General features: G+C 41.2%; 47 protein-coding genes (1 of these 47 cut by a window edge). 19 read left to right on the top strand and 28 right to left on the bottom strand.

Annotation, left to right across the window (positions count from 1 at the left end):
• The 6 genes from IZT61_RS01025 to IZT61_RS01000 form a co-directional block, all read left to right on the top strand.
• A protein-coding gene (locus IZT61_RS01025) for a hypothetical protein (protein ID WP_196099359.1) crosses the window boundary here: on the top strand, window positions 1-746 show its 3' portion. Its footprint begins 55 nt before the window's first position; 746 of the gene's 801 nt are visible here — the last part of the coding sequence; the start codon falls outside the window, past its left edge; its stop codon occupies window positions 744-746.
• Window positions 736-2766, top strand: a complete 2031-nt coding sequence (locus tag IZT61_RS01020) for a helix-hairpin-helix domain-containing protein (protein ID WP_196099358.1) — start codon at window positions 736-738, stop codon at window positions 2764-2766. The genes IZT61_RS01025 and IZT61_RS01020 overlap by 11 nt, the downstream gene beginning before the upstream one ends.
• 24 nt (window positions 2767-2790) lie before the next feature.
• Window positions 2791-4878 (top strand): ComEC/Rec2 family competence protein, encoded by a 2088-nt coding sequence (locus IZT61_RS01015; protein WP_196099357.1) that lies wholly within the window; start codon window positions 2791-2793, stop codon window positions 4876-4878.
• 67 nt (window positions 4879-4945) lie between these two features.
• Window positions 4946-5722: an enoyl-CoA hydratase/isomerase family protein gene (locus IZT61_RS01010; protein WP_196099356.1), complete on the top strand. Its 777-nt coding sequence runs from the start codon at window positions 4946-4948 to the stop codon at window positions 5720-5722.
• A gap of 24 nt (window positions 5723-5746) precedes the next feature.
• Window positions 5747-6430 carry a DUF4412 domain-containing protein gene (locus IZT61_RS01005; protein WP_196099355.1) on the top strand — a complete coding sequence of 228 codons (684 nt, stop codon included), beginning with the start codon at window positions 5747-5749 and terminating at the stop codon, window positions 6428-6430.
• Between the two features lie 94 nt (window positions 6431-6524).
• A complete protein-coding gene (locus IZT61_RS01000) occupies window positions 6525-8696 on the top strand; it encodes a S9 family peptidase (protein ID WP_196099354.1) in 2172 nt (723 codons plus the stop codon).
• Window positions 8697-9094: 398 nt separating this feature from the next.
• On the opposite strand, the gene IZT61_RS00995 is transcribed toward IZT61_RS01000, so the two are convergent.
• Together IZT61_RS00995 and IZT61_RS00990 are read right to left on the bottom strand one after the other, a co-directional pair.
• Entirely contained in the window at window positions 9095-9808 is a 714-nt protein-coding gene (locus tag IZT61_RS00995) for a DUF3307 domain-containing protein (RefSeq protein WP_196099353.1), read from the bottom strand.
• The gene (locus IZT61_RS00990) at window positions 9808-10416 is read right to left on the bottom strand and encodes a SatD family protein (RefSeq protein ID WP_196099352.1); all 609 of its coding nucleotides are present in this window, start codon (window positions 10414-10416) and stop codon (window positions 9808-9810) included. Before IZT61_RS00990 ends, IZT61_RS00995 begins: the two co-directional genes overlap by 1 nt.
• A 183-nt stretch (window positions 10417-10599) precedes the next feature.
• Here IZT61_RS00990 and IZT61_RS00985 point away from each other — a divergent pair, with 183 nt between their 5' ends.
• The 4 genes from IZT61_RS00985 to pdeM all read left to right on the top strand — a co-directional run bounded on the left by IZT61_RS00985 (window position 10600) and on the right by pdeM (window position 16535).
• Window positions 10600-11655: a ligase-associated DNA damage response exonuclease gene (locus IZT61_RS00985; protein WP_196099351.1), complete on the top strand. Its 1056-nt coding sequence runs from the start codon at window positions 10600-10602 to the stop codon at window positions 11653-11655.
• Window positions 11652-13241, top strand: a complete 1590-nt coding sequence (locus IZT61_RS00980; RefSeq protein ID WP_196099350.1) for an ATP-dependent DNA ligase — start codon at window positions 11652-11654, stop codon at window positions 13239-13241. The genes IZT61_RS00985 and IZT61_RS00980 overlap by 4 nt, the downstream gene beginning before the upstream one ends.
• Before the next feature lie 127 nt (window positions 13242-13368).
• On the top strand, window positions 13369-15846 hold the full coding sequence (locus IZT61_RS00975; protein ID WP_196099349.1) for a ligase-associated DNA damage response DEXH box helicase: 2478 nt from the start codon (window positions 13369-13371) through the stop codon (window positions 15844-15846).
• Window positions 15847-15896: 50 nt separating this feature from the next.
• The gene (gene pdeM / locus IZT61_RS00970; protein ID WP_196099348.1) at window positions 15897-16535 is read left to right on the top strand and encodes a ligase-associated DNA damage response endonuclease PdeM; all 639 of its coding nucleotides are present in this window, start codon (window positions 15897-15899) and stop codon (window positions 16533-16535) included.
• On the opposite strand, the gene trxA is transcribed toward pdeM, so the two are convergent.
• The 5 genes from trxA to IZT61_RS00945 form a co-directional block, all read right to left on the bottom strand.
• Window positions 16536-16832 (bottom strand): thioredoxin, encoded by a 297-nt coding sequence (gene trxA, locus IZT61_RS00965; protein WP_196099347.1) that lies wholly within the window; start codon window positions 16830-16832, stop codon window positions 16536-16538.
• A 108-nt stretch (window positions 16833-16940) separates the two neighbouring features.
• A complete protein-coding gene (locus IZT61_RS00960) occupies window positions 16941-17555 on the bottom strand; it encodes a hypothetical protein (protein WP_196099346.1) in 615 nt (204 codons plus the stop codon).
• Between the two features lie 120 nt (window positions 17556-17675).
• Window positions 17676-19028 (bottom strand): dihydrolipoamide acetyltransferase family protein, encoded by a 1353-nt coding sequence (locus IZT61_RS00955; RefSeq protein WP_196099345.1) that lies wholly within the window; start codon window positions 19026-19028, stop codon window positions 17676-17678.
• 56 nt (window positions 19029-19084) lie between these two features.
• Window positions 19085-20329, bottom strand: a complete 1245-nt coding sequence (locus IZT61_RS00950; RefSeq protein WP_196099344.1) for a competence/damage-inducible protein A — start codon at window positions 20327-20329, stop codon at window positions 19085-19087.
• A gap of 3 nt (window positions 20330-20332) precedes the next feature.
• The gene (locus tag IZT61_RS00945; RefSeq protein WP_196099343.1) at window positions 20333-22990 is read right to left on the bottom strand and encodes a putative LPS assembly protein LptD; all 2658 of its coding nucleotides are present in this window, start codon (window positions 22988-22990) and stop codon (window positions 20333-20335) included.
• A 74-nt stretch (window positions 22991-23064) separates the two neighbouring features.
• Here IZT61_RS00945 and IZT61_RS00940 point away from each other — a divergent pair, with 74 nt between their 5' ends.
• The 3 genes from IZT61_RS00940 (at window position 23065) to IZT61_RS00930 (ending at window position 25844) form a co-directional block, all read left to right on the top strand.
• The gene (locus IZT61_RS00940; RefSeq protein ID WP_196101176.1) at window positions 23065-23925 is read left to right on the top strand and encodes an N-acetylmuramoyl-L-alanine amidase family protein; all 861 of its coding nucleotides are present in this window, start codon (window positions 23065-23067) and stop codon (window positions 23923-23925) included.
• A 10-nt stretch (window positions 23926-23935) separates the two neighbouring features.
• Window positions 23936-24709 carry an N-acetylmuramoyl-L-alanine amidase family protein gene (locus tag IZT61_RS00935; RefSeq protein WP_196099342.1) on the top strand — a complete coding sequence of 258 codons (774 nt, stop codon included), beginning with the start codon at window positions 23936-23938 and terminating at the stop codon, window positions 24707-24709.
• Window positions 24710-24890: 181 nt separating this feature from the next.
• Window positions 24891-25844 carry an MlaD family protein gene (locus IZT61_RS00930; RefSeq protein WP_196099341.1) on the top strand — a complete coding sequence of 318 codons (954 nt, stop codon included), beginning with the start codon at window positions 24891-24893 and terminating at the stop codon, window positions 25842-25844.
• Window positions 25845-26450: 606 nt separating this feature from the next.
• On the opposite strand, the gene IZT61_RS00925 is transcribed toward IZT61_RS00930, so the two are convergent.
• The 4 genes from IZT61_RS00925 to IZT61_RS00910 form a co-directional block, all read right to left on the bottom strand.
• Complete coding sequence (locus tag IZT61_RS00925) at window positions 26451-27356, bottom strand: ribonuclease Z (RefSeq protein ID WP_196099340.1); 906 nt, start codon at window positions 27354-27356, stop codon at window positions 26451-26453.
• A gap of 69 nt (window positions 27357-27425) precedes the next feature.
• The gene (locus tag IZT61_RS00920) at window positions 27426-27803 is read right to left on the bottom strand and encodes an STAS domain-containing protein (RefSeq protein ID WP_196099339.1); all 378 of its coding nucleotides are present in this window, start codon (window positions 27801-27803) and stop codon (window positions 27426-27428) included.
• A 35-nt stretch (window positions 27804-27838) separates the two neighbouring features.
• Window positions 27839-28783: a phosphoribosylaminoimidazolesuccinocarboxamide synthase gene (locus tag IZT61_RS00915; protein WP_196099338.1), complete on the bottom strand. Its 945-nt coding sequence runs from the start codon at window positions 28781-28783 to the stop codon at window positions 27839-27841.
• Between the two features lie 230 nt (window positions 28784-29013).
• Window positions 29014-29973 (bottom strand): PhoH family protein, encoded by a 960-nt coding sequence (locus IZT61_RS00910; protein ID WP_196099337.1) that lies wholly within the window; start codon window positions 29971-29973, stop codon window positions 29014-29016.
• 103 nt (window positions 29974-30076) lie between these two features.
• Here IZT61_RS00910 and IZT61_RS00905 point away from each other — a divergent pair, with 103 nt between their 5' ends.
• The 3 genes from IZT61_RS00905 to IZT61_RS00895 all read left to right on the top strand — a co-directional run bounded on the left by IZT61_RS00905 (window position 30077) and on the right by IZT61_RS00895 (window position 31677).
• A complete protein-coding gene (locus IZT61_RS00905) occupies window positions 30077-30856 on the top strand; it encodes an SAM hydrolase/SAM-dependent halogenase family protein (RefSeq protein ID WP_196099336.1) in 780 nt (259 codons plus the stop codon).
• Between the two features lie 169 nt (window positions 30857-31025).
• Complete coding sequence (locus tag IZT61_RS00900) at window positions 31026-31550, top strand: hypothetical protein (RefSeq protein ID WP_196099335.1); 525 nt, start codon at window positions 31026-31028, stop codon at window positions 31548-31550.
• Complete coding sequence (locus IZT61_RS00895; protein ID WP_196099334.1) at window positions 31531-31677, top strand: hypothetical protein; 147 nt, start codon at window positions 31531-31533, stop codon at window positions 31675-31677. Before IZT61_RS00900 ends, IZT61_RS00895 begins: the two co-directional genes overlap by 20 nt.
• A 44-nt stretch (window positions 31678-31721) precedes the next feature.
• On the opposite strand, the gene IZT61_RS00890 is transcribed toward IZT61_RS00895, so the two are convergent.
• The 8 genes from IZT61_RS00890 to rpsO form a co-directional block, all read right to left on the bottom strand.
• On the bottom strand, window positions 31722-32672 hold the full coding sequence (locus IZT61_RS00890) for a D-2-hydroxyacid dehydrogenase (RefSeq protein ID WP_196099333.1): 951 nt from the start codon (window positions 32670-32672) through the stop codon (window positions 31722-31724).
• A 61-nt stretch (window positions 32673-32733) separates the two neighbouring features.
• Window positions 32734-33807: a 3-phosphoserine/phosphohydroxythreonine transaminase gene (gene serC / locus IZT61_RS00885; protein WP_196099332.1), complete on the bottom strand. Its 1074-nt coding sequence runs from the start codon at window positions 33805-33807 to the stop codon at window positions 32734-32736.
• Between the two features lie 407 nt (window positions 33808-34214).
• Window positions 34215-36641, bottom strand: coding sequence for a TonB-dependent receptor (locus IZT61_RS00880; protein ID WP_196099331.1), 2427 nt, complete (start codon window positions 36639-36641; stop codon window positions 34215-34217).
• A 139-nt stretch (window positions 36642-36780) separates the two neighbouring features.
• Window positions 36781-37452 carry a ribulose-phosphate 3-epimerase gene (gene rpe / locus IZT61_RS00875; protein ID WP_196099330.1) on the bottom strand — a complete coding sequence of 224 codons (672 nt, stop codon included), beginning with the start codon at window positions 37450-37452 and terminating at the stop codon, window positions 36781-36783.
• Entirely contained in the window at window positions 37453-37929 is a 477-nt protein-coding gene (locus tag IZT61_RS00870) for a DUF6036 family nucleotidyltransferase (protein ID WP_196099329.1), read from the bottom strand. It lies immediately after the preceding gene.
• Window positions 37929-38111 (bottom strand): hypothetical protein, encoded by a 183-nt coding sequence (locus tag IZT61_RS00865; protein ID WP_196099328.1) that lies wholly within the window; start codon window positions 38109-38111, stop codon window positions 37929-37931. The genes IZT61_RS00870 and IZT61_RS00865 overlap by 1 nt, the downstream gene beginning before the upstream one ends.
• A gap of 166 nt (window positions 38112-38277) precedes the next feature.
• On the bottom strand, window positions 38278-40413 hold the full coding sequence (gene pnp / locus IZT61_RS00860) for a polyribonucleotide nucleotidyltransferase (protein WP_196099327.1): 2136 nt from the start codon (window positions 40411-40413) through the stop codon (window positions 38278-38280).
• A gap of 175 nt (window positions 40414-40588) precedes the next feature.
• Window positions 40589-40873, bottom strand: a complete 285-nt coding sequence (gene rpsO, locus IZT61_RS00855) for a 30S ribosomal protein S15 (RefSeq protein ID WP_115401220.1) — start codon at window positions 40871-40873, stop codon at window positions 40589-40591.
• A gap of 413 nt (window positions 40874-41286) precedes the next feature.
• Here rpsO and IZT61_RS00850 point away from each other — a divergent pair, with 413 nt between their 5' ends.
• A complete protein-coding gene (locus tag IZT61_RS00850) occupies window positions 41287-41616 on the top strand; it encodes a YegP family protein (RefSeq protein WP_196099326.1) in 330 nt (109 codons plus the stop codon).
• Window positions 41617-42333: 717 nt separating this feature from the next.
• On the opposite strand, the gene rplT is transcribed toward IZT61_RS00850, so the two are convergent.
• The 9 genes from rplT to IZT61_RS00805 all read right to left on the bottom strand — a co-directional run bounded on the left by rplT (window position 42334) and on the right by IZT61_RS00805 (window position 53095).
• Complete coding sequence (rplT, locus tag IZT61_RS00845) at window positions 42334-42678, bottom strand: 50S ribosomal protein L20 (protein ID WP_029285460.1); 345 nt, start codon at window positions 42676-42678, stop codon at window positions 42334-42336.
• A 72-nt stretch (window positions 42679-42750) separates the two neighbouring features.
• Entirely contained in the window at window positions 42751-42951 is a 201-nt protein-coding gene (rpmI, locus tag IZT61_RS00840) for a 50S ribosomal protein L35 (protein ID WP_010600880.1), read from the bottom strand.
• 29 nt (window positions 42952-42980) lie between these two features.
• On the bottom strand, window positions 42981-43550 hold the full coding sequence (gene infC / locus IZT61_RS00835) for a translation initiation factor IF-3 (protein ID WP_047797741.1): 570 nt from the start codon (window positions 43548-43550) through the stop codon (window positions 42981-42983).
• A gap of 17 nt (window positions 43551-43567) precedes the next feature.
• The gene (gene thrS / locus IZT61_RS00830; RefSeq protein ID WP_196099325.1) at window positions 43568-45493 is read right to left on the bottom strand and encodes a threonine--tRNA ligase; all 1926 of its coding nucleotides are present in this window, start codon (window positions 45491-45493) and stop codon (window positions 43568-43570) included.
• Window positions 45494-46279: 786 nt separating this feature from the next.
• Entirely contained in the window at window positions 46280-47368 is a 1089-nt protein-coding gene (locus IZT61_RS00825; RefSeq protein WP_230383805.1) for an acyltransferase family protein, read from the bottom strand.
• 563 nt (window positions 47369-47931) lie between these two features.
• On the bottom strand, window positions 47932-48840 hold the full coding sequence (locus IZT61_RS00820) for a hypothetical protein (RefSeq protein ID WP_196099323.1): 909 nt from the start codon (window positions 48838-48840) through the stop codon (window positions 47932-47934).
• A gap of 121 nt (window positions 48841-48961) precedes the next feature.
• Window positions 48962-49699, bottom strand: a complete 738-nt coding sequence (locus IZT61_RS00815) for a (Fe-S)-binding protein (protein ID WP_196099322.1) — start codon at window positions 49697-49699, stop codon at window positions 48962-48964.
• 24 nt (window positions 49700-49723) lie between these two features.
• On the bottom strand, window positions 49724-51031 hold the full coding sequence (locus tag IZT61_RS00810; RefSeq protein WP_196099321.1) for an MFS transporter: 1308 nt from the start codon (window positions 51029-51031) through the stop codon (window positions 49724-49726).
• Window positions 51032-51202: 171 nt separating this feature from the next.
• A complete protein-coding gene (locus IZT61_RS00805) occupies window positions 51203-53095 on the bottom strand; it encodes a RecQ family ATP-dependent DNA helicase (protein WP_196099320.1) in 1893 nt (630 codons plus the stop codon).
• Window positions 53096-53582: 487 nt separating this feature from the next.
• On the opposite strand from IZT61_RS00805, the gene IZT61_RS00800 reads away from it, so the two are divergent.
• Together IZT61_RS00800 and IZT61_RS00795 are read left to right on the top strand one after the other, a co-directional pair.
• The gene (locus IZT61_RS00800; protein WP_196099319.1) at window positions 53583-56825 is read left to right on the top strand and encodes an amidohydrolase family protein; all 3243 of its coding nucleotides are present in this window, start codon (window positions 53583-53585) and stop codon (window positions 56823-56825) included.
• Between the two features lie 407 nt (window positions 56826-57232).
• Window positions 57233-57496 (top strand): hypothetical protein, encoded by a 264-nt coding sequence (locus IZT61_RS00795; protein WP_196099318.1) that lies wholly within the window; start codon window positions 57233-57235, stop codon window positions 57494-57496.
• Window positions 57497-57671 lie beyond the last annotated feature (175 nt).

Raw genomic sequence — 57671 nt, 5'->3', positions numbered from 1 at the left:
AAAACAATTTAGGGCCTCGCTTAACGGCTATGGGCAACAATGGCGCTGCCGTTACTGATATTTGGTCGTTACAGGTCAATCCATCGGCAATTACCTCAATTGATCGGCCTGCCGCTGCCATAAACTACATCAAACATCTTTTCAGCAATGAAATTAGCACCCAGGCCCTGGTTGCAGTTTTCCCATTTAAAAACAATTTTATGGGCGCCAGTTTTCAGCGCTACGGCTTTTCTGAATACAACGAAAGCAAAGTAGGTTTGGCCTACGCGAAAAAGTTTGGCAATAAACTGTCTATCGCTTTAAACGGCAATTACCATCAGTTAAAAATCGCGAACTACGGATCGTCAACGGGCTTTTCGATAGATGTCGGAGCGCTTTATCAATTCAATAACCAGTTTACGTTCGGTGCTTTTGTCAGCAATCCATCGAGGCAAAAGTTCAACAGCGAAATCATTGCTTCCGAAATTGCAAGTTCATTTGGAGCGGGCGTCAGTTATTTAGCTTCAGATAAAGTTTTAATTGCAACAACCATCACGAAAATACTTCACCGGGCCATAGATGTGAGCGTGGGAATCGATTATAAAATTATCGATTTGCTGAGTTTACGCGGCGGTTTAAGCAGCCAACCATTTAAGCAGTATGCAGGCTTTGGGCTGAACTTTAGAAAACTTCTTTTAGATATGGCAACAACTTATGATGCCAATCTCGGCTATGCACCTCAAATCGGTCTCGGATATGCGTTTTAGGCTATTAACAATTTTATTGATGATGGTGGGTTTACTTTCGGACGCACAAACCAATGAACCAGAAAATGATTTAAGAGATATTTTAGAAAGCGTTGCCGAAAATCTTCCTGACGATTACGACATGACTGAATTGGTTGATGTTTTAATGCGGTTTAAAAAACACCCGATTAATTTAAACAACACATCGGCAGACGAATTAAAGCTGTTGGTTTTCCTGTCTCCGTTACAAATCAGCAACTTTTTTGCCTATACCAAGGAAAACGGGCAATTTGTTGATGTGCTGGAATTACAAAGTATTGATGGTTTTGATGTTCGAACGGTTCAAAGTTTGTCGCCATTTGTTACGCTTAATGCCGCTACCGAATATTCAAAACTCACGCTTAAGAATATGATCAACTTTGGCGAAAACGACTTATTAATGCGTTACGGCCGGATATTGCAGACGCAAAAAGGTTTTACCGACCTGCCCGGGAATCGGTATCTGGGCACGCCAGAAAAGTTTCAAACGCGTTATCGCTATCATTTTGGAACAATTGCGTCGGCTGCTGTTACGCTGGAAAAGGATGCCGGCGAGAAATTCATTGCCAAGCCGTTCGATTTTTTCTCGGGCAACATTGCGCTCTACAAACTGGGGCGGGTAAAAAAACTGGTCATTGGCGATTACATTTTACAGTTTGGGCAAGGTTTAACTATGTGGTCGGGCTTTGCCTTTGGCAAAGGGCCGGAGGTTACCAGCGTAGCTAAAAAAGATTTGGGCTTACGGCCCTACACATCTACCAACGAATATTCTTTCTTAAGAGGCATTTCGGCCACTGTCAACTTATTTAAGGATATCGACATCACGCCTTTCGTTTCTTTCAGAAAATTAGATACCAGCCAGGCGTTGGATATAAATGGAAATTTAGTACAGGCTACGGTCAGTCAGGCGGGTTATCATCGAACACCATCCGAAATTGAAAATAAAAATTCGCTGAGCCAACAGGTGCTGGGCGCAACCATTCAATACACCAAAAACGATCTTGTTATTGGCACTATTGCCTACCACAGTAAGTATGGCAACAGCTTTATACCGCAGAAAGCCGTGTACGATCAGTTTAGCTTTACGGGAAGCTCGCTAACTAATTTAGGCGCATACTATAACTACACCTACAAAAACGTTTACTTTTTTGGTGAGGCCGGAAAAAGCCTGAACAGTGGCTTCGCCTATGTAAATGGTGCGTTAATTAGCTTATCGCCCACGGTTTCGGCAGCCCTAACCTATAGAAATTATGCCAGAAATTACCATAGTTTTTTTAATCAGGCATTAGCAGAGGCCAGCGAGGCGGTAAACGAAAAAGGTTTGTACGCCGGTTTAAATATTATACCCAACAAGCGTTGGTCGTTTTCTTTTTACGGCGATTATTTCCGTTTTCCGTGGTTAAAATACAGGGTTGATGCGCCATCAAAAGGCTACGAAGTTTTAGGTCAGGCCGTTTATACCCCTACCAAAACATTTAAGGTGTTAGCACGATTCAGAACCGAGAACAAACAACAAAACACCGATTTAAATGTGCCAATAAACTTTCTTGATGATGTAAAAAAGGAAAATTACCGCGTAGAAGTTGGCTGGCAGCTAAATGATATCTGGAGTTTTCAAAACCGTGCCGAGGTTTCGCAATACAAAAAAGGCAATGCCAATAGCGAATTTGGTTACCTGATTTATCAAGACGTGGCATTTTCTCCCATGTTTTCTAAAATTACGGGCAACCTTCGAATAGCCTATTTCGATACACCAAGTTACAACAGCAGAATTTATGCCTATGAAGACGACGTACTCTACAGCTTTGCTTTCGGCGTTTACAGCGGAAAAGGCTTTAGAAACTACATTAACCTGAAGTATAGCATTACCAAAAAACTAAACGTTTGGGCCCGGTACGCCATGTTCATTTACCAGAATGTGAAAACCGTAGGAAACTACCTTGATGAAATACAGGGAAATAAAAAATCAGAAGTGAAGATTCAATTAAGGTATCAGTTTTAAACTTGGGAAATTTTAAGTAAGTTAATGTTTAAGGCAGAATACATTTTTGTAAGAATTCTCATTCCGTTTTTATTCGGTATCAGTGCTTTTTATTCCTATCCAAATTTACTGATTTCCAAATTGTTGGCCATTATAACGACCCTTCTCTTTCTCTTAATTATAACCATAAACATCAGCTACAAAAAGCTGAATGGTTATCGGTTTAAGGGCGTAACAGGCATACTGATTCTGCTATTCTTTTTCTTCTTTGGCGGGTTGGTTTGCCTGTTAAAAAACGAAACGCTTAAATCGGACTATTTTGCTAAAAGACATTACACCTATCTAAAAGTTTGGGTAAACGATGAGCCTCAGCAAACCAACGATATACTCAGATTTAAAGCAAGCGTGGTTTCGGGCTACGAAAATTCAAGGCAAATCAAGCTAAGCGGTAAATTATTGGTGGCATTAAAGGTAAACAGCGCTGAACCAGTTCACTTAAAATATGGCGATGAACTTATTATCTCCGCGAATTACGCACCCATTGAGCCTCCTTACAACCCAGCCGAATTTGACTTTAAACGCTGGATGGCAGCAAAAAACATTCGTCAGCAGTGCTTTATCAATCAGAAAAACCTACTTAAGACGAATCGAAACATAGGTAACCCAATCATCAGATTTGCGCTTCGGCTGCGGAAACGTCAAATTGAAGTTTACCGACAGCTGATTAAAGATAGAGAAGCATTTTCGGTAGCCTCTACCCTAATTTTCGATTACCGAGCCGATTTGAGTAAGGAAACACTGGCTGCGTACTCCACCACCGGAACCATTCATGCCTTGTCCGTTTCAGGCAGCCACGTAGGCATTATTTTCTTTTTGTTGAATATTTGCTTTGCTTTTCTCGATAAGAACAAACACTTAAAGATATTGAAGTTCATCTTGATATGTAGCTTGATTTGGGGCTATGCGTTAATAACAGGTTTGTCGCCAACGGTTGTGCGTGCAGCAATAATGATTACCATTTTTATCGCCGCATTAACTTTTGCTAAAAACAAGAATGGGTATAACACGCTGGCTTTTGCTGCATTTTGTCAATTAGTTTACAATCCGTTTTTAATCTGGGATGTAGGCTTTCAGCTATCCTATATATCGGTTTTCGGTTTAATTTATCTCCAGCCGAAAATTTATAAATGGCTCTACATGAAGAACAAATGGCTTGATAAGGTATGGCAACTCATTGCACTTTCGTTGGCAGCACAATTGGTTACCTTTCCCCTATGCCTCTATTACTTTCACCAATTTCCGGTCTATTTTTTACTTGGAAACCTCTTTATTGCAATTCCGTTAACGGCAATTATGATTTTGGGCATGCTTGTTCTCGTCCCGTACCTGCATTGGCTCGCTCCTGTTTTCGAATGGATCATCGCATTTACCAATTCAACGTTGAAACAGATTGCCGATCTGCCCTACTCCACTTTCTCGTCGGTTTGGATAACTATTCCTGAACTGATCTTATTGATTCTGGCACTGAGCAGCCTGGTTTACGGGTTAGCAAGGTATGACAAACGGTTTCTCGCCGCATCGCTTTCCATCTACATTGTCTATTCGTCATGTACTTTATACGATGATTGGCAAGCGATGCACCAGCAGAAAATTATCTTCTTTACCTTGCGAAAAAACTACGCTGCCGCTTTTATCAAAGGCCAGAAAGCCATTTTGGTAACCGATTTATCCGCAGGCGATCGAAATTATGAGTTTTTCGTTCAACCCGCCCTCGCACAGTCCAAAATTACGGAAATCGATTTTTTGAACTTGCAAAATGATACCGCGTCCCGCAATTTTTTGAAAACCCAAAGTCAGATCATTTTTTATAATTACCATTTGCTGATAATCGATGCATCTTTCAATAATAAGAAACTTGAAGCTGGCGGAAAGTTCTCGGCGCTATGGATAACTGCCAACACCAAATTCAAGCTTGATAACATATCGAAGAAAGTAAAATATCAGTCCATTTTGATCGACGGTACGAACAAGGATTACCACATTGCACAATTTGACAATTTCGCAAAGAATAATAGCGTTGAACACCATATTTTAAAGAAAAATCCTGCATATTTGGTTTACCTAAATCAGTAAAATTGAACCATCAGGAGTCTGCTTTCTGCAAAAAGAGTAAACTTCATCGACTTAAGATTAAATTTAAATGAACACCCTCGTTTTATATAGCGTAGCGGATAGAGTTGCTACCATTACCATTAACCGGCCAGAGAAGCGAAATGCATTGAATCCGCAATTAATAGAGGCATTGACAGAAACCTTCATTTTGGCTTCTGAAGATGACGCCGTGAAAGTGGTTGTTTTAAAAGCGAACGGCGACAGCTTTAGCGCAGGAGCCGATTTGGCCTATCTTCAACAACTGCAGCACAATACTTTTGAGGAAAATGTGACTGATTCGAACAACCTGAAAAAACTTTTCACCACCATTTATTATTTACCCAAAATTGTAATTGCGCAGGTTGAGGGCCATGCCATTGCCGGCGGCTGCGGCCTGGCAACGGTTTGCGATATTATTTTCGCCACGCCAGAGAGCAACTTTGGTTACACAGAGGTTAAAATAGGCTTCGTGCCGGCTATCGTTTCGTGCTTTTTGAAACAGAAAGTTAGCGAAACCATCGCAAGCGAACTCTTATTAACGGGCAAGATTTTTAATGCCGAACAGGCGCTTCAATACAATTTAATAAATTTTGTAACAAATGCCAACGAAATTAATCAAACTGTTCAAGATTTTGCCTTAAGTTTGTGCAAGGAAAGTTCGGGTAATTCATTAATGATCACAAAGCAACTGATTACCCAAACTACCAATCCTCTTTTAGAAAAAAGCTTAGAAACAGCGGTGCAGATCAACGCTCGCGTTCGGGAAAGTTCAGATTTTAAAAAAGGTATTGAATCCTTCCTCAACAAAGAAAAAATTACTTGGTAAAACCCATTAACTAAAGAAAAAAACATGTTAAAATCAATCAAAACTAGCGTTGTTGCCCTAATATTGGTTAGCACAGCGATTATTGTTCACGCCCAGAAAAAGATTTCGGAGGGAACAATAACTTACGGCCTGGAGTATAAATTAACCGACGAACAAAAATCGGCATTGGGTGGGCAAGAACTACCAGCAGAAGTTAAGGTTAAATTTAATAACGGCCTCACAAAGATCGAAATGGAGCAGGGACCGGCGATGATCAGTATTATTTCTGACAACAATCAAAAAACAGGTTTAATTTTAGTTGATGTTCCTATTGCGCAAAAACAATATGCCGTAAAACAATCTAAAGAAGAAGTTGAAACTGCACTTGCCGGGATGGGCAAATTTTCGGATTTTAAAGCTACTGGCGAAAAACAAACAATTGCCGGTTACAGCGCCGAAAAATATACTTACAAAGATGATAAAGGTGGTGCACATGAGCTTTGGGCTACAAAAGATGTAGAGTTGCCAAACACCGGTACACAAACTTATTTCCCAGGTTTAGCTGCTTTTCCGGTAAAGTACACCATGGTGCAACGCGGAATCGAAACTGTTAACACCTTAAAAGCAATTAACGACGCCAAGGTAGGTGCAATCTCTAGCGCAGTGCCTGCAGGATACGAAGAAACCACTATGCAAGCGTTGATGTCTATGGGCGGCGGCGGCGAATAATTCACTAATTTCTGCTATTAAAGGCTTTTTAACTGCCGGCTTTTTATTTAAATTAGCCCAAAAGTTGAAAAGCCTTTTTTATTAACAAACTTATATGATTAAAAATTTATTATTCAGATTATCAATTGCCTGCATTGCACTCTGCTCGGTAATTGAGGCAAAAGCACAGGGCCTAAACTGGGCAAAAGATGGAAACTCCTACTATCAGGTGGCCAGCGGAGAGATTATTTCGGTAACACTGCCAAAAACTGAGCGTAAAACAATCGTTTCGAGAGGTTTATTAACGCCCGCCGGAAAGGATGCCCCAATCGCCGTTCGCAGTTTCCAGTTATCTGCCGATGGCACCAAAGCACTAATTTACACCAACAGCAAAAAAGTTTGGCGGTACGAGACACGTGGCGATTATTGGCTGGCCGATTTAAGCGCCAATAAAATCACCCAAATTGGTAAAGACAAGCCCGCATCGTCGTTAATGTTTGCCAAACTATCTCCAGATGGAAGCAAGGTGGCCTATGTAAGTAAACACAATTTATATGTAGAAAATGTTGATGGAACGGAAAGTAAGGCGCTAACCACCAACGGAACCGACCGAATGATTAACGGCACCTTTGATTGGGTGTACGAAGAGGAATTTGATTGCAGAGACGGTTTTAGATGGAGCCCTGATGGCAAATCCATTGCTTACTGGCAAATTGATGCAACCAGGATCAAAAATTTCCTGATGATTAACAATACCGATTCCATTTATCCATACACCATTCCGGTAGAATACCCAAAAGTTGGCGAAGATCCGTCGGCCTGTAAAGTGGGTGTGGTAGATATAGCAACAGCAACAACCAAATGGTTAAATGTTCCGGGAGATGATGTGCAGCATTACATTCCGCGGATGCAATGGGTACCAAATAGCAACGAAGTTATTTTGCAGCAGCTTAACAGAGAGCAGAACGAAAGTATTGTTTATATATGCGATGCCGCCAACGGTGCAGCGAAGCCCGTTTACACAGAAAAAGCGAAGGCTTGGATTGATGCTCAAGACGAGTGGAAATGGTTAAACGACAACAACGAATTTACCATTCAGTCTGATAAAGACGGTTGGAGTCATTTATACAGGATTAGTCGCGATGGAAAAAAAGAAACGTTGGTAACCAAAGGAAATTACGATGTTGTTGACGTAAAATTGATCGATGACAAAAATAATTATGTTTATTTCATCGCTTCGCCAACCAACGCCACGCAACGCTACTTGTACAAAACGAAGTTAGACGGTAAAGGAAAACTGGAGCAGGTTACACCGTCCATCCTACTTCCGGGAACGCACAGTTACGATATTTCTCCAAATGCTGCGTTTGCCCGCCACAGCTACAACAGCGCAACGGTAAGGCCGGTAACCGAATGGATGAATTTCACCACCGGAAATCCTTTCACTATGGACGGAAGCATTACTACCCAACTATCAAAACAAGAAGCGCCGAAAAACAAGGTTGAGTTTTTTAAAGTAACTACCGAAGATGGCGTGGAAATGGATGGCTGGATGAAAAAACCAGAAAACTTCAATCCTGCAAAAAAGTATCCCGTTGTGTTTTATGTTTACGGTGAGCCCGCCTCGTCTACGGCAGCAGATACTTACGGCGCCGGCAGAAACTGGCTATATGCCGGCGATATGGCAAAAGACGGCTACATCTATATTTCAATGGACAACCGTGGTGCGCCCGTTCCGAAAGGTACCGCCTGGAGAAAGGGAATTTACAAAAACATTGGTGTAATCAATATTCGCGATCAGGCCATGGCAGCGAAGAAACTTTTGGCCACCAATTCATTTATGGATAAAGACCGGGTAGCCGTTTGGGGCTGGAGCGGTGGCGGTTCATCAACCTTAAACCTAATGTTTCAATATCCCGAAATTTACAAAACCGGAATCGCAATTGCCGCTGTTGGCAACCAATTAACCTACGATAATATTTATCAGGAACGGTACATGGGCACCCCTTTTCCAAGTAAAGAAGCTTATGTAAAAGGCTCGCCTGTTACGTATGCAAAAAACCTGAAGGGAAATTTACTTTACATACACGGTACAGGCGATGACAATGTTCATTATCAAAATGCCGAAATGTTGATTAACGAATTGATTAAGAACAAAAAAGTTTTTCAGTTAATGAGTTATCCAAATCGTACCCACAGTATTTCTGAAGGTGAAGGAACCAGCGAGCATTTAGCGTTAACTTACACCAAGTTTTTAAGGGATAACTGCCCTCCGGGAGCGAAATAGAAATTAAATATTTTTAAAATAATTTATAGCGGGGAATCGGTTTTCGATAGCCCCGCTTTTTGTTACAAATCGTTTAAATTGAGGAGAACTTGTGCAGATACGTTTTATTCCGTCTTTGCGAAATCGACTTTTCATCGATTGAAGCAATCTTATACGAGATGTTATTCTGTGTTGGTCGAATTTGAATCTCGTCCTGGCTAGGAGAAGTTGAGACAGGCTGTTTCTATCATCGACGTTTTTCGAAAACACTACAAAAATCGTCATTTCGAGCAAAGCCGAGAAATCTTTGAACTTGGCATCAATATGCTTCAAAGATGTCTCCGTTTCACTGTGCTACATTGAAAAGACGACCAAATTTTATAATCTGCCATTGTTAGCTTAACTGGCAAATCATCAAGTTAGTGCATCACTAATCCCATCATCGCTAATGAAACAATTATCGCAATACCGAAACTTAACAACGTGCCAATTAACACATATTCGGTTAATTTTAAATCGTGGGCCTCTTTTAAATCGCCAAAACGGAAGATAGATTTGGCAGCGAGTAAAAAACCAACTGCCTCAAAATGATTGGTAAGGATAAAAACGAATATCAGTACCCGCTCTAAAATGCCGATGTACTTACCTGCATTTTGTAATGATTTCGGGCTTTCGTCATCGCTCTCCGGTAACCATTTGGCAATAATTACCTTCATAATAATAGAAGTTGGCAGGCTCAAGAACATCGCTCCGGCAATTAGTAACCAAACCTGCGTTTCATTAATAAAGCTAACGTTAATATATGCCTTATAGAAAATGTGCCAAACCAATACAATTGAGCCAAAATGAAAAAACTGATCGATAAAAAATAAGATCCTGGCATTTTTTCTTGTCTGGAGGATCGATTTTAACGCATCGATAATTAAATGAAGTATACCAATCGACAAGGCTATTTTCCAGACATTAAAGCTCATAAAAATAATAAAAATCAAAGCCACATGAACTAGAACATGCAGGTACAGTTTGCCCGATTTAAGCTTTTTTCTTTCCTTATCCTTTACCCATGATGTAGGCTGAAGAAAAAAATCTCCGATCAAGTGTGCAATAATTATTTTTATGAGATAAATTTCCATTATTTCGAAAGCATTAAGTTCAATTTTTTACGATAGAGCTGATCCATTTCCAATAGCTCCGAGTAATGGGCCCGTGTTAAAGCTTCACTTACCGACGATTGGGTTCTGCCCGACAGCGCAGCCAGTTCACTTTGTACTGCGTCTTCGTGCTCTAGGGCCAGCTTTACCATTTCTGCGGCTACCACTCCCCAGCTATCCATTGCAATTAAGGCCAGCTTAATTAAAATATTAATTTCCTCATCAAAATCTGCCCAATCAGTCTTTACAGCCAGGTTAACCTTTGCCTGTTTTAAACCATCAAATGCAGCTCCGGAGTTCACAAAAGCATCGCCACTCGATTCTGACAGCTTTTTCCGCTTACTTTTAAGGTCGCCAATGCCAATGCCCATTCTTACATCAGCAGGTTTATTTACTCGGATACAAGCTTTTATGTAAGCCGCCCATTTAATGGCGTTTTCTGGCTCAACCTCAACCTGAAAGCTATCTCCCCGATAAATTTCCCACTTGTTTTGCCCCGAAATTACTTTTAAGGCGTTTTTTAAGCTGAGCAGCCAACTGTCCTTAATTTTTCTTGAGCCTACAATATCGCCTGTCAGTATGCAAATCATAGTACAATATCGCATTAAAACACCAAATTACAAAAAAATTATCGGGTATTTATCCGATAATCGCATTTATCGGGTAATTAGCCGATATTTCAAATTATCGGGTAATTAGCCGATAATTCAAATTATCGGGTTTTTAGCCGATAATTGATTAAAACTTAAAATCGAGTTCGTTGTTTAGTAATCATGGCATTAATCGAATTTACCAAAAGAGGCATATATTGTAAGCAAGGCGATTTCTATATCGACCCTTGGTGGCCGGTAGATTATGCCGTAACAACACATGGGCACAGCGATCACGTACGCTTTGGCAACAAACATTACCTTTGCCACACGCTAACAAAGCCCATTATTAAGCGCCGCATTAGCGACGATTTAGATGTAGAAACGCTTGATTATGGCCAAAGTATCACTAGGAACGGCGTAAACATTTCGTTCCATCCTGCCGGCCATATTATTGGCTCTGCACAGGTAAGGTTAGAATATAAAGGAGAAATCTGCGTCATATCAGGCGATTATAAAACCGAAGACGACGGCATAAGCACAGTTTTTGAACCTATAAAATGCCATTCATTTGTTTCAGAAAGTACTTTTGGCCTGCCAGTGTACAAATGGCAGAAACAGGATATCGTTTTCGATAAAATCAAAAACTGGGTAGGCGATAACATTACCAATCAAAAAACAAGCATACTCATTGCCTATAGTTTGGGTAAAGCACAGCGATTGATTAAAAACCTGGCTGGCGACGTTCCGATTTATGTACACAACAGTATTGCAAACCTCAATGAAGTAATTATTGATGCAGGTGTAAACCTCCCCGAAACCATACGGATTACTCCCGAAACCACTAAAGATGAACTCCAAAAAGGAATTGTGATTGTGCCCCCGGCAATGCGGGATAGTCGTTGGATCAAAAATCTTTCTCACCCAGTTACCGGAATTTGTTCGGGCTGGATGCAGGTGCGGGCACACCGACGCTGGCAAAGTGCCGATGCAGGCTTCGCACTGAGCGACCACGCCGATTGGACAGGATTAATGGAAGCCATTACCGCTACACAAGCCGAAAAAGTTTACGTTACCCACGGCTTTACAGCAGCATTTAGCCGCTTTTTAAATGATAACGGAATAGAATCAGAAGAGGTAATGACCAGGTTTGGGCAGGAAGATGACGAGGAAAACAAAGTGGACTTAGCAGACGTTGAAAATCGTAATTCTGAAATCGAAAATATAAAATCAGAATGAAACGTTTCGCCAAATTGATTCAACAGCTCGAACTGAGCAATAAAACCAACGACAAGATTGCCGCATTGGTTGATTATTTTAACTATGCCGACGATAAGGACAAGGTTTGGGTAATTGCATTGTTTACCGGAAAAAAGCCTAAACGCCCCATTAAATCGGCGTTGATTAAATACTGGGCCATTGAAATTACCGAAACACCCGAATGGCTGTTTTCTGAAAGTTATTCAAATGTTGGCGATTTAAGTGAGACCATTGCCCTGCTCCTGCCGCCGGCCGAAAAAACTTCTGATTTTCAGTTACATAAATGGATTGAGGATTTACACGATCTTGATGGAAAAGATGATGAGACCAAAAAAGAGTTTATTCTTAATGCCTGGAACACGCTCGAAACGCAAGAACGCTTCATCTTTAATAAACTGATTTCAGGGAATTTCAGAATTGGTGTTTCTAACAAAATGCTCGTAAATGCGCTGGCAAAACAAAGCAGTTTAGATAGCGCACAAATTATGCACAGCATTATGGGCAAATGGAATCCATACGAGATTACCTTTAATGAGCTCATCAATGGCATCCATGTAAATACCGATAACTCATGGCCTTATCCGTTTTGTTTGGCCTATGCTTTAGAGCAAGAACCAGATCAATTGGGCGATATTACAGATTGGCAGGCCGAATGGAAATGGGATGGCATTCGCGGGCAAATAGTAAAACGTAACGGCGAATTATTTATTTGGAGCCGCGGCGAGGAACTGGTTACCGAGCAGTTTCCCGAATTACATTTCCTGATCGACGTTTTGCCCGATGGCGTAGTTTTAGATGGAGAAATTTTGGCCGTACAAGATAAACAGGTGCTATCCTTTAGCACTTTGCAACAACGCTTAAACCGCAAAACGATCAGCAAAAAACAGCTTGAAGATGCACCAATCGGCTTTTTTGTTTATGATATTTTAGAATTTGAAGCCAGTGATTTCCGCGAGCAGCCCCTGAGCGAAAGGAGAAAAGTGCTCGAACAACTAATTGGCAATTTGCAGGAAAGTGCTGTGGTACTTTCGCCGGTAATTAACTGTAAAAGCTGGGCAGAATTGGCCGCCCTTCGCCAAACATCACGCTCCATTAACAGCGAGGGAATAATGCTTAAAAAGCTAAGCTCACATTATCACAGCGGCAGAAAGCGTGGCGACTGGTGGAAATGGAAAATTAATCCCTACACCGTTGATGCGGTTATGATTTACGCCCAGAAAGGAAGCGGTAGACGGGCAAATTTCTTTACCGATTATACGTTTGCCGTTCGCGATGGCGAAAATCTGGTTACCATCGCCAAAGCGTATTCTGGCCTGACGGATAAGGAAATTAAGGAGGTAAACTCTTTTGTAACCAAAAATGCAATTGAAAAATTTGGCCCCGTACGAACCGTGAAGCCCGAACTGGTCTTTGAAATCGCATTTGAAGGGATTGCCGAGAGCAAGCGGCACAAAGCAGGCTTGGCGCTTCGTTTTCCGCGGATTTTGCGCTGGAGAAAAGATAAAAAAGCCGCCGAAATTAATACACTGGAAGATTTAAGGCAGTTGCTGCAATCGACTTTATAATGCTATACTTGTGGAGGCAAGAAATCTTAAAGATTGATTTCTTACGAATCCGATAGCTATCAGATCGGGACAGGCTGTGTCTCGCTACAAAGTAGCCCCTTTGGGGCAATGACGATAAAAATTAAACATGGACCAAACAAAAACCAAGGGCTACAAAAAAATTAAGCAATGGCTTAAAGCAAATGGTCGAAAGCCGTTTAAGTTTCAGGAAGATGCCTGGCAACACTATTTAAATGGATACAGCGGTCTTGTAAACGCACCAACTGGTTTTGGTAAAACATTCTCTCTATTTCTGGCCGTAGCCATCGAAGCATTGAACGCACCGGAAGCACACAGTAAAAAGGCGAAAGACCGCTTACAGTTAATCTGGATTACGCCACTTCGGTCGTTAGCAAAAGACATTGCCAGGGCCATGCGGGAAACGCTGACCGAACTGGAATTAGACTGGCATGTTGGCGTTAGAAACGGCGATACATCACAGGCTGAAAAGGCACAGCAAAAAAAATCGATGCCCGAGATTCTATTGATTACGCCAGAAAGCCTCCACCTCCTGTTGGCTCAAAAAGGTTCGTCGACGCTATTTAAAAGTTTGAAATGTATTGTTGCCGACGAATGGCACGAGCTTTTGGGCAGTAAGCGTGGCGTACTGGTAGAACTGGCCATCTCGCGTATCAAAGGATTGCAAAAAAAAGAGAAAAGTCAGTTTTTAAGGGTTTGGGGCATTTCGGCCACCATCGGAAACATTGAAGAAGCGCTGGACGTACTGGAACCCGATTCGGCGGCCAAAAGGATTATCGTAAAGGCCGATCTAGAAAAAAAGATCGTCATAAAATCCATCTTGCCCGATGATATTGAAACATTGCCCTGGGCGGGCCACTTGGGCTTAAAGTTGGCGTATAAGCTGCTGCCAATTATCGAAAAAAGTAAAACTACGCTAATTTTTATCAATACCCGCGGGCAATCGGAGATGTGGTATCAACACTTGCTCAACTTAGATCCGGAGCTGGCCGGAAGGATTGCCATCCACCACGGTTCAATTGATTTCGAGCTGAGAAACTGGATCGAGGATGCGCTGCATACCGGCCAGTTGAAAGCCGTAATTGCTACCTCCTCGCTCGATTTGGGCGTCGATTTTAAGCCTGTTGACACCGTAGTACAGGTTGGGTCGCCAAAAGGCGTGGCCCGGTTTTTACAGCGTGCGGGCCGCTCAGGCCATTCGCCGCACGAGGTTTCGAAGATATACTTTTTACCCACCCACGCCTTGGAGCTCGTGGAAGCCGCCGCAATTAAAGAGGCCGCAAAAACCAATAACATCGAAAGCAGAGAACCATTTATTATGGTGTTCGATACGCTGGTTCAGTATTTGGTAACGTTGGCTATTGGTGATGGCTTCGACGATAAAGTGATTTTTGAGGAAATCAAAAACACCCATGCTTTTAAGATGATCCTGCCTGAAGAATGGACCTGGGTAATGCAATTTATTACGTCGGGTGGCGACAGCTTAAGTGCTTATAATGAGTTTAAAAAAGTAAGCAAAGATGAAGATGGCCTTTGGAAAGTAAAGAGCCGGCAACTGGCCATGCGCCACCGCTTACACATTGGCACCATTGTAAGCGATGCTATGCTGAAAGTGAAATTCCTCTCGGGCGGTTACATTGGCATGGTTGAAGAATACTTTGTTACCAGGTTAAAGGCTGGCGACAATTTCAGGTTGGCGGGTCGGGTTCTTGAATTTGTGCACGTTAAGGATATGACGGTTATTGTGCGCAACAGCAAACAAAAAAACGCCATTTCGCCAAGCTGGAACGGTGGACGGCTTCCCCTATCCTCAAACCTGGGATCGGTATTGAGAAAAAAATACAATGAGGCGCTGGATAAGACGCATCAGGATGAAGAGCTTGATTCGGTTTATCCTTTATTCTTGCTGCAGGAGAAACGTTCTCATGTGCCGCGAAATGATGAGTTATTAATCGAGCTCATTAACAACAAAGAGGGTTTTCATCTGTTTGCCTACCCTTTTGAGGGGCGGCTGGTGCATGAAGTTTTGGCCGCCCTGGTTGCGTACCGGTTGAGCAAACTGCTGCCGATTAGTTTCTCTATCGCCATGAACGATTATGGTTTTGAACTGTTGAGCGAAACCGAGATTCCGATGGATGAATCAATTGCCTATGAAGTATTTTCTCCAAAGAATTTGGCCGAAGACATTACGCAAAGCATCAATTCAACAGAAATGGCCAGGCGAAAGTTTAGGGATATTGCCTGCATTTCTGGTCTGGTTTTTCAGGGCTACCCCGGAAAATATGTAGCAAACAAGCACCTCCAGTCATCGGCAGGTTTGTTTTTCAATGTTTTTAGCGATTATGACAAACATAATTTACTTTTGCGCCAGGCGTACGACGAAGTTTTTTATCAGCAGTTGGAAGAGCCCAGACTGGCGGCAGCGTTGGAGAGAATTCAGAACGGAGCAATCGTGATTACCAATCCGAAAAGCTTTACGCCGCTGTCGTTCCCCATAAAAGTTGATAGTTTGCGGGAAAATATGAGCTCAGAAGAACTGGAGCAACGAATTGCAAGAATGAAAGCAGAATCGGAGAAGATTAAATAAATTAACCGTTCCGTTTCTCGGGACGCTCAGGATGACATAGCATAAGATTAATGACCATTACAAGCCACGGTGAAGAACTGATTTTAGATAAAGAACGGGCTTTATATTTACCGAAACACAAACTTTTAGCCATTAGCGATTTACATCTGGGTAAATCGGCACATTTCCGTTCGGCTGGTGTACAAGTTCCGGCTACCATTGCGCAAAACGATTTACGCCGGTTGGATGTACTCCTTGCAAAATATAATCCGGACACTTTATTGATAAACGGAGATATGTTTCACCACGGCCTGAACACCGATATCGACGAATTTTCGATCTGGCGAAAGCAATACAGTCAACTGCGTTTTTTACTGGTAAAAGGAAATCACGATAGGCTAGCGCACGCAGATTACGCATCAATGCAGATAGACATCCACGAACCGAGTTTTTGTATGGGGCCGTTTTGCTTCATACATGATGCACCGAAATGTACAGAAGAAGAATTGTATCCGATTAGCGGACATATCCACCCGGGCGTAACTATTGTGGGCAAAGCAAAGCAACGGCTAAAATTTCCGTGCTTCTATTTCGGAAACGAGTACGCAGTTTTGCCAGCCTTTAGCACATTTACGGGGCTGTACAACATTTACCCTAAAAAAAACGAGAAAATATTCGCGGTTACTCCGGGTAATGTTGTTGAGGTTTAGTTAAGCATGCGAATCTATAATTTGCTTGAGCTGGGCAGCTTGTAAAACGCCACTTTGGCGCCAGATCTGTTTGCCTTGTTTAAATAGCATTAGCGTAGGAACACTTTGCACGCTATAGGCCGATGCTGCAGCCTGATTTTTGTCAATATCGACCTTAATAATAGAAACCGAATCGCCAACCTGCGATTTTAATTGTTCTAAAATGGGTTTCATCATTTTGCAAGGACCGCACCACTCTGCAAAAAAATCTACCAGAACGGGTTTGTCACCATTTATTAATTCCGAAAACTTGGCCATAATTTTAATCTTTGTTTAAAAACAGCAACAATCTAAAATGGTTTTCTACAAAGAAGTCAAGTTTTTGAAACTTGACTTCTTATCTGATAATAATAGTAAAGGCTTGACTTAGTTAACCTTTACAAACTCTCCGTCCAACGCCCCTACCCAGTTATCAAACAGGGCTTTTTCTATCTTGATCACCTCGGCGGCATGGTTTTCCCAATCGTTACAAAAGCCAACCAGTTGATTTATCATTTCTTCGAGGTGCCCTTCTTCTTCAAGGATAATGGATTTAACATTTACTTTGCTTTTAGCCTCGTCTAAAACTGTTTGGTACACTGGGTAAAGCTCATCTGCACGCACTTCGATCGCATAAGTAACAAATAAATAGGCGGCAAACTTTAGCTCGTAACCCGAAAGCTTAAACTTGTTTTTGAGGTACCTGCAAACCGCGATATCTAAGGCGTGTAAATAATATTTGGTTTGATTTGGCGAAAGCAATTCGGCATTGGTGTAGGTTTTACACAAGTCGTCGCTTAGTTTTGATATTTGTTTTTTTAGATAATAAGCATGACGATGCTCTTCAGCAGCATGCTTAAGAATAATCAGGTTTACGTTTTCTTTATGCTCCGATGCCGAGATTTTTTTGGCACCAGCATTTTCCATATACGATAAGGTATTTAACCATTTGGCATGCAATACATGATCGTCAACTATCGATTTTAATATTGATTCTAACATTTTTAGATTGGTTAACCGTTTAATTATTTGAAAGTCATCCGATGAATATATGCGGTATGCCGATATTCATCGGATGACTATAATGTTCCTTCTTTGTTAACTTGTTAACTAAAAAACGGCCTAAATTTCCCTGTTTAAATCCCAGCTTTCGAGATAATCGGCCACTCTCCTTACAAACATACCGCCTAATGATCCATCTACCACACGATGATCGTACGACAATGACAGGAACATCATATGGCGAATGGCAATTACGTCGCCGTGCTCGGTTTCTAAAACAGCGGGTTTCTTTTTAATGGCACCTACGGCTAAAATGGCAACCTGTGGCTGATTGATAATCGGTGTTCCCATTACATTACCGAAAGAGCCAACGTTGGTTAGCGTAAATGTGCCAGCTTGTGTTTCGTCTGGCTTCAACTTCGACATTCGGGCCCGGCTTGCCAAATCGTTCACAGCCTTGGTTAAACCCACCAAATTTAATTGATCGGCGTTTCTAATTACGGGAACAATCAGGTTTCCACTCGGCAAAGCAGCCGCCATGCCAATGTTAATATCGCGTTTTTTAACGATTTGTGTTCCGTTTACCGAAACATTAATCATTGGGAAGTCTTTAATTGCTTTGGCAACTGCTTCTACAAAAATCGGCGTAAAAGTGATCTTTTCGTTTTCGCGTTTTTCGAAACTGCTCTTCACCTTATTACGCCATAAAACCATATTAGTAACATCGGCCTCTACAAACGAAGTTACGTGCGGCGAGGTTGCCTTGCTCATCACCATGTGATCGGCAATAAGTTTACGCATCCTGTCCATTTCAATAATTTCGTCACTTCCGCTTACGCTTGTTGTTTGGGTTTTATTTGCTGGCTGGGTTGCTTCGCTCTTCGTGTTATTCGAGCTTTCGACCACCGGTGGTGGTGGTGGCGGAACGAGCTCTACAACCGCTTTTTTAACGGCGGAGTCTCCTTTGTTAGCGATATAATTCAATAAATCGTCTTTAGTTAAACGCCCATCGGCCCCAGAACCCTTAATGGAATCGAGTTCTTCAATGGTGATGTTTTCTTGTGCTGCAATACTTTTTACCAGGGGAGAATAAAAGCGATCAGACGAAGAAAAGTCGACCTGGGCAGCGGGATTTTCCGTTGGCAACTGTTCGATACCGGGAATTGGTTGAGGTTTTTCTTCAACGATCGGCGCTTGCTTAGCTGGCTCTTCAGCTTTTTCGTTGCTTCCATCTGCTGTTTCAATAATAGCAATAACATCGCCTACCTGCGCAACATCATTTTCCTGAAACAATTGCTTTACCAGTTTACCGGCAACCGGCGATGGTACTTCAGAGTCGACCTTATCGGTTGCGATTTCCAAAATCGTATCATCTAAATCAATAGAATCGCCGATTTGCTTTACCCACTTAATCACCGTTGCTTCTGCAACACTTTCACCCATTTTTGGTAACAATAGTTCGTATTGAGCCATATTAAATTACAGTATTATGTATTGGTAACGCAGCAAAAATACGGTTTTTATTCGTTCTAAAGGTCTTCTTTAAGTAGATTTAACAATAGATTAAGGGCTGCAGATGCCGATCTTTCGATATTTTGAATGCGTTTGTTGCTGAAATTAAACACTTTAGCAACAGTTTTGTGTTTCGACGAAACTGCGATCCATACGGTACCCACGGGCTTATCTTCCGTGCCACCATCGGGCCCTGCTATTCCGCTTACTGCAATAGCATAATCGGTTTTAAAGTGCTTAACGGCACCTTCGGCCATTTCTGTAACCGTTTCTTCGCTTACGGCGCCGAATGTGGCCAGTGTTTTTTCGTTTACCCCTAAAATGGATGCTTTCAACTCGTAGGCGTAAGCTACTGCCCCGCCCCAATAAACTGATGAACAGCCAGGATGTTGTGTAATTAAATGGGCAATATAGCCTCCGGTGCAGCTTTCGGCGGTAGATAAGGTTAAACCTCGCTCTTTCATTACATTTAAAATGGCCTTTTCGAGTGGAATGTCTTCATCAATCACTACAAATTTGTCGACCTTTGCGATGATCGCCTTTGCGTAAACCTCAACCTCTGCCCTTAAGGTCAATTCATCTTCGCCTTTGGCCGATAAGCGCAAACGCACCTGCCCCAGCTTGGGTAAATAAGCCAGTTTAATGTGGGCGGGCAAGCGGTCTTCTACCTCTTCAATTTCTTTTGCAAGGAACGATTCGCCGATGTTGGCCGTTAAAATGGTTTTATGAATGATGGACGGCAATTTGAGTCGAGATTTGATTCTGGGCAAAATTTCATCGTCCATCAGGTACATCATTTCGTAAGGTACACCAGGCATCGAAACAAAAATTTTGTCGTTTTGCTCAAACCACATACAAGGTGCGGTTCCATTCCGATTTACAATAACCTCGCAGCCATCGGGCACATCGGCCTGCTGCATGTTAATATCAATCAATGGTCGTTTGTATTTTTCGAAAATCTGGCGCACCATTTCCAGTGCTGCTTCATCTCTGCGAAAGCCCATTCCAAAGTATTTGGCCAGCGTTTTCTTGGTGATATCATCTTTTGTAGGGCCCAGGCCTCCGGTTATTAAAATGATATCGGCACGCTGTTCCGCATCTTTGAGGGTCTGTAAAATATGTGCCTCATCGTCAGAAACCGAGGTAACCTGTTTAACAGAAACTCCGATCAAATTCAACTGGTTTGCCATCCAGGCAGAATTGGTGTCGACGATTTGACCAATAAGAATCTCATCGCCTATGGTTATGATTTCAGCTAGCATAATTTACTGATAGGTACTGTAATAACCTTGTCTTTTGCTCAATTTCAAATCCTGTAATATCGATGCCTTAACTTTTATGGTAATCGAATAACTTTTGTAAGCCCCGTAAGGCACCCAGTTTACGCTCATGTCCCAGCAGTGCAAATCGCGATAAATTGCCAGGTTCATTGGCGTTAAACTACTGGTTCTGAAATCGAAACCCGAGTTAAAGGTAACTTTCCACTTGGGCGTTAAGTTAACATCGCCATTAAAATTCAGCGTATTAGAAAGTACGGTATTGTTGCCGTCGTTGGTGTATTGAAAACTATAGGCAATTGAAAAATTCCATGGAATATTAAAATCGACAAAGGCGTTAGGATCGCGGCTGATTGCGGCAAGTTGTTCTGACTGGATATCGTTTAAGCCCTTTTTATTTGCTGCATCACCCAGTTTATCGTTTACTTCGTTCTTTCGCTTCAAGGCCTCGGGATTTAAGCTGTAATCGAAAGAAAAACCGAAGTTTGTAAGGCGTGGAAGAATTTTACCTTCTTGAAAGAAATATCTATCTCTTCTGATCAAACGGCCTGTACCCAGCGTATCGAGCCCAAGTGCATACGGATCAAATGTTCCGTTGTAGTTGATTCCCAATTTGTCGGTAAACTGCGATCGGCCGCTGAAGCCAATGGTTGATAATTTGTAAGAAGTTGCCAGAAAATTATACGATCCGTTGAAGCTCAAACCCTGAATAATCGGAATCTTTTTGGATCCGGTGCCTGTGGTATCTCCTTTCGATCGGACTTTCAGTTCCACCGTGTTATCTACGCCAAACCCGATGGAGGCGCTGGGCCCACCGAATGACCCGGGTTGGGCCATACCTTCGAAAATAGAATAGGTGATGGGAATGCCATTGGTTGTAATTCGGCTTCCATTTTGATCTACAGCAGCATTAAAGGGCCCTGAACCCGCTTTGGTGAAATCGGGAGAATAAGAGAACGAAACACTTGGTGTAATCACATGGCGCATGGCCTGTATTTTGCCGGCAGGATTAAAATCCCTACGGCCATAAATCTTGGTCGACATGCTTGTAGAAAGGTTGTAACTGCCAGCCCGTCTAAATCCGCTTAACGTATCTTCTCTAAATGTGTAGGTATTATCGGCAAACGAAGTGTAGGTTCTGTTAATGTGCTGAAAGTTCCAAACCTCGTTATATGTACCACCCAGGCTAAAGTTGAGGTATTTAAGTGCGGTAAACGACATGTTTATGGGAATGTTGTGGGCAAAACCGCTCCTCAATCGCTTCAAACCATCGTTGCTAAATAAAATACTGTCGTAAGTATCGATCCTGTTTGTACCCTGCAAACTGTAACCAACGGTAATTTTCTGATACCATTTCTGCTCATTAACGCGGGTTTTCGAATCGAAAGGATTAAATGTGGGCACGTTGAATGTCATTTCTGGTAAACGAACGGAAATTGCGCCTGAACTAATTGTTTGATCACTCGAGGCACCCAACGAAAAGTTCATTCCGTTCGCATAGGCCTTTGCATAGTTGATACCACTACTTGTGGTACTGGTGGCAATGGCATTAATATCGTAAGTTGTTCCTGCTGCAGTATTCTTATAATAACCGTTTCGGCCTGTTGAAACCAGCCTTACCTGTGCGCTAAAGGTTGTTCCGGGATTGGCGTTTGCGTTTTGGCTGTGGCTCCAGGCAATGCTAAAGTTCTTTGTAGGATTTGCAAATGCCTCCGTTCCCTCAAGACCATCTTTAAAGCTTGCATAGGCCAAATTGATGTTCCCGCTGTATTTATATCGCTTGGTGTAATTACTCAGCAAGCTCGTTTCGTATGATCCGTTGGTGTAAATAGACCCCTGAAACCGGGCATCCCAGTAATCGTTTAAACCGAGATAATAGCCACCGTTTTGTAAGAAAAATCCCCGTGTTGCATCCTCACCCGGCGTAGGCAAAATAAAGCCCGAAGTACGCTTGTTCGGTTTGGGGAAAAAGGCAAAGGGAAGTGCAAATGGAGTTGGAATATCTTCAATAATCATGTAAACAGGACCGGTAATCACCTGCTTCTCGGTAACCACCCCTTTCGATATCATTAAGCCAAAATGTGGATGTGGCAAATTACAGGTGCTGTACATCACATTTTTAACGTGTACCTCGTCGTCTATTTGCTTTTTACTTTGCCCGCCAGATAAAAATCCGCCCTCCTGCTCAGAAAAAACGCCATAAACTTTAGCTCTTGTGGTTGTAGCGTTATAAAATATCGAATCGGCAATTGCGGTGCCTTCCGTACCCGATTTAAAAATTGGCCTGCCGGCATATCTTCCGGTTTTAGGATCGTTCAAACCCTTGGCAAAAATTGTGCTGTTTTTCTGATCGTATTTAATGTATTCTGCATCCAGCTCGAAGTCGCCATAGATAACCCTCGCATTTCCATACAGATAGACAATGCTTTTGTCTTTACTAAATTTTACAGAATCCTTCGCTTTGTATTCAACTTTCTGATCAAGACTGCTATTATTCTTCCCTCCGGTCTTTGTTGTATCCTTCTTGGTTGTGTCTTGTTGAATAATTTGCTGTAATGAAATGTTAGAAATTGCGTTAGCTTTACTAACACCAAGTGTTAATAAAATGACAGGAATTAGTAAAATAGAGCTCTTAAGAAGTTTCAAATTCGTATTTGAATGTTATTTTTGCACAAATGTTTAATCAAAAACGTTCAAAATTAGTGAAAAATATACCATTGATGTATCTTAAATCCATTTTAACATTTATTATTTGTTCAGTCTTATTAAATACCATTGATAATCAAGCCGTTGCGCAATACAAAATCAAAACAATTGTTATTGATGCTGGTCACGGAGGCAAAGATGGCGCCACCCACGGTCTGTATTCGAGAGAAAAAGATGTTGCCTTAAAAACTGCCCTGAATCTGGGCAAGGCGCTTCAAGACAGCTTAAAAGATATCAAAGTGATTTACACGAGACAAACGGATGTTTTTATTCCGCTTTACGAGCGAATCAATATCGCTAACGAGGCTAAAGCCGATTTGTTTATCTCCATACACTTAAATGATATGCCGGTTCGTAGCAGCCGCGTGGTAAGTTATTATAAAAAAGTACGTGGTAGAAAGGTGCCCGTTTATAAAACTGTAACCTCTAAAAGCACTTCGACCCGGGGAACGGAGACTTTTGTATCGGGTACAGGCCGGTTGGGCGAACAAGACGAAGTAATCAAAAGAGAGAACGCGGCGATGTTTTTAGAAGATAATTATCAGAAAAACTACGAAGGCTTTATTGCGAACACGCCAGAGAACGACATTATGCTTTCGCTAATGAAACAAACGAACCGCGAACGGAGTTTAAAATTCGCTTCGATGCTGCAACAAGAATACATCAACAATGGCAGAATTAATCGTGGTGTGCAAGAAAAAAGCCTGGCGGTATTGGCGAGGGCTTCTATGCCAGCCGTTTTAACTGAAATCGGTTTTATCAGTAATCCCGATGAAGAAAATTATATGAACTCGCCTGAAGGGCAGGATGAAATTGTAAGCGGAATTATCAAGGCCATTAAAAATTATAAACGCATTGCAGAGACCTCTTTCTAAATAGCTTTAAATGAAGATCAAATTATTATTAGTTGCACTTGTATTATCGCTCTCTGTACAGAATTTAGCTGCTCAAGGTTACAAAATCACCACGATTGTGATCGACCCGGGACATGGCGGCAGAAAACCTGGTGCCCTCGGCAAAACTTCTAAAGAAAAGGATGTAGCATTAAAGGTTGGATTAAAGCTTGGCGAAAAAATTAAGGATGCCATGCCTGATGTGAAAATCATTTATACCCGCAAAACGGATGTCGATGTGGATTTATACCGAAGGGCGGAAATAGCGAATGAAGCCAACGCAGATCTGTTCATCTCTATCCATTGCAATTCGATGCCTCCGGGCAATAAGCACGTGAAAGGGACAGAAACTTTGGTTGCAGGTTCGCACCGGTTAAAAGAACAAGATGCTGCCATTAGGGAAAATGCCGATATCAAGCTCGAAAAGAACTATAAAAGCAAATACGACGGTTACGATCCCAATAATCCGAGTTCGTTTATCCTTTTATCATTATTAAAGAACACGTTTCGGGATAAAAGCATTAAATTTGCCAAGCTGATACAAAACGCTTACATCAGTCGCGATAAGCGCTCGAGCCGTGGTGTGAAAGAGCAAGGGGTGCTGGTGCTGCAACGATGTGGCATGCCGGCCATTTTAACGGAAGTAGGTTTTATTTCGAATACCGAAGAGGAACGATACATCAACTCGGCAGACGGGCAAAATGAAATTGCAAATTCGATTTTAGCAGCCATTAAAACGTATAAAAAGAACGTTGAAATAAAATAACTGGCACCATTAATGATAAAGGAATCTAAGCAAAACAAAATAATCATACGGATTACCAAACAAAATATACGATGTTTGTATTTATTTAATAATTATTAGATTTAAGCATCAAAAAACAACATACGCTCAAATAAGTAATAGCTTACGGTTTATTGCTTTTAGCCATTAAATTAAAACACTCATGAAGATTAAGAACGAAACCAAAGTTGGTATTTTAGCCGCATTTGCCATTGCTTTGTTAATTATTGGTTATAACTTTTTAAAGGGTAATTCCATTTTTTCAAGCGAAACCGAATTATTTGCCCGCTATACCCGGGTTGACGGTTTAACAGTGTCTAAGCCTGTACTGATAAACGGATACCAAATTGGCCGCGTAAAGGCCTTACAGCTCGAGCCCGGAGGAACTATTTTGGCTACTTTAAGCATTAACAGTAAATATGACATTCCTGAAAATAGTATTGCACGTTTAGAGGGAACGGATCTTTTAGGAAGCAAGGCGATTGTAATGTCGTTGGGAAATTCGAAAAAGATGGCAGAAGACGGCTTTATGTTAAACGCCAATGTAGAGAAAGGTTTAATGGAGCAGGTTGAGCCCGTACAGAAGAAAGCACAATTGATTATCGGCAAAATGGATTCGATTTTAAGCAGTGTGAATTCAATTTTGAATCCAAATTTCCAGAAGAATATAGACAAGAGTTTTAACAGTATTGCCGGAACTTTGGCTTCGTTAGAAAATACCTCTAAAAAGGTTGATGGTTTAGTTGGCTCAGAAAGTGCACGTATTGAAGGCATCCTTAAAAATGTAGAAGGTATTACTGCAAACTTGAATAATAACAACCAGAAAATAACCGCCATTTTAACAAATATTAATACCGTAACTGATAAATTTGCCGCGGCCAACTTTAAACAAACCCTCGATAATGCGAACAATGCCATTGCCGACTTACAAAGTGTAATTGCTGGAGTTAAATCGGGCAAGGGAAGTTTAGGTTTGTTGTTGAACGATGACAAAATGTACAACAACCTGGATAATGCTTCTAAAAACTTAGACGCCTTAATGATCGACTTGAAAGCCAATCCATGGCGTTATGTTCACTTCTCAATATTTGGAGGAGCTAAAAATAGAGATAAATAGTTAAGCAACTTGTTATAAAACTGAAAGCTTTGGAAATAAGATTCCAAAGCTTTTTTTGTGTGGGAGGAGGTTTCATTGGAGTTCTTAGTCATCCGATGAATAATGTGCAACACGCCTATTATTCATCGGATGAGTTTTCTAAAGCGAAGTATTTATTTGGCACCTTAAACCTCTCCCTTTTAATGGCGGTGGTTTTTTCTCTGTCTGTACATCCCTCCCGAAAAGTCGGGACAGGTCCTCCTCGAGGAGAGGGAAAGCAAAGGCATTGCTCTTAACCCGAACGTTGATAGGGAGAGGTTATGAAACGCAAGGCGAATCCGATAGCCCGCCACTCGTCGTAGCGTCTCCAATGCTATTAAGTTAGGCTTGTCAATTGTCAGTCTGAGCGGAGTCGAAGACCCTTTCTATAGGATAAAACAAAAAATATCTGTCCTTCGACTCCGCTCAGGATGACAATATTTTTAATTTTATCCTTAACCGCTACTCGTCGTAGCGTCTCGCTACGACGTATATTAAATTAATGGGTTGAATTAGGCACAAGCCGAGACGCTTGCGCCAGTATACGGCAATGACGATTCACTCGCACTGACAATGATCTTAAATTAATTACAAATGAAAGGTTCTGCCTTCAACTGCGAGTTCGGTGTTTTCGAACACAGATTGCGCTTCATCTAAAAGCATTTGGAGGGTTTTATAACGTGAAGAAAAATGACCGATTAATAGTTTTTTAGCTCCATTAATCTTTGCCACTTCAGCAGCCTGCAAAGCTGTAGTATGATGTGTTTCGTTTGCACGATCTAAAAGCTCATGCATAAAAGTTGCTTCATGATAGAGTGTGTCGCAATCCTTGATGTAAGGAAAATATCGTTCATCAAATCGCGTGTCAGAACAGTAGGCATAGCACCTCGGTGGGTCTGGCGGTAAGGTATAATCCTCACTTCTTAGTATCTTCCCATCAGGCATTTCTACATCCATGCCTTTTTTTAGGGCACTGTAATAAGCCATTGGAACTTCGTCTGTTTTTTCCTTGATCAGTTTTCTTTGTCGTTGCTTTTGCTGAAAAATAAAGCCCGTTGTCGGAATACGGTGGTTTAACACTACCGTTCTAACAATTAAGTCTTGATTTTCAAAGATCTGTTTCGGTTCATCGGCTTCAATTGGGAAGAACTCGATCGGATACTTTAAAACTGTGTCTGAATATTTAAACTGAATTTCAAGAATCTCCAACAACGGTGCAGGCCCGAAAATTTGCATCGGCTTACTCCTGCCATTCAGATGCAGGCTTGAAAGGAGTCCGATCAGACCAAAGTAATGATCGCCATGTAAATGACTTATAAAAACATGATCGATTCTGGCGGCTTTTAGGTTATATCTTGCCAATTGCTGCTGAGTACCTTCGCCACAATCGATTAAATAGTATTTTTCGTTACAATTTAACAGCTGTGCCGACGGATTCCGATTGAATACTGGAGTTGCCGAACTGCTTCCGAGAATTGTAACTTCAAATTTCATAATGGTGTGATATAAAAAGCCTCGTAGGTTTTGGAAACTACGAGGCTGAATATTATTAATTGCAATTGCTTATTTCTCGCCTCTGAATTCCTTCTCCAATTCATCCATAAAAATAAAATCGGTAGCTTCCTCTAATGTATTAACAAACGTTACAGATTGAAATATGTTTGATAATTCGATAATTGGTGCAATTTCGTCGTTGATACCTGTTACAATAAACAAACCGCCTGCCGCTTTACAAAGCCTATCGCCTACCAGCAAACTGCTCAAATCTTGCGCATCTGTACACTCTTTAATGTGGCTTAAATCAACAATAATATTTTTAAAACCCTCATTACTAAGTAAATAAAGTTCCGATTTTAAACCTGGGGCGTTATCGTTGGTAAACTTTGGCTCTTTAAGCTTTAAGGTTACATATTTGTCGTGTTTATCTACAGAAAATTTCATCTCTTCTAATCTTTAGTTTACTAAAGTATAAAAATTTAAAGTGTTTGCAAAGCCTTTACCACATTGTTTTCTATACGCTGCGAAATGGAATCTGCATCAGCTTTAATGAATGTTTCGCCAACAATTTGTTCGTAAAGCTCAATGTAGCGTTCAGAAATTGAATTTACAATTTCTGGTGTCATTTCTGGCACAACCTGCCCCTCTTTGCCCTGAAAACCGTTTTCAATTAACCATTTCCGTACAAACTCTTTCGAAAGTTGTTTTTGGGGTTCGTCTGCCTGCTGACGTTCGTTATAACCATCGGCATAAAAATAGCGTGACGAATCTGGCGTATGAATTTCATCAATTAAATAAATAACGCCATCGGCCTTGCCAAACTCATACTTGGTATCAACCAGTATTAAGCCACTTTTTGCAGCTATTTCAGTTCCGCGTTGATACAGTGCATACGTATATTGCTCCAATTTTTCGTAATCGGTTAAGGAGACTATTCCCTTGGCTAAAATGTCTTCTTTGGAGATATCTTCGTCGTGGCCAACAGACGCCTTGGTAGTCGGCGTAATAATTGGTTTTGGCAACTTATCGTTTTCTTTGAGACCATCAGGTAGTGAAACACCACACACCGAACGCTTACCGGCACTATATTCTCGCCAGGCATGCCCTGCCAGATAACCTCTAATAACCATTTCTACCTTGAAAGGTTCGCAAATGCGACCGATGGTGACCATAGGATCTGGAACGGCCAGCACCCAGTTAGGAACAATATCTTGCGTGGCAGCTAAAAATTTAGCAGCAATTTGGTTCAAAACCTGTCCTTTAAAAGGAATTGCCTCTGGTAAAACAACATCGAAGGCCGAAATGCGATCGGACACGACCATAACCATCGATTCATCGGCAATTGTGTACACATCGCGTACTTTACCTTTGTAGAAATTACTTTGACCTGGAAAATTAAAATGGGTTTCTTTTAGTGCTTTCATGAGGGCATAAAATTAAGGAAAAAAGTCGGAAAAAGTCCGAAGTCTTTAGTCCCAAGTTATAGGCCGAAGTCTTTAGTCCCAAGTCTTCGACTCCGCTCAGACTGACACTTCATTATCATAACTGGAAGACATTTCCCAGACTACAGACTTCCGACTTTCGGGCTTATTTAGCGCCAATATCTTCGGACTTTCGACTAAGGACTTCGAACTCCCGACTAAGGACTTCAGCCTTACTGAATATCCCCGTAGGCTTTCAAAATGTCTTTAACAAGCTTATGTCGAACAACGTCTTCTCCACTCAAATAAATTATATCGATACCCTTGATGCCTTCCAAAATCCTTAAACCGTTAAACAAACCCGACATTTGTTTTTTGGGCAAATCTACTTGCGTAACATCTCCGGTAACAATAAACTTTGCTGTTGGTCCCATTCGAGTTAAAAACATCTTCAACTGCATGTCGGTGGCGTTTTGCGCCTCATCTAAAATTACGAAGCAATTATCTAAAGTACGGCCACGCATAAAAGCCAGTGGTGCAATCTCTATTGTGCGATTTTCGATATAAAACTTCAACTTTTCGGCGGGAATCATATCATCCAGCGCATCGTAAAGCGGACGTAAATATGGATCGATCTTTTCTTTTAAGTCGCCGGGCAAAAAGCCGAGGTTTTCGCCTGCTTCCACTGCCGGACGTGTTAATATAATCCGTTTAATTTCCTTGTTCTTCAATGCACGTACCGCTAATGCAACGGCGGTATAGGTTTTACCGGTTCCGGCAGGGCCAATAGCGAAAAGGATATCGTTTTTGGCAATGCTGCTCACCATTTTCCGCTGATTTGCCGTTCTGGCTTTAACCAACAATCCGTTGGTACCAAAAACAATTACCTCTCCGCCCCCACCTGTTGGCTGATCAATTTCTTTTTTTGCAACTCCGATCGATTTTGCGCCCAAAATTGTTTCGACATCGTTATTGGTAAGTGAGCTGTATTTTTCGAGGTGTGCAACAAGTTGATTAAACTTGTCTTCAAACGCCTTAAGTTCCTGTTCATCACCGAGAACCTTCACATCGCTGCCCCGCGCCACCAATTTTAGCTTGGCAAAGGCGCCTTTAATCATTTCGTAATTTTCGTTATTTGCTCCCCAAAAGTGAGCAGGATTTACGGTATCTAGGGATAATTTTAATTCGTTCAAACTGTAGTATTTTAAAAAGTTATCGGGCTATATTAATTAAAATTTGAATATTTGCAGACGCTTAAGTCTATACACAAGAATAAGCAATAATATTGAATTTTTAATGGGGATAATTACTTTAACAACAGATTTAGGTTCAAAAGATTTTTATCAGAGCGCCCTTAAAGGTAGCCTGTTCAATCTGATGCCTAATGTTAATTTAGTTGATATCACTCACGAAGTTCCATCCTTCAATATTTCTTACGCCGCCTTTGTTTTAAAGAACGCTTATCCGTATTTCCCTAAAAATACGGTGCACCTTATTGGTATAGATTCTGTGTATAGCGAAAACACGAAATACATTGCCGTTAAACACCGCGACCATTATTTTGTTGGTGCCGACAATGGTATTTTTTCGTTGCTTTTTGACGAAACTCCGGAAGATGTTGTGGAGCTAAACATTATGCAAGACCTGAAATATCTCCATTTCCCTTTGGTTGACATTTTTGTAAAAGCAGCTACACATTTGGCAAAAGGCGGCAAGCTAAAGGATATTGGGTTACCTGTATCAGAAATTGAGCAGAAAGTACTTTTGCATCCTGTAATTGAGCGAGATATTATCCGCGGAAGCGTAGTTTACATTGATACTTTCTGTAACGTAATTACAAATATTACGAAAGATCTTTTTACCAGAATCCAGAAAAATCGCGATTTTACCTTGTATTTTAGAAAAAGTGAAACCATTACGCAACTGAGCTGGCATTACAACGAGGTTTCAGAAGGTGAAAAATTATGCTTGTTCGGCATTAGCAACCACCTTGAAATCGCAATCAACAAAGGCAAGGCGAGCGGCCTGCTTGGTTTGCACCTCGGCGATATTGTACGTGTAGAGTTTCATTCTTAAGGAAGCTGAAAGACTAAAGCTAAAAGCTAAAAGACTAAAGCTGAATAGCCACTTCGCAAAATTGCTTATTGCTTTGCTCATTCCCAATTGCTTATCGCCTATTGCCCATTGCTACCAATGAACTAATGAACAAATAAAACAACTTCGAGCCTTTGGACGTTTATATCGCATGAAAACCTATTTTTATCTTTTTTTGATTTTATTTTTAAGTTTCAATGCCGCTGCACAACAAGATACCGCAAGTTACGCCGCTCAGCGTGTTAAGGTAAACGCGTTGCTGGCCGAGCGAAGTGCAAAATTTGGTCAATATGACGAGAGCTTAAACCAGCGGACGGGTATTTTCGGCTGGCAAACCAGGAAAGACATTAAAAACTCAAACGAAATTTTGCGGCAGGTTGTACTGACGGATAACAATATTTTTAAGGAGCTGAAAGTTTTAATGGAATATAAAGATTTGCAGAATCAACAAAAAGTGGCCGTTGCCGATCATTCGCAAGAAAAACTCGACAGCTATATGCGGGCGATCAAAAAACTGCAAGATCAAAACGAACTGCTTAAAGTGCAAGCGACGAAAAATAATCAAAGTTTATCCACTTATATTATCATAGCTTTGATTTTGATAATGGCCGGCGGATTTTACTTTTTCAACAAGGAACTCAAGCGATATAAAAAGAATGAAAAAAGCGCTGTTTAAAGCTTTGGTTAAGATTAACAATGCAATTTTGCCAAGCTTATATAAAAAAGACCCGAACAGGTTAACTACTTTGCAGAAAGCGATTTTAGGCTATCGGTATTGGGTATTAATGCATGCATTAGATTGAAATGAAAAGAGCTACCAACTTGTAAGTCAGTAGCTCTGATGATTTTATTTCTTAAAATGCTCAATAATCAAAGTGGCAAGTTCAGTACCGATACGTTCTTGCGCTTCGTTAGTTGATGCACCGATGTGCGGGGTCAACGAAATTTTTGGATGTGTTAAAATTTCAGCCAGCGGAGTAGGTTCATTATCGAAAACATCTAAGCCCGCAAAAGAAACCTTTCCTGAGTTTAATGCCTCAATTAATGCCGGCTCATCAATTGTTCCCCCACGAGAACAGTTCACAATACCAACGCCGTTTTTCATTTTAGCAAACTCTTCGGAGCCTAAAATCGGTTTTTCAGCAAATGGCGTGTGCAAGCTTAAAAAATCACTTCCCGCAATCACTTCGTCTAAAGAAACCGTTTTAATCGGAATACTCACCGATTTACCGCCTTGAAATTCCAAAGTAATTTCGGATTCTGACGGATACAAATCATACGCTAAAACATTCATTCCTAAGCCCAATGCAACCTTGGCTGTTGCACGACCAATTCGTCCGAACCCGATTATACCCATCGTTTTACCACTTAGCTCGGTTCCTTTTGCATAAGCTTTTTTAAGGTTGTTGAACTGAGTTGCGCCCTCAACAGGCATTTTGCGATTGGCATCTTGCAAAAAACGAATTCCGGTAAACAAATGCGAGAAAACTAACTCGGCAACCGATAACGATGATGCAGCTGGCGTGTTCACAACGGCAACGCCCTGACTGCGGGCATATTCTACGTCGATGTTATCCATACCAACTCCACCCCTGCCAATCAATTTGATGTTTGGCACAGCGTCAATCAGTTCTTTTCTTACTTTGGTTGCGCTACGAACCGTAATGGCATCATAGTTCTTTAGGGCTTCAGCAAGTTGTTCCTGCGGAACAGTTTCTGTGTCGACCTGAAAACCTGCTTTCTCTAATAATTCTTTTCCGATTGGGTCTATCCCATCGTTCGCTAATATCTTAATCATTTTTTTATGATTGCACAGATTAACGAAATTTTCACCGATAATCTGTCGTTTTTAATTTAAATTAATTTGATTTTGCCTGTTTTTCCTCGAAAGATTGCATGGCCTCAATTAAAGCATGAACCGAGGTAATCGGCAACGCATTGTACATCGAAGCACGGAAACCGCCGACACTTCTGTGGCCTTTTATTCCCACGATGCCCTGCTCTTCTGCAAACTTTAAAAACGGTTTCTCCAGTTCGGCATTCTCCATTACAAAACATATATTCATTCTTGAGCGATCTTCAACTGCACAAGTTCCTTTAAACAGCGGATTGCGATCTATCTCTCTGTAAAGCGCCTCTGCTTTTTGTTTGTTTTCGCTTTCAATTTGTGCTACGCCACCTTTCGATTTTAACCAACGCAGGTTTAACAAGGCCACATAAATAGAGAAAACAGGTGGTGTGTTATACATTGAGCCGTTATCAATATGCGATTGATAATTTAGCATCGAAGGGATTTTACGATCGGTTTTGCCAAGAATATCGTCTTTAACGATCACGATTGTTAATCCTGCCGGGCCGATATTTTTCTGTGCACCAGCATAAATTAGGCTGAATTTTGAAACATCGATCACCCTGCTCATAATATCTGATGACATATCGCAAACTACAGGAACATTTGTTTGAGGAACCTCGAAAAGCTCAGTTCCATAAATTGTGTTGTTCGATGTATAATGTAGGTAAGCGCTATCGGCCGGAATTTCGTAGCCTTTTGGAATAAACGTATAGTTCGATTCTTTAGAAGACGCCAGCACGTTTACATTGCCAACAAATTTAGCTTCCTTTATGGCTTTTGAAGCCCAAACGCCCGAATCTAAATAACCTGCGGTTTGCCCATCGCCCAACAAGTTCATTGGAACCATTGCAAATTGCAAACTTGCACCGCCCTGTAAAAATAAAACCGAATAACCCGAAGGCACGTTTAGTAACTCTTTTACCAATTTCTCAGCTTCGGCAACAACTGCCTCAAACTCCGTTGTTCTGTGCGAAATTTCTAAAATTGATAAGCCATCGTTAAAATCTAAAACTGCCTGTGCAGCTTGTTTAAACACTTCTTGAGGTAAAATACAAGGGCCTGCGCCAAAATTATGCTTCATCTTATTATATAATGTTTTATGGCCGTAAATGTAAAATTTTTAAAGCAGTTATGCCTATAAAATCGTAGGATAAATAATTAAAATTTGTTAAAAATTAAGGTTGTTTTTAAGGTTTTATTGCGGTTTTTGCAATACAAAGGATGAAGTAACCCTGGCTTTGTCATGCTGAGGAACGATGCATCCGAAACCTATATTTTACCGCTCTTGCCCACTCACTCACCCTTCTTGACAGCGGTTTTTTGGGATTCGGTATATCGTCGCTTCGGGATTCTTCGTTACACTGAGAATGACAGCGTTAAGCGGGCTGCATAAATGTCGGGTTTGGCTAACCACTTTGCCGTTGGTTTCAAGAAACGGACAACTGACATCAATTAATTAGATCTCAAAATCCTTCAATATTGCCGTGATCAAGGTTTATTTTTCAGCTTCACAATCAACTTTAAGTTAAATTGCCGACCTGTTAAATAGTTTGGAATTGCAAACTGCACATTGTCAACGTCTTTTAACCACAAATAAGAAACCGTATTGTTAATATTCAATAGATTAAAAACCTCAAAAAACAAGATAACAGCACTGAAATTCTTGTCTAAAAACCTGGGTTTATGCAAAGCCGCATCATCAAGAAAATCTTTCGAAAAACCGATATCGACACGCTTGTACGATGGAATAAAAAACTTATCCAAATACCTTGGCGTCTCCGACGGACCGATTGGTAAACGGGAACCATATAACACGTTGAGGTGAACTTTGTAAGTCGGGCTGTTTAAAAGTCGGTCTTGAAAAAAAACAGAAAAATTGACCCGCTGATCGGTTGGACGTTTTATATAATCTGGAAATATCGTTTTACCATTTTGTACGTAGCTGTCGCCTACAATATCTTCGTTAGCATGCATGATCGACATTCGGAAATACGACACGAGATCTTTGACAAACTCGCCACCGATAGTAAAATCGGCCCCATAAGCGTAACCTCTCGAAACCTCATCGGCCAGGTACTTGATTCTCAAATTGTCAATTTTATAAGGAATCAACCGGTCTGAATATTTAAAATATGCCTCCGAAGTAAATTTAAGGCGGGTTCCGAAAGCATCGAAAGCATAATCATACCCCACAGACGTATTGTAAGAGCTTTGCGCCTTTTGATCGACATTTAAGTGCCCGCTAAAATCGCGAATGGTTCGATAAGATGGCGGCTGTTTGTAAACACCAGCACTAAATCTTAAGATTTTATTGTTCGAATTTGGCCGATAGGCAATAAGCATCCTCGGGCTAATGAGCAGCTGCCTGCTCAACGAGCTGTACGTGGCCCGGGCGCCAAGTTGCAGCTCAGCATGATCCGAAAGCGAATAACTATCTTGTATGTACGCACTGTAGTTTTTGATATCCAGATCATTATCTACGTTGATTACGTTTTGGAGCACAATATTTTTCGAATTGCCCGGCACAATATATCCAGCTGAATCTGTGTAATTGTACTCGTTTAAGCGATCGTTGTACTTTGCATTATTGAACTTCAGTCCCCAGGAAAAAACGTGGTTGTCGAAGTTTTGATCAACCTTAAGTTCCGAAGTTAAAATCTGGGTATTCAAGCTGTTGCGACCGTAATTATAATAACTTCCTATGCCCCTGTTTTTAGTAACCGGGCCAAAATCATCGCGTGAAAACGTGTTGTCAACCTCATCGAAAATGTAGCTTCCATCAATATCATAACGCTCTCTTTCCACCGTATTAAAGTAGCTGTTTATAAACTTTATAACCAGGTTTGGTTGTGGAGCGAAAGTTGCCGTAACAGCGGTTCCCACTGTTTGATAGTCATCAATTTCTTGCCCTGTATAGTCCACATTTAATCGCAACGTTGTACTTAACGTACCAAACTCCGTTTCGCGGTAAGCTGGCGTCAATTTAAATTGCCCTAAATTGAAATTCCCCAATACATTAACATTGAATTTTGGCGAGAAATTGTATTGATACATCACCTGTGCATCGGCATAATTTGGATTGTAGCTACCTTTTTCGTCCTGTTTGATCAGCACATTCGAGTTATTTTTATATCGCAAACCAGCAAGTAAAAAGCCATTCTTAAAGTTCCGCTTTACGGCCAGTGAAGTGTTTAAAAGGCTTGTGCTTAAAATAATTTGGTTGCTATCGGGCTTATCATATCTTACATCCAAAACCGACGAAAGTTTATCGCCATATTTGGCCTCGAAACCGCCCGCAGAAAACTTGGCTTTGCTAACCAGTTCAGCATTTATAAAGCTTAGCCCCTCCTGCTGCCCATTACGGATTAAAACGGGCCGGTTGATTTCCACATCATTGACATAAATCAGGTTCTCATCAAAGTTTCCACCACGAACGCTGTATTGCGCACTAAGTTCGTTATTTGTAGATACGCCGGGCAGCGTTTTGAGCATCGTTTCAAAATTGCCCGAAACTAACGGCATTGATGGAATATCGGCAATATTTATAGTTGTGGTGTTAGTGAGCTGATTTTGTTTATTAGTAATATTTACCTGCTCAAGCTCATTAATATTAGCAGCAAGGGTCACCTGTTGCGTTATCCGCGCACCTGTGCGTTCGCTAAATTTTAAGGTTTTCTGCTCATAACCGAGCAACGAATATTTAATGGCGAAAACCTTCGATTTTGAGTAAATCGTGTAAACGCCAAATTCATCGGTAACGGTCGACTGTGCCTGCCCTAAAACAATTACGGTAACCTGCGGTAATGGTGATTTTTCCTGATTGTAAACTATGCCCGAAACCCTCACCAACGGCTGTGCAACAGCTAAGCTGCAGCCAGCAATTAACAAGAAGAGGATTAATTTAAATTTGAGCATTTTAGCAGTTGGCAGTTGGCAATTAGCAGTTGGCAGTTAGCAATTTCAGTTGACAGTTAGCAATTTCAGTTGACAGTTAATAATTTCAGTTAACGAAATCTTCAGTTTAACAAACTAAGCAATTAAACAATTCATCGGACTAAACAGTTAACCTCTTGCCTGTTAATTCCTTCATCTTGGCTATCGTTTCTGTCGGGCTGTTTGTTGCAAAAATTGCACTTCCTGATACAAAGGCATTGGCCCCTGCCGATACCAAATTGCCGATATTTTCTACACCTACGCCACCATCAACTTCTATAACCAGATTTTCATTTACTCCGGTTATCAAATGCTTCAACTCGCGGATCTTCTTGTAAGTATTCTGGATAAATTGCTGTCCGCCAAAGCCCGGGTTTACCGACATAATCAACACCAGATCTAAATCGCCTATAATATCAGCTAACAACGAAACGGGCGTATGCGGATTTAAGGCAACCCCGGCCTTACACCCCGAAGCCTTAATGAGCTGTACCGTTCTATGCAAGTGCGTGCAAGCCTCATAATGAACGGTAATTCGGTCCGCACCTGCTTTAGCAAAGTCGCCGATAAATTTATCCGGTTCAACAATCATCAGGTGAACATCTAATGGCTTAGCTGCATGCTTTTTAACGGCCGCCATTATCGGAAAGCCGAAAGAAATATTGGGCACAAAAACACCATCCATCACATCAACATGAAACCAATCGGCCTCACTCTTATTGATCATTTCAATATCGCGTTGTAAGTTGCCGAAATCAGCAGAAAGTATGGATGGGGCTATGATGTATTTCATTTATTTATCTCTTAGTCTCTTGATATTTTCCAATTCAATTATGTCTATTTGATCTTTCGGACGATTGGCTGCCTTTTTCGATTCTATTAACTGATTAATATGTAAAAATGGAATTTCCAGTTCATAAATAGTTGCAATGGAAGCATACGCTAAGCACTTATCAAAGCCAAATTCCTCCAATCCCTTCACTGATGTCATAATATCCATTCGCAAACTGTTTTCAAGATAGAAATCTGTCCAACCTGGAATGAATTGAGTAGTCTCCAATGCTTCAAAATCGCCTAAGCCATAATCTTTAAAAGCATTCCTCAAATTTTTTCTATTTTCGAGACTGTCTTTTATCCAAATATCAATATCCTCAGTAGTTCTATGAAATCCGTGCAAATTGGTTGCCACTCCGCCAATCATGATAAAACTAACATCGCTTTTTAAAAGCGACCGCCACAACTTTAGTATGTCATCGTCAAAAACATCCATTACTTATCTATTTTTTTATGGACAACTTTTGCTGATTTTAAAATAATATTTAATTTCATCAACCTGGTCATAGCGTGAAAACGATCTGTGTATGAAGTTGATAAGGCCCTTTTTAGTAAATCTTCCTCTGCTTTATGATAGTCGGCAGCGGAGTTTTCTAAAAGATGTTTGTCCTTTTTCATTGTAATTGCAAGTTACAAAAGAAGTCTGAAAGTTTTTAGTTCGAAAGATTGAAGTTCGTTTTAAAGTAAAAAAGCCCTTCCAGTTTAAAACTGAAAGGGCAAACTTTTTATTTTCCGACTGCGGACTTGTACCAAAGGGACGCCTCTGGCACGACTTCGGACTTTTTTACGCTTTAGGTGCTGCCGGTTTTTCAGGTCTTGGCAATAAAACTTTTCTAGAAAGCTTCATTTTACCTTGTTTATCGATGTCTAACAATTTAACCTCGATCTTATCGCCTTCTTTTAACACGCCATCCATGGTTTCTAAACGTTCCCATGAAATTTCAGAGATGTGCAACAAACCATCTTTACCAGGCATCACTTCAACAAATGCACCAAATGGCATAATTGATTTTACTTTACCCTGGTAAACCTCGCCAATTTCTGGCTTAGCAACGATGTTACGTATACGGGTTACAGCGGCATCAATTGCAGCTTTATTATCTGCAAACACCTCAACGATTCCTTTACCTTCAACTTCCTCAATAGAGATCGAAGCACCAGTTTCGCGTTGCATTTCTTGAATAATTTTACCTCCGGGGCCGATAATCGCACCGATAAATTCTTTATCGATAGTTAAAGAAACAATACGTGGAGCATGTGGCTTATAATCTTCATTTGGCTGGCTGATGGTCTTTTTCATCTCGTTTAAGATGTGTAAGCGACCTTCTTTTGCCTGTAACAAAGCTTTTGTTAAAACTTCATATGATAAACCATTAATTTTTAAGTCCATTTGACAGGCAACGATACCATTTTCAGTACCAGTAACTTTAAAGTCCATATCGCCCAGGTGATCTTCATCACCTAAAATATCCGAAAGGATGGCGTATTTACCAGTTTTTTCATCGGTAATTAAGCCCATTGCGATACCAGAAACTGGCGATTTGATTTTAATACCAGCATCCATTAATGCTAAAGTACCAGCACAAACAGTTGCCATTGATGATGAACCGTTCGATTCTAAAATATCAGAAACAATACGGATGGTATAAGGATTTGCCTCACCTTGTGGCAATACTTTTTTCAATGAGCGTTGCGCCAATGCACCATGCCCAATTTCGCGACGGCCAGCGCCTCTGTTTGGTCTTACTTCACCAGTTGAAAAACCCGGGAAATTATAGTGCAACAAGAATTTTTGGTAGCCGTTAAAGAAAGCACCGTCAATCATTTGCTCATCATCTTTACTACCTAAAGTAACTGATGTTAACGATTGAGTTTCGCCACGCGTAAATACAGCTGAACCATGTGCTGCCGGCAAATAACCTACTTCGCTCCAAATCGGACGAATTTCAGTAGTTTTACGGCCATCTAAACGGATGCCTTCATCTAACAACAAGTTTCTGATGGCATCGTACTGAACATCATGGTAATAATGTTTGGCCATTGCCTTGGTTAAATCTTCTGTATCTTCTGGCATTGCCTCGAAAAACTCATTGATGATGGCAGTGAAGCCTTCTTTACGCTCATCTTTATTTAAGCCAGATTTTGCTATTGCATATACTTTATCGTAAGTATCAGCATAAACCTTAGCTTTTAAATCAGCATCATGGTCTTCATGGCTATATTCGCGTTTTACGGTTTTGCCTGTAGCCTCAGTCAGTTCAACCTGAATGGCGCATTGAACTTTAATGGCATCGTGTGCAAATTTTAAAGCTTCAACCATTTCGTCTTCCTGAATCTCATCGCACTCACCCTCAACCATGCCAATATCGCTTGCCGAACCAGCAACCATGAATTCTAAAGTTGCACGCTCTAAATCGCTAGCATAAGGATTGATTACCAGTTTACCATCGATTTTTGCAACGCGTACTTCAGAAATAGGACCATTGAAAGGAATGTCTGAAACAGACAATGCCGCCGAAGCAGCTAAACCTGCCAAACAATCTGGCATTATATTTTTATCGGCAGAAATTAACGAAATCATCACCTGAGTATCAGAGTGATAATCGCTCGGAAACATTGGACGTAAAGCTCTATCTACCAAACGAGAGATTAAAACCTCGTAATCTGATAATCTTGCCTCGCGACGTAAAAAGCCTCCGGGAATACGGCCTGTAGCCGCATATTTTTCTTGATAATCAACTGATAAAGGTAAAAAATCGGTGCCTGGCTTAGCACCAACAGTTGATACTACAGTTGCCAACAACATCGTATCGCCCATTTTCACCACTACCGAACCATCTGCCTGCTTAGCTAATTTGCCAGTTTCAATTTCTACAGTTCTGCCATCGCCCAAATCGAACGATTTTTTTATTACATTCATTTAATTAGAATTATGATGTGTTTTCCTCTTTCTACACATCGTTGTTTATATAATTTTTGTTTTTGCAAACGAAGATAAGATTAAAAAACCCTATCTATAACAAATCCCGTTAAAATATTTAACAGGAAATTAAAAAGCCATTCCCTGAAGAATGGCTCTTGCTGATAAAATTCGCTTATTTTTGTTTAATGATATCACGAAGCTCTAAAGCTTTGATGATAGCACGATAGCGCTCAATATCTTTTTTGTATAGATAAGCCAAAATACCGCGGCGTTTACCTACCAATTTTTGAAGTGACAACTGAGTAGAGAAATCTTTACGATTTTTCTTTAAGTGTTCTGTTAAGTGCGCAATACGGTATGTAAACAACGCTACTTGACCTTCTGCAGAACCCGTGTTGGTTTCTACTTCGCCGTGTTTTTTGAAGATTTCGGCTTTCTTTTCTGAACTTAAATACATTTCTTGAATAATATTAAAGCGATAAAAATTAATTAATTGTTCCAAAGAGATTCCTTTAGAATTGCGCAAAGATAATTCTATTTTTGATTAAAAGCAAGGAGGCTGATTTTTTAATTTAGTCACACGCTCCATGCATGCGTTAATAAAGTCGGCCTTCTTATTCCGTCTTTGCCCCGAAGGGGCTACTTGCTTTCCCGAGAAATCAGGACAAGCTGTACCTCGCTACAGAGTAGCCCCTTTGGCGCAATGACGACTGCCTTCAAGTCTCATTTTCTTCAACTTCCTGCCTTTGGAATAAACTTGACGCTAGACTAAAATCACCCGCAATATTTTGATTTCCAACCTAATAATGATAAATTTAGAAGAATCATCCCCAACTTAATTAATTTTTAAACCTATAAAAACAAAGTAAGATGGGAAAATTTGTAATCTCAAAAAGAACAAACGGCGATTTTCAGTTTAACTTATTAGCAGGAAATGGGCAGGTAATTTTAACTAGCCAAGGTTATACCACAAGGACCAACTGTGATAATGGTGTAGAATCAGTTCGAAAAAATTCGCAGAATGATGCTCGGTTTGACAGAAAAGTATCGACCAATGATAAGTCATATTTCAATTTAATAGCTACCAACGGACAGATTATTGGTACGAGCCAAATGTATGAAAGTGTGGCCTCAAGAGACAATGGGATTGAATCTGTTAAGAAAAATGCTCCCGATGCTACTATCGATGATCAAGCCTAACGTTGGTTTGTTGAGATGAGCCACCGATTAAACGGTTTATCATTTTGGAATAGTCATCCGATGAATAACCAGGCGCTTTGCAGATATTCATCGAATGACTTTTTATTTTTTATTGCCCCTCGCCCGCTCTCTTTGGCAGTGGGTTGTTGGCGTTTGGCATCCGATGAGCTATCGGATCCATCGCTTGGGGATCTTTCGTGCCTACCATTGACGTTAAAAAAATCGTCATTTCGACCGAAGCGGAGAAATCTTTGAACCTTAAATAAAAGATTTCTCGGCTACGCTCGAAATGACGACACCTCTTAGACATATCTTCGTGATTGATGCTAAATCAATATGATCCGATAGCTATCTGATCATATTGATTTTTATGCAACAAATTAAAACTACCATTGACGTATTTTGCAAATACTTGTATTACAGCTAATTAATTTTAAGCAATAAAACTATTAACGCCAACCATGAACGGTCGTCATTCCCAATTTAATTGGGAATCCTAAAACGGAAGCCTTAGCTCAGCATTAAGATTCCCGCCTTCGCGGGAATGACGGCAAGAATAATTTACGTCATCCATATTGATTTTTTAGAAAAAAAAATTAAAACTCAGGATGACAGCGTTCCTTTACTGAAGCCCTCACTGAAAAGCATTAAAAACAAAAAAAGGTCCCGATGAATCGGGACCTTTTTATAATATTATTATCGCCAAAGCGAGAATTTCTATTTTACTGCATCAATTACAGCTTTGAAAGCTTCTGGGTGATTCATTGCTAAATCAGCCAATACTTTACGGTTTAAACCGATTTCTTTTGAAGCAAGTTTACCGATTAATTGAGAGTAAGAAATACCGTGCTGACGAGCACCTGCATTAATACGTTGGATCCATAATCCGCGGAATTCTCTTTTCTTAACTTTACGGTCGCGGTATGCATATTGCAAACCTTTTTCTACTGTGTTTTTAGCAACTGTAAAAACTTTACTTCTTGCGCCCCAATAGCCTTTGGCCATATTAAGGACTTTTTTCCGTCTTCTTCTCGAAGCTACTGCGTTTACCGAACGTGGCATGTTGTTGTTGTTTTTTGGTAAGCGGCGTCCGTTTAAGGATCTTTAATGCCTGATACCTGGTGAATTAATAAATTACTTTCCGATACAAAGCATACGTTTAACGTTACCTGAATCTGCATCTGTTACAATTCCTGCATTTCCAAGCGCACGTTTACGTTTAGTACTCATCTTAGTTAAGATGTGACTTTTGTATGCTTTGTTTCTTTTGATTTTACCTGTTCCAGTAAGCGAAAAACGCTTTTTAGCACTGGAATTGGTTTTCATTTTTGGCATAACCTGTTTTTTAATTTATAAACCTATTTTTATTTTTTTACTACTTTAGGTGCAACTGTGAGGAACATCCGCTTACCTTCTAACTTAGGTAATAATTCTACTTTTCCTACATCTTCCAAAGCCTGAGCGAATTTTAATAATAAAATCTCGCCTTGTTCTTTGTACACAATTGCCCTACCTTTAAAATGCACATAAGCCCTAACTTTCTCGCCGTTTTCTAAAAAGCTTATGGCATGCTTCAGTTTAAATTGAAAATCGTGGTCGTTGGTATTAGGACCGAAACGAATCTCTTTGATTACAGTTTGCTTAGCATTGGCCTTAATTTCCTTTTGCTTTTTCTTTTGTTCGTAAACGAACTTGCTGTAATCGATAATTCTACAAACCGGCGGTACGGCATTTGGAGAGATCTCGACTAAATCCAACTCCAGTTCATCAGCAAGTGCCAAAGCTTTTGCCAAAGGATAAATCCCCGGTTCAACATTATCGCCAGCCAAACGCACTTCAGGCGATTTAATGTACTGATTAATGTTATGTTCTGCTTCTTTTTTCTTAAAAGGTGGACGTGGCCCCCTGTTAAATCCTGGTCTTCCTAATGCCAAATTTGTGTTATTTTAATTTAAACTGTTATTTCTTTTCTCAATAAATCGTTGAATTCTGTCAACGTCATCTCGCCTAAATCGCCCTCACCATGTTTACGAACTGAAACTTTTCCTTCAGCCATCTCCTTATCGCCGATAATGAGCATGTATGGGATCTTTTTAACTTCGGCATCCCGGATTTTACGTCCGATTTTCTCATCTCGAAAGTCAATCAGCCCGCGAATATCGGAATTATTTAATTCATCTAAAACTTTTTTTGCATATTCTTCATATTTTTCTGAGATAGGAAGAATGATAAATTGCTCAGGGCTTAACCACAGTGGGAAGTTTCCGGCGCAATGTTCGATCAAAACAGCAATAAATCTTTCTAACGAGCCAAATGGCGCACGGTGAATCATTACCGGCCTGTGCTTCTGGTTATCGCTACCTGTATATTCGAGTTCGAAGCGCTCGGGCAGGTTATAATCAACCTGAATGGTACCAAGTTGCCATTTTCTACCCAAAGCATCTTTAACCATAAAATCAAGCTTAGGGCCATAAAAAGCCGCCTCACCATATTCTACAACGGTGTTCAAACGTTTTTCGGCCGCTGCTTCGATAATTGCAGTTTCAGACAGTCTCCAATTTTCGTCAGAGCCAATGTATTTTGCTTTATTCTCCGGATCTCTCAGCGAAACTTGTGCAGTATAATTCTCAAAACCCAACGATTTAAATACATAAAGCACCAAATCGATTACCTTTTTAAACTCGTCTTTTACCTGTTCTGGCATACAAAACAAGTGTGCATCATCTTGTGTAAAGCCACGTACACGGGTTAACCCATGCAACTCGCCGCTCTGCTCGTAACGATAAACGGTTCCAAATTCTGCAAACCGAACGGGAAGATCTTTGTACGAACGTGGTTTGGTTTTATAGATTTCGCAATGGTGCGGGCAGTTCATTGGTTTTAAGAAGAACTCCTCTCCTTCTTGCGGGGTTTTTATTGGCTGAAACGAATCTTTACCGTATTTTTCCCAGTGGCCCGAGGTTACATATAAGTTCTTGTGGCCAATGTGTGGTGTAACAACCTGCTCGTAGCCTGCTTTTGCCTGTGCCTTGGTTAAAAAATTAACCAAACGCTCACGCAAGGCAGTTCCTTTTGGTAACCATAATGGTAAGCCCATGCCCACTTTTTCTGAGAAAGCGAACAACTCAAGCTCTTTTCCTAATTTACGGTGATCGCGTTTTTTTGCTTCCTCAATCATCACCAAATATTCGGTAAGCTCGCTGGCCTTAGGGAAAGTTACGCCGTAAATACGGGTTAACTGTTTCTTGGTTTCATCGCCACGCCAGTAAGCACCGGCTACATTCATCAGTTTAACAGCTTTAACAAAACCCGTATTTGGAATGTGCGGGCCACGACATAAATCGGTAAATTGACCTTGGGTGTAGAAAGTAATCTTTCCATCTTCCAGACCATCAATCAAATCTAATTTGTATTCGTCACCTTTCTCGGTAAAGTACTTAATTGCATCGGCCTTGCTTACACTTTCGCGAGTGAAAGTTTCTTTTTGCTTGGCCAACTCGATCATTTTGGTTTCGATAGCCTTGAAATCATCCGACGAAAATTCTTTCTCGCCGAAATCTACATCGTAATAGAAACCGGTTTCAATTGCCGGACCGATACCAAATTTGGTACCTGGATAGAGAGCTTCTAAAGCCTCGGCCATTAAGTGGGCCGATGAATGCCAAAAGGTTGATTTTCCGGCGGCATCATTCCAGGTTAGCAGTTTTACTGATGAATCTGACTCAATTGGGCGGGTTGAATCCCAAACTTCGCCATTAACCTCGGCAGCTAAAACGTTACGGGCCAGGCCCTCAGAAATTGACAGTGCAATTTGATGGGCAGAAGTGCCCTTTTCGTACTGACGGACAGAACCGTCAGGTAAAGTAATGTTAATCATCTACAACTATGATTTACCCCGAAATCCCCTAAAAAGGAACTTTGAAGTTGTTTATAAAAAATGTTTAATTAATCACTTACTACGTGATTTTTATATCAGCTGCAAAGGTAGAAAAAATTACTGCGCTAAAGCGAAATTATTTTGATGCGTTGTCATTCTGCCGAAGGAAGAATCGGGGTATACGGAATGGAATGGTCGAAACTAGGGCGGCAAACTTGTATGGCGTTATTTATGAACGGCTGTCATCCTCAGAATTAACGCTGTCATCCTGAGTGTAAGGAAGGATCCCCAAGCGATGAAACGCAGAACGCCAAAACCCCACTGCCAAAAGAGGTGAGTGGGTGGGCAAGGACGGTAAGCTGTAGGTTGCGGATGCTTTCCCGAGAAATCCTATCGTGTGGACACATTTTTGAAATATCGTTTTACGAGCTGAAATCATCAAAATGACAACACATTTTATGGCGTTTTCTAAGAATGGTCGTCATCCTCAGCTTGACTGGGGATCCTAATGCGCAATAAATTGGGCGCCCAGCATTAAGATTCCCGCCTACGCGGGAATGACGGCGCATAAAACGAGATGTGTCCACACGATAGGAGAAATCGGGACAGGCTGTTCCTCAGCATAACAAACCGGTGCTGTTATTGGTAGCTTGTACCGATAGCTATCGGTAGAGGATCTTAATGCTAAGGTTTTAATCCCGTACGTACGGGACCGCCTGCGCAGGAAAGACGGCAAGAATTATAAGCGCCTTTCGCTTACGGTTGGTGTCGCCACCAAACAGTTAGCTAAACCTTAATGAATTTGTGTCTCAAATACTTCCGCAGCGGCAAATCTACAAATTTCATAATCAAATACGCCAACAGCACAAGCAGGATTACTGAAACGGGAATAACCACCCACAATGTCGACATTGACGGCTTAACAACCGCAACATAGGTCAAAAACACCCATACAAACGGGTAATGCGTCATGTATAAGGGATAAGAAATCTCTCCTGATAAGTTACAAAGCTTTGTTAAAGATGGACTTAAGTTTGTGCCAGCACCCATAGCAACCAACAAAGGAAAATAAAATAACACAATTATCGGCTCTATAATCCAGTTGTATTGATCGGAATAGGGAATTAAAAAGGCCACAAGGAGCAAGATTGAAATGCCAGCAAAGCCGAGCTTGTTTTTTATAATCCAGTTGGCACGATAAACCAACATGCCCGCGGCGAAGGAGTATAGAACCCTTACGCCACCATCCCAAAAATTTTGTCCGCCCCAGCCCCCGGATAAATTGGTGGAGTGGATGGCCACGTAGCAAATTAAAGCTGCGCCTACCAGAACCAGCGCAAACAGCATTTTCTTACCCAGCCGGAAAAATATAAGTATATAGAAAATGTTCGCGATGTATTCCCAAAACAACGACCACGCGGGCGCATTGAGGCAAAACAAATTGGTGTAACGCTCGGGCATGATTGGGTAGGGAATCAAAAATGCCGATGTGAGGAATAAAAGCGCCGTTTTGCCAAGGCCATAAACTGAATAAAAATCGCTAAAGGGGTCGAGCAAGAAGGTAAGCAGGCCCAATATTGAGCCGATAAGCACCAGCGGATGGAGGCGGATTAACCTTAACTTGAAGAATTGAGTAATGCCTATATTCTCGGCCCGGGTATCGTAAGCGTAGGCAATTACAAAGCCGGAAAGACAGAAGAAAAAATCGACGGCAAGAAAGCCGTGTGCAATAAAGTTTTTGCTGTAATCGGTAATAGCAATTTCCATGAAATGGTATATCACCACTACAACAGCTGCTAAGCCCCGTAAGCCATCTAATAGTGTAAAGTGTGGTTTGGTAATTAGAAGTTGGGCTTTATTCGGTTCTGCAATCACAAATGACGGGTTAAAGTGAGTTCCAATAATAAACATTTTTAGAGTGCGACTCAAAAAATGTTTATAGTTGTTACATAAATCCAGTTCGGACTCACCCTATCAAAAAAGAGTACTTTTTGTTGTTGGCTGCCAGAGGCTGTCTCAAAAACAAAACGACACCCTAAGCTCAAAACTTTATCTGGTGCCTTAAACCTCTTCCTTTTAATGGAGGTGGTTTTTGCTCTGTCTGTACATCCCTTCCGAAGAAGTCGGAAGGGAAAGCAAAGGCATTACTTTTAACCCAAACGTTGATAGGGAGAGGTTATGAAAAGCAAGGCGAAAGCCTCACCCTATCAAAGTGCGTGAATTTTGTTCTTTTTTGCTCGTCCCTCTCCGAAGGAGAGGGAAATTTAAGCTTGTAGGTATAACCTCAGGGTTCAAACCACTGCCCCTTCAAACCCTCCCGATGAAAAATCGGGAGGGCTGTTACAATTTTTTCCTAACCACTTAGCGTTCAAAGGGTGAGGTTTCTTCTGGAGAGGGCAGCTAATATTTTGCCTTACCGCTAACTTCAAACGGTGAGGCTAGTTCCCAATAATGATCGGCCTGCCCCCACCAAAATTACCGCCTGCGGGTCTGTTCTGTCTAAAACGTTTCATCATATTATCCATTTTAGTTTTGTACTCTTCTTCGGTAATGAGCTGGGCTTTTTTGGGTGCGGTAACATCCTTTGCACTCACGCTTCGATAATCAATACTGGTTGCAACGATTTTATTTCCTCTCCCTTCAATTGCCAAAACTGCGCCTTCCGTCCACATTTTTGGATTTGGCGAAAAATCGAAGCCCAAATCTTTTGTGTACCAGATTTTCGTTTCCTCTACCACATTTTTATCCATATCGAGAATCTTAATCGCTCGGGTCGATTTCACAATTACCTGATGACAGGTAAAGCCCAGGATTTGCTTTGTGGAGTCAGTTTTAACTACCTCAACTGTGGGCGGAGGTGTGGGCTTCGCTTTTGTAGTATCTCTGGAATTTCCACCGCCCATCCTCATCGATCCAATCGGCCCCGATGTAGACAAGGTCAATTTATTGGGCATATAATAGGTGGTATCGTTTAAATCGAAAACTTCTGTTAAGCCTTTATCGGCAAAGGTGTAGTAATATTCGCGATTGCCGCCTGCGCCGCCAAAGCGCATCATCATCCGCCCCATTCCGCCACCGCCGCCGCCGGCACCGTTGCTGTCCTCAATTTCTTCTACAGGCATATAGCTGGCATTTGTAGCAGTAAACAACAATTCGAAGTTCGTTTTGCTCGATGAGGGCATTCTCGCCTTTATCTGATCGGAAAGTTGTATGCCACTTGCCGAGGCCATCGCCGCAGGATCTACTGTGGCCTCGAATTGTATAGCTCCAGATGTTTTTTTCTTCTGTGCATTTGTTGTCGACACGATTGCGAAAATACCCAATAATGCGAAAATAAATCGTTTCATTTTGCTTCGTTTTGTTTGTTAGATAGTAGCGGTTCGAAAAGGTTTAATAAAGATAGTGCACAGAAAACACCAGGCATGTTAAATTGTGTTAAAAAGCTCGCAGTCAACGGTAAAATATTTGTTAATACTCCGTGCTTTCTAACCATCCGTTGCACAAAACATCGGCGATATGCATCGTTTTTATAGGGAGGCTATTTTTATCGATGTAGCCCTGAAGATGCAGCAGACAGGATAAATCTGTTGAAATAATATAATCGGCTTTTTGCTCTAGCGCATGATTCACTTTCTGCTCGGCCATAGCTGAGGAAATGGCATCGAATTTAACCGCAAAAGTTCCGCCGAAGCCGCAGCACATATCGGTGTCTTTCATTTCGAGCATTTCCAAACCGTGTACCTTTGAAAGCAGCTGACGGGGTTCGTCCTTTATTTTACATTCGCGAAGTGCGCTGCACGAATCGTGGTACACTGCCTTACCTTCTAACTCGGCACCGAAATAGTCTTTTTTTGCAACTTTTACCAAAAAATCGGAGAGCTCCCAAATGTTCGATTGCAGGTTGCGGCACTTATTGTGCACCATTGTATTGGTGAAAAGATCGTTATAGCCACCTTTTATCATGCCAACACACGAAGCCGATGGCGCAACAACATAAGTGTTTTCGTTAAAATCGTTCAGAAACTTTGTACCAACCTCTTTAGCCTCATCCCAATACCCGGCGTTGTAGGCCGGCTGCCCGCAGCAGGTTTGTTTTGAATTGTATGATACCTTACATCCCGATTTTTCCAATAAACGCATGGTATTAAAGGCGGTTTCGGGATACAACTGATCTACAAAACAAGGGACAAATAGCTCGACTTTCATTAAATTAGGGTTAAGGCTACAAACTTACAATTTTGATGATGTTTTGCGCTCAATTTTTCGAAGAAGTAACAAAAAGATTAATCCCACTATAAAAAATGATGCCAAAGCGATAATCGACTGCCGCATGTTATGGGTAAGCCCCTCGATAAATGCGAAACTAAACAGCCCGATTACAATGGCCAATTTTTCGGTCGCATCGTAAAAACTGAAAAAAGAAGCGGTATCGGTTGTATTTTCTGGAATGTGTTTTGAATAGGTTGATCGCGACAAGGACTGAATCCCACCCATAATTAAGCCAACTATTGCGGCGAGGGCATAAAACTGAGTTTCGTTAACAATGGAATAACCGTAAATGCAGCAACCGATCCACACGAGCACCACAATAATTAACACGTTGATGTTGCCCATCTTTCTGGCTAAAAGCGACATCAGCCATGCACCTAAAATTGCAACGAGTTGGATGATTAGAATAACCGCTATTAAGCTGCCGGATTCTAATTTCAAAACCTTCGCACCAAAACCTGCCGCCGCAAGCATGATAGTCTGCACACCCATCGAATAAAAGAAAAAGGCGAGCAAATAGGTTTTTAGAAACCGCATTTGCCTCAATTGATGCCATACTTTTATAAATTCGCCAAAGCTACTCTTTATTATGCTTTTGCCTACCGACGCGGCATTTGGCACATCGTTGGGTAATGCCCTAAAAGGAATTTGCGCAAACGCGAACCACCAGATACCTACCAATAAAAAAGAAATTTGGGCCGGAAGCGATGGGTCGGTTATACCAAACAAATCGGGCTTCAAAACAAACACAAAGCATATCAGTTGCAGAATTACGCTGCCTACATAGCCATAAGAAAAACCTTGTGCGCTAACCTTATCCTGATTTTCTGTTGAAGCGATTATCGGTAAATAAGCGTTGTTGAACATCACCCCTCCTACATATCCCATTGCAGCGAGTACAAAGCAAACAATCCCAAGCTCCAGCGTTTCGAGCTTAAAGAAAAACAATGCCATACACGCGATAGAACCAACGTAGGTGAACAGTTGCATAAAGAATTTCTTTTTGCCACGGGCATCGGCATAAGATGATAATACGGGCAATAGAACCACCATTACCAGGTAGGCAAAGGCAAGCGCATAGTTAGATAATACGGTGTTGATAAATGTTTTGCCGAAAAACGTTACTTCATCGCCATGTTGTTTTGTGGTGGTGATAGCAACGTAATAAACGGGAAAAATTGTTGAGGTGATCACTAAATTATAGGCCGAGTTTGCCCAATCGAAGAAAGCCCATGAGCGGATGGTTTTCTTATTGTCTTTTTCTATCATTCGCTTGGCGGTTGATTATACAGATGATTCTTTCGGTTTGATTACACCGATAATTGGATTTCACTAATTATTTGTTTTAACTGATTTATTTTCGCTAAATTGAGTGGCATTTTGATCAAATCTCAAATCTCAAATCTCAAATCTCAAATCTCAAATCTCAAATCTCGATGGCTAAAGATAATACTTCTTCCCATCAGTTTTAATCTTGCCTGCATCTAATAATTCGCGAATGGCCTCAATTCGTTCATTTTCTGCGCCATGTTTTATACTCTGTACCAATTCATCTAAACTTAAGGGTTGATGTTGGAGTAAAGAAACGATTTCAAATTCGATTTCATCATTAATCTGCACTTCATTTTCTGCACGTTTTTCTGCCAGGCATACATCACAAACACCGCATTTTGCCGCGTGATGTTCATCAAAATAGTTTAACAACTGCACGCTCCGACATTTGTTCGATGTAGTATAAGCCACAACCGCATTGATTTGCTTTAACATAATCTCTTTTCTCAAGGCGAGGTATTTTACATCCAGGTCGAAATGGTCCATATCAACACGCGGGCGAATGTACTGCAACTGCGGCTGATCGGTTTGTTGAATATAGGTAAGCATTTCGATCGACTGCAGTTTATTGAGCAGAGCAACGATATCGTTAAACGACACTTTCAGTTTCTTTGCCAGGTCGGCCTCGTTTATTTTCACAAAGCCATCGAATGCACCGCCATACGACCGGAGAATCGTTTTAATTACGCCATCGTAAGCCCTGTTCTCGATCTGAAACCGATAAACGTCTTCGTGACCAACGATAAACATTAACCGCGATGGAAGAAAAACGCTTTCCGATAGGGCAATGTATCCGTCGTGCTCCAAAAACTTTAACGCCGAAATCGTTTTTAAAACGCTAATGTTAAATCGCTTACAAAAGTCAGCTATATCGAATGTAAAGGTGATGCCCTCGCCTGCCCCAAAGGCCAGTTGAAAGTAATTTCCCAAATAATGATAAACTTTTTTAATCTCATCTGCCGAAGGAAAAGTATCGATGTACCGCGCTTCGAGCCCCATCACGTCCGATTGATTGGCCAGTAAAACGGCATAGCTCCGCTTTTCGTCTCTTCCGGCCCTCCCCGCTTCCTGATAATAGGCTTCTAAACTTTCAGGAAGATCTAAATGCACCACAAAACGAACGTCTGCCTTATCAATCCCCATTCCGAAGGCATTGGTAGCGACGATAATGCGTGTTTTGTTCAATTTCCAGTCTTCCTGTTTCTGAAATCGAACCGCACGCTCAAGGCCGGCGTGGTAAAAATCGGCTTTGATGTGATTGCGATTAATAAAGTTCGAAACCTCTGCCGTTTCTCGCCTATTCCGAACGTACACTAAACCGGTTCCACCCACATTTTTGCAGATATCGATTAGTTTTTTATACTTATCTTCCTGCCCAAATACCACATAACTCAGGTTATCTCGGGCAAAGCTTTTAACAAAAACCTGCGGCTCTTTCATTTCCAGCTTCTCCATAATATCCTGACGCACAAAGGAGGTTGCCGTTGCTGTAAGGGCCAACACGGGCACATCGGGAAGAATCTCCCTTAATTTGGCAATCTGCAGATACGGCGGACGGAAATCGTAACCCCATTGCGAAATACAATGCGCCTCATCAACAGCGATGAGGTTTACGTTCATGTAAGAAATTCTAACCCGAACCAAATCAGACAGCAAGCGCTCAGGAGAAAGGTAAAGGAACTTGATTTTGCCATAAATGCAGTTATCGAGCAAAATGTCGATCTCTCGCTTGCCCATTCCGGCATAGATTGCAACGGCTTCAATTCCCCTCGATTTTAGGTTCTCCACCTGATCTTTCATTAAGGCAATGAGCGGCGAAACCACAATACAAATGCCTTCATTCACTAAAGCGGGAACCTGGAAGCAAATCGACTTGCCACCGCCCGTTGGCAACAGTGCAAGCGTATCTTTCTTTTCTAAAACCGAAGTGATAATCTCTTGTTGTAGCGGCCTGAAAGCCGGGTGCCCCCAGTACTTTTGTAAAATCTCTATTGCTGTCATAAATCGGCGGAATCAAAACTATACATTTATTCCAAAATCATCATTTATTATTGTTAGAATTTGAAAAAATCATCTTTAAAAGATTGTTAACTTTGTTAGCGTTATGTTGCACATAGATTTATCGGATGTCATCCTGAGCGGAGTCGAAGGGCATTGCAAGGAACTTTAGTTACGCTATCATTGATTTTATTTATTTGTTTATTAATCAACTAAATACTCCACTTAACCGAAAACAATAATGATCAACATGACGGTCGTCATTCGCAGTTTAATTGGGAATCTTAATGCAAATGCGCTCGCTTTAGGATTCCCGCCTGCGCGGGAATGACGACAAGGTTATAAGTTACTCATATTTTTTTCGCTAAGAAATTAAAACTCAATATGACATAAAAATGAACGGCTTAGTAATATTTAGCCGATACACATTAGAAATAAATGAGAACAATAACTTTTAAAAGTTAATTAAAAAACATCAGCCCTATATTAAATGAAAAAACTTTACTTCATCTCTGCGCTTTCACTCTTATTTTTCACTTCAATTGCCCAGGAAAAGAACACCCCTGAAAAAAAATGGGACGTAGAAAAATTTCAAGGTCCAACTAAAAATTTTACGCTAAATACTGACGAAGGCACCTGGATGAACCTTGATGTGAGTGCCGATGGACAAGAAATTGTTTTCGATCTGTTAGGCGATATTTATACTATGCCAATTGCCGGCGGTGTTGCCAAACTGATTAGTGGTGGCATTGCGTGGGATGTTCAACCGAGGTTTAGCCCGAACGGAAAATACATTTCGTACACCAGCGATAAGAGCGGTGGCGATAACATTTGGATTATGAACCGCGATGGCTCCGGTAAAAAGCAAGTTACGAAAGAAACTTTCAGGCTGTTAAACAATGCCACGTGGATGCCAAACAGTGAGTACATTGTTGCTCGTAAGCACTTTACCGCTGGCCGCTCGTTGGGCGCCGGCGAAATGTGGATGTACAATATAAACGGAGGCGATGGCGTTCAATTAACCAAGCGAAAAAACGATCAGCAAGATGCCGGCGAGCCAAATGTTTCGCCCGATGGACGATACGTTTATTTTAGCGAAGATGTGAGTCCCGGGCCGAATTTTGAATACAGTAAAGACCCAAACGGAACCATCTATGCCATTCGTCGGCTGGATTTAACTACCGGCAAATTAACTACCTTTATCGATGAGCAAGGCGGTGCCTGCCGTCCGCAGGTTTCGCCCGATGGCAACCTGATTGCGTTTGTTAAGCGTGTTCGTTTGAAATCGACACTTTACGTGCAGGATATAAAAACCGGCGAAGAATGGCCCGTAAACGAAGATTTATCACACGACCAACAAGAAACCTGGGCCATTTTTGGGGTTTACCCAAACTTCGCATGGACGCCCGACAGCAAGAGCCTTGTATTCTACGCCAAAGGAAAAATCAGAAAGGTTGAAGTGGGCACTTTAATTAATTCTACCATTCCGTTTCAGGCAAATACCATTCAAACCGTTCAGCAAGCGTTGCATTTTGAGCAGCAGGTGTTCAGTTCGGATTTCAAAGCGAAAATGCTGCGACAATTAACTACCTCTCCCGATGGAAAGACGATTGTTTTTAATGCCGCCGGGTTTCTTTATAAACAAGAGCTGCCAAATGGAACGCCAGAAAGGTTAACCAATGGTTTAGATAACGAATTTGAACCCAGCTTTAGTCCCGACGGAAAGTTTGTGGTTTATACAACCTGGAGCGACGAACTCCGTGGTGCAATTAAAAGAACGGATATAAAATCGGGCAAAACCATCACGCTTAGCGATGAAAAGGGTTTCTATTATTCGCCTCAATATTCGAGTAAGGGCGATAAAATCGTGTTCAGAAAAGGGAACGGCAATGATGTGCTGGGCTACAATTATGGCCGGGGCACGGGAATATTTATCATGCCGGCGAACGGTGGCGCTAAAACATTGGTTTCAGATAACGGCATAAAGCCATCCTTTAATAATACCGATACACGTATTTACTTTCAGGGTTACGCCGACGGTAAAAAAGCCCTGAAAAGCATCGATTTAAATGGTGCTAATGAAAGAACGCATTTTACTTCACAATACGCCAATCAGTTTGTGGTAAGCCCCGACAATAAATGGCTGGCCTTTAACGAGCTTTTCAACGTATACATTACGCCAATGATCAATATTGGAACCGCTCAAGATGCATCGGCAGGCAACAAAGCCATTCCTGTGGCCAAAATTACTACCGATGGCGGAACTTATATGCAGTGGGGAACGGATAGCAAAACATTACATTGGACGCTTGGGCCTCAATATTTTAGCATTGATGTAAATAGCGCCTTCAATTTTGACGGCTCAACGCCTAAAACGCAAGCCACAGCTATCGACATCAACTTAACTTTAAAAAGCGATGTGCCAACCGGCATTGTGGCCTTAAAAGGTGCACGGATTATTTCGATGAAAGGCGATGAGATTATTGAACACGGTACAATCTTGACTGATGGCAACAAGATTACCGCAATTGGCAAAGTTGATGCAATAAGCATTCCACAAGATGCCAAAGTAATTGATGTGGCTGGCAAAACAATTATGCCGGGCATTATTGATGTGCATGCGCATTTGCGAACCAGTCCCGACGGAATTTCGCCACAGAACGATTGGAGTTACATGGCTAATTTGGCTTTTGGCGTTACCACATCGCACGACCCATCGAGCAACACCGAAATGGTATTTAGTCAAAGCGAAATGCTTAAGGCCGGTAGAATGGTGGGGCCGAGAGTATACTCTACCGGAAGCATTTTATACGGTGCCGACGGCGATTTTAAAGTTGTGATTAATAGTTTAGACGACGCTTTAGCAAACCTAAGGAGGTTGAAAGCCGTTGGTGCTTTTTCAGTTAAATCTTACAACCAGCCCCGCAGAGAGCAGCGCCAGCAAATATTAGAGGCCGCTCGTCAGTTAAAAATGGAAGTTGTTCCCGAAGGTGGTTCTACATTTTTTCATAACATGAACATGATTGTAGATGGCCATACAGGTATTGAACACAGCATTCCCGTTTTGCCAGTTTACAAAGATGTAACTACCCTTTGGAATAACACCACTGTTGGTTACACGCCCACTTTAATTGTTGCTTATGGCGGTCAATGGGGAGAAAATTACTGGTACGATCGCACTAATGTGTGGGAAAACGAAAAACTGATGACGTACACGCCGAGATCGATTATCGATGCAAGAGCAAGACGCAGAACAACTTCGGAATATAGCGACTATAACCACATCGACATTGCAAAAGCAACCAAGCAAATTGCTGATGGCGGTACCAAAGTAAATTTGGGTGCTCACGGTCAAATTCAGGGTTTAGGTGCCCATTGGGAGCTATGGATGTTTGTGCAAGGTGGTTTCTCACCTATGCAGGCCATTAGGAATGCCACCTTAAATGGCGCACATTATTTGGGTATGGATAAGGAAATCGGTTCGCTCGAAGTGGGCAAACTGGCCGATTTGGTGATTATGGATGCCAATCCGCTGGATGACATCCGCAACTCTGAAAAAATAAAATATGTGATGATCAACGGGCGATTGTTCGATAGCGCAACCATGAACGAGGTTGGAACAAGAGAAAAGCTTCGTGGCAAGTTATGGTTCGAAAATAGTAAGGGGAATGGTTATATTGTGCCAAACAGCGAATCGGAAACGTGGATTTATACCGTACCGCATTGCGATTAAATTTATACGCTTTGTTATTCAGAGTCTTAATTTCTTAGCAAAATCTATATAAGTGACGTTTATTATTCTTGCCGTCTTTCCTGCGTAGGAGGGAATCTTAATGCTTAGCTAAGGCTTTCGCTTTAGGATTCCCAATTAAATTGGGAATGACGACCGTTCATAGTTGGCGTTAATCGTTTCATTGCTAAAATTTAAATGACTGTAATTCAAATAATTGATAAACAACGTTAATGGTAGCACAGCGAAGATCACGAAACAGCTACGAAGTAAATCTGCGGCCTAAACTTTATAGGTCGAACCGTCGCTACTGTTTTTATCGGGGGCTGTGTTTTATCGCTTAGGGATTCTTCGTTCCTCGAAATGATAACAGACCAAACATTTTTATCGCTTAATACAAGCTCAACCCAATGAAACAAAACAAATTTTACCTTATTACTTCATCAATATTCCTGATATTCGGGTTATTAATATTCTTTTTGGCGGGATATTCTTTTCTGGGGGTCAGCGTAATCGATTTGTTTTTGGCCATGATGGTAATCGCTTATGTTACCTCATTCATCGCGATGATAAAAGATAGAACATCGATTATCGCTTGGTTTCTGCTTATTATTAACTCGATAATAGCGATTTGCATCATTTATTTTCTGACGCATTTTAAAATGAAGTTATAGTGTTCACTAGAATTGAGAGCGGGCGATTACTGCACTTGCAGTAATGTCGTGTCATAGCTACTTTTATGTTAAAAATATACAGCTATTGTCAGGCTGAGCGTAGTCGAAGCCCGTTGTACTGCCCTTCGACTACGCTCAGGGTGACATCCAATACAGCAATTTAGCGTTGGCAAGA

The sequence above is a fragment of the Pedobacter endophyticus genome (assembly GCF_015679185.1).
In the GTDB taxonomy this organism is placed as follows: Bacteria; Bacteroidota; Bacteroidia; order Sphingobacteriales; family Sphingobacteriaceae; genus Pedobacter; species Pedobacter endophyticus.
The sequence above is the reverse complement of the archived record's forward strand: the minus strand, read 5'-3'. Positions and strand labels throughout refer to the sequence as shown.

What these genes read in the sequence shown, in the direction of transcription:
- IZT61_RS01020 (WP_196099358.1), top strand. Translation starts at nt 736, where the DNA reads ATGCGTTTTAGGCTATTAACAATTTTATTGATGATGGTGGGTTTACTT.
- IZT61_RS01015 (WP_196099357.1), top strand. Translation starts at nt 2,791, where the DNA reads ATGTTTAAGGCAGAATACATTTTTGTAAGAATTCTCATTCCGTTTTTA.
- IZT61_RS01010 (WP_196099356.1), top strand. Translation starts at nt 4,946, where the DNA reads ATGAACACCCTCGTTTTATATAGCGTAGCGGATAGAGTTGCTACCATT.
- IZT61_RS01005 (WP_196099355.1), top strand. Translation starts at nt 5,747, where the DNA reads ATGTTAAAATCAATCAAAACTAGCGTTGTTGCCCTAATATTGGTTAGC.
- IZT61_RS01000 (WP_196099354.1), top strand. Translation starts at nt 6,525, where the DNA reads ATGATTAAAAATTTATTATTCAGATTATCAATTGCCTGCATTGCACTC.
- IZT61_RS00995 (WP_196099353.1), bottom strand. Translation starts at nt 9,808, where the DNA reads ATGGAAATTTATCTCATAAAAATAATTATTGCACACTTGATCGGAGAT.
- IZT61_RS00990 (WP_196099352.1), bottom strand. Translation starts at nt 10,416, where the DNA reads ATGATTTGCATACTGACAGGCGATATTGTAGGCTCAAGAAAAATTAAG.
- IZT61_RS00985 (WP_196099351.1), top strand. Translation starts at nt 10,600, where the DNA reads ATGGCATTAATCGAATTTACCAAAAGAGGCATATATTGTAAGCAAGGC.
- IZT61_RS00980 (WP_196099350.1), top strand. Translation starts at nt 11,652, where the DNA reads ATGAAACGTTTCGCCAAATTGATTCAACAGCTCGAACTGAGCAATAAA.
- IZT61_RS00975 (WP_196099349.1), top strand. Translation starts at nt 13,369, where the DNA reads ATGGACCAAACAAAAACCAAGGGCTACAAAAAAATTAAGCAATGGCTT.
- pdeM (WP_196099348.1), top strand. Translation starts at nt 15,897, where the DNA reads ATGACCATTACAAGCCACGGTGAAGAACTGATTTTAGATAAAGAACGG.
- trxA (WP_196099347.1), bottom strand. Translation starts at nt 16,832, where the DNA reads ATGGCCAAGTTTTCGGAATTAATAAATGGTGACAAACCCGTTCTGGTA.
- IZT61_RS00960 (WP_196099346.1), bottom strand. Translation starts at nt 17,555, where the DNA reads ATGTTAGAATCAATATTAAAATCGATAGTTGACGATCATGTATTGCAT.
- IZT61_RS00955 (WP_196099345.1), bottom strand. Translation starts at nt 19,028, where the DNA reads ATGGCTCAATACGAACTATTGTTACCAAAAATGGGTGAAAGTGTTGCA.
- IZT61_RS00950 (WP_196099344.1), bottom strand. Translation starts at nt 20,329, where the DNA reads ATGCTAGCTGAAATCATAACCATAGGCGATGAGATTCTTATTGGTCAA.
- IZT61_RS00940 (WP_196101176.1), top strand. Translation starts at nt 23,065, where the DNA reads ATGTATCTTAAATCCATTTTAACATTTATTATTTGTTCAGTCTTATTA.
- IZT61_RS00935 (WP_196099342.1), top strand. Translation starts at nt 23,936, where the DNA reads ATGAAGATCAAATTATTATTAGTTGCACTTGTATTATCGCTCTCTGTA.
- IZT61_RS00930 (WP_196099341.1), top strand. Translation starts at nt 24,891, where the DNA reads ATGAAGATTAAGAACGAAACCAAAGTTGGTATTTTAGCCGCATTTGCC.
- IZT61_RS00925 (WP_196099340.1), bottom strand. Translation starts at nt 27,356, where the DNA reads ATGAAATTTGAAGTTACAATTCTCGGAAGCAGTTCGGCAACTCCAGTA.
- IZT61_RS00920 (WP_196099339.1), bottom strand. Translation starts at nt 27,803, where the DNA reads ATGAAATTTTCTGTAGATAAACACGACAAATATGTAACCTTAAAGCTT.
- IZT61_RS00915 (WP_196099338.1), bottom strand. Translation starts at nt 28,783, where the DNA reads ATGAAAGCACTAAAAGAAACCCATTTTAATTTTCCAGGTCAAAGTAAT.
- IZT61_RS00905 (WP_196099336.1), top strand. Translation starts at nt 30,077, where the DNA reads ATGGGGATAATTACTTTAACAACAGATTTAGGTTCAAAAGATTTTTAT.
- IZT61_RS00900 (WP_196099335.1), top strand. Translation starts at nt 31,026, where the DNA reads ATGAAAACCTATTTTTATCTTTTTTTGATTTTATTTTTAAGTTTCAAT.
- IZT61_RS00895 (WP_196099334.1), top strand. Translation starts at nt 31,531, where the DNA reads ATGAAAAAAGCGCTGTTTAAAGCTTTGGTTAAGATTAACAATGCAATT.
- IZT61_RS00890 (WP_196099333.1), bottom strand. Translation starts at nt 32,672, where the DNA reads ATGATTAAGATATTAGCGAACGATGGGATAGACCCAATCGGAAAAGAA.
- serC (WP_196099332.1), bottom strand. Translation starts at nt 33,807, where the DNA reads ATGAAGCATAATTTTGGCGCAGGCCCTTGTATTTTACCTCAAGAAGTG.
- IZT61_RS00880 (WP_196099331.1), bottom strand. Translation starts at nt 36,641, where the DNA reads ATGCTCAAATTTAAATTAATCCTCTTCTTGTTAATTGCTGGCTGCAGC.
- rpe (WP_196099330.1), bottom strand. Translation starts at nt 37,452, where the DNA reads ATGAAATACATCATAGCCCCATCCATACTTTCTGCTGATTTCGGCAAC.
- IZT61_RS00870 (WP_196099329.1), bottom strand. Translation starts at nt 37,929, where the DNA reads ATGGATGTTTTTGACGATGACATACTAAAGTTGTGGCGGTCGCTTTTA.
- IZT61_RS00865 (WP_196099328.1), bottom strand. Translation starts at nt 38,111, where the DNA reads ATGAAAAAGGACAAACATCTTTTAGAAAACTCCGCTGCCGACTATCAT.
- pnp (WP_196099327.1), bottom strand. Translation starts at nt 40,413, where the DNA reads ATGAATGTAATAAAAAAATCGTTCGATTTGGGCGATGGCAGAACTGTA.
- rpsO (WP_115401220.1), bottom strand. Translation starts at nt 40,873, where the DNA reads ATGTATTTAAGTTCAGAAAAGAAAGCCGAAATCTTCAAAAAACACGGC.
- IZT61_RS00850 (WP_196099326.1), top strand. Translation starts at nt 41,287, where the DNA reads ATGGGAAAATTTGTAATCTCAAAAAGAACAAACGGCGATTTTCAGTTT.
- rplT (WP_029285460.1), bottom strand. Translation starts at nt 42,678, where the DNA reads ATGCCACGTTCGGTAAACGCAGTAGCTTCGAGAAGAAGACGGAAAAAA.
- rpmI (WP_010600880.1), bottom strand. Translation starts at nt 42,951, where the DNA reads ATGCCAAAAATGAAAACCAATTCCAGTGCTAAAAAGCGTTTTTCGCTT.
- thrS (WP_196099325.1), bottom strand. Translation starts at nt 45,493, where the DNA reads ATGATTAACATTACTTTACCTGACGGTTCTGTCCGTCAGTACGAAAAG.
- IZT61_RS00820 (WP_196099323.1), bottom strand. Translation starts at nt 48,840, where the DNA reads ATGAAACGATTTATTTTCGCATTATTGGGTATTTTCGCAATCGTGTCG.
- IZT61_RS00815 (WP_196099322.1), bottom strand. Translation starts at nt 49,699, where the DNA reads ATGAAAGTCGAGCTATTTGTCCCTTGTTTTGTAGATCAGTTGTATCCC.
- IZT61_RS00810 (WP_196099321.1), bottom strand. Translation starts at nt 51,031, where the DNA reads ATGATAGAAAAAGACAATAAGAAAACCATCCGCTCATGGGCTTTCTTC.
- IZT61_RS00805 (WP_196099320.1), bottom strand. Translation starts at nt 53,095, where the DNA reads ATGACAGCAATAGAGATTTTACAAAAGTACTGGGGGCACCCGGCTTTC.
- IZT61_RS00800 (WP_196099319.1), top strand. Translation starts at nt 53,583, where the DNA reads ATGAAAAAACTTTACTTCATCTCTGCGCTTTCACTCTTATTTTTCACT.
- IZT61_RS00795 (WP_196099318.1), top strand. Translation starts at nt 57,233, where the DNA reads ATGAAACAAAACAAATTTTACCTTATTACTTCATCAATATTCCTGATA.